43 protein-coding genes and 1 tRNA gene (1 of these 44 only partly in view) are annotated in these 42,201 nt (G+C 36.7%); 14 read left to right on the top strand and 30 right to left on the bottom strand.

Features of this window, described 5'->3' with window-relative positions:
• A partial coding sequence (locus tag H3R25_RS06400) for a PTS sugar transporter subunit IIB (RefSeq protein ID WP_198194621.1) occupies positions 1 to 202 on the bottom strand: 202 nt, incomplete at its 3' end.
• Between the two features lie 165 nt (positions 203 to 367).
• Here H3R25_RS06400 and H3R25_RS06395 point away from each other — a divergent pair.
• The gene (locus H3R25_RS06395) at positions 368 to 763 is read left to right on the top strand and encodes a hypothetical protein (protein ID WP_074426140.1); all 396 of its coding nucleotides are present in this window, start codon (positions 368 to 370) and stop codon (positions 761 to 763) included.
• Between the two features lie 85 nt (positions 764 to 848).
• On the opposite strand, the gene H3R25_RS06390 is transcribed toward H3R25_RS06395, so the two are convergent.
• Entirely contained in the window at positions 849 to 1,805 is a 957-nt protein-coding gene (locus H3R25_RS06390; RefSeq protein WP_198194620.1) for an NAD(P)-dependent oxidoreductase, read from the bottom strand.
• 306 nt (positions 1,806 to 2,111) lie between these two features.
• On the opposite strand from H3R25_RS06390, the gene H3R25_RS06385 reads away from it, so the two are divergent.
• Positions 2,112 to 3,122 carry a hypothetical protein gene (locus H3R25_RS06385; RefSeq protein WP_198194619.1) on the top strand — a complete coding sequence of 337 codons (1,011 nt, stop codon included), beginning with the start codon at positions 2,112 to 2,114 and terminating at the stop codon, positions 3,120 to 3,122.
• Between the two features lie 602 nt (positions 3,123 to 3,724).
• On the opposite strand, the gene H3R25_RS06380 is transcribed toward H3R25_RS06385, so the two are convergent.
• From H3R25_RS06380 to H3R25_RS06355, 6 genes are all read right to left on the bottom strand, one after another.
• Positions 3,725 to 3,946, bottom strand: a complete 222-nt coding sequence (locus H3R25_RS06380) for a hypothetical protein (protein WP_198188217.1) — start codon at positions 3,944 to 3,946, stop codon at positions 3,725 to 3,727.
• Between the two features lie 58 nt (positions 3,947 to 4,004).
• Positions 4,005 to 4,289, bottom strand: coding sequence for a DNA cytosine methyltransferase (locus H3R25_RS09110; RefSeq protein ID WP_370567443.1), 285 nt, complete (start codon positions 4,287 to 4,289; stop codon positions 4,005 to 4,007).
• Positions 4,290 to 4,326: 37 nt separating this feature from the next.
• Positions 4,327 to 4,539 carry a DNA cytosine methyltransferase gene (locus H3R25_RS09105; RefSeq protein WP_198188216.1) on the bottom strand — a complete coding sequence of 71 codons (213 nt, stop codon included), beginning with the start codon at positions 4,537 to 4,539 and terminating at the stop codon, positions 4,327 to 4,329.
• 90 nt (positions 4,540 to 4,629) lie between these two features.
• A complete protein-coding gene (locus tag H3R25_RS09180; RefSeq protein WP_198188324.1) occupies positions 4,630 to 4,746 on the bottom strand; it encodes a helix-turn-helix domain-containing protein in 117 nt (38 codons plus the stop codon).
• 286 nt (positions 4,747 to 5,032) lie between these two features.
• Positions 5,033 to 5,105: transfer RNA gene (locus tag H3R25_RS06360), tRNA-Thr, on the bottom strand.
• 229 nt (positions 5,106 to 5,334) lie between these two features.
• Complete coding sequence (locus tag H3R25_RS06355; protein ID WP_198194618.1) at positions 5,335 to 5,535, bottom strand: immunity protein; 201 nt, start codon at positions 5,533 to 5,535, stop codon at positions 5,335 to 5,337.
• Positions 5,536 to 5,777: 242 nt separating this feature from the next.
• Here H3R25_RS06355 and H3R25_RS06350 point away from each other — a divergent pair, with 242 nt between their 5' ends.
• Positions 5,778 to 6,479, top strand: a complete 702-nt coding sequence (locus H3R25_RS06350; RefSeq protein ID WP_046305725.1) for an MgtC/SapB family protein — start codon at positions 5,778 to 5,780, stop codon at positions 6,477 to 6,479.
• Positions 6,480 to 6,595: 116 nt separating this feature from the next.
• Positions 6,596 to 7,795 carry a DUF2974 domain-containing protein gene (locus H3R25_RS06345; protein ID WP_198194617.1) on the top strand — a complete coding sequence of 400 codons (1,200 nt, stop codon included), beginning with the start codon at positions 6,596 to 6,598 and terminating at the stop codon, positions 7,793 to 7,795.
• Between the two features lie 70 nt (positions 7,796 to 7,865).
• Here H3R25_RS06345 and H3R25_RS06340 read toward each other — a convergent pair whose 3' ends face one another.
• From H3R25_RS06340 to dnaA, 19 genes are all read right to left on the bottom strand, one after another.
• Positions 7,866 to 8,024, bottom strand: coding sequence for a YtxH domain-containing protein (locus tag H3R25_RS06340; protein WP_101138738.1), 159 nt, complete (start codon positions 8,022 to 8,024; stop codon positions 7,866 to 7,868).
• 156 nt (positions 8,025 to 8,180) lie between these two features.
• Positions 8,181 to 9,566 (bottom strand): replicative DNA helicase, encoded by a 1,386-nt coding sequence (dnaB, locus tag H3R25_RS06335; protein ID WP_198183606.1) that lies wholly within the window; start codon positions 9,564 to 9,566, stop codon positions 8,181 to 8,183.
• A gap of 38 nt (positions 9,567 to 9,604) precedes the next feature.
• A complete protein-coding gene (rplI, locus tag H3R25_RS06330) occupies positions 9,605 to 10,060 on the bottom strand; it encodes a 50S ribosomal protein L9 (protein WP_198194616.1) in 456 nt (151 codons plus the stop codon).
• 14 nt (positions 10,061 to 10,074) lie between these two features.
• Complete coding sequence (locus H3R25_RS06325; RefSeq protein ID WP_122033904.1) at positions 10,075 to 12,096, bottom strand: DHH family phosphoesterase; 2,022 nt, start codon at positions 12,094 to 12,096, stop codon at positions 10,075 to 10,077.
• A 193-nt stretch (positions 12,097 to 12,289) separates the two neighbouring features.
• Positions 12,290 to 12,691, bottom strand: coding sequence for a PTS sugar transporter subunit IIA (locus tag H3R25_RS06320; protein WP_052726708.1), 402 nt, complete (start codon positions 12,689 to 12,691; stop codon positions 12,290 to 12,292).
• A gap of 20 nt (positions 12,692 to 12,711) precedes the next feature.
• Positions 12,712 to 13,533: a PTS system mannose/fructose/sorbose family transporter subunit IID gene (locus H3R25_RS06315; protein ID WP_052726706.1), complete on the bottom strand. Its 822-nt coding sequence runs from the start codon at positions 13,531 to 13,533 to the stop codon at positions 12,712 to 12,714.
• A complete protein-coding gene (locus H3R25_RS06310; RefSeq protein ID WP_198183602.1) occupies positions 13,517 to 14,305 on the bottom strand; it encodes a PTS sugar transporter subunit IIC in 789 nt (262 codons plus the stop codon). Before H3R25_RS06310 ends, H3R25_RS06315 begins: the two co-directional genes overlap by 17 nt.
• Before the next feature lie 11 nt (positions 14,306 to 14,316).
• The gene (locus H3R25_RS06305; protein WP_198194615.1) at positions 14,317 to 14,802 is read right to left on the bottom strand and encodes a PTS sugar transporter subunit IIB; all 486 of its coding nucleotides are present in this window, start codon (positions 14,800 to 14,802) and stop codon (positions 14,317 to 14,319) included.
• A 171-nt stretch (positions 14,803 to 14,973) separates the two neighbouring features.
• Positions 14,974 to 15,942, bottom strand: a complete 969-nt coding sequence (locus H3R25_RS06300; RefSeq protein WP_198194614.1) for an SIS domain-containing protein — start codon at positions 15,940 to 15,942, stop codon at positions 14,974 to 14,976.
• Positions 15,943 to 16,151: 209 nt separating this feature from the next.
• Positions 16,152 to 16,868 (bottom strand): GntR family transcriptional regulator, encoded by a 717-nt coding sequence (locus H3R25_RS06295; RefSeq protein WP_198194613.1) that lies wholly within the window; start codon positions 16,866 to 16,868, stop codon positions 16,152 to 16,154.
• Between the two features lie 347 nt (positions 16,869 to 17,215).
• Complete coding sequence (gene rpsR, locus H3R25_RS06290) at positions 17,216 to 17,455, bottom strand: 30S ribosomal protein S18 (protein ID WP_046305698.1); 240 nt, start codon at positions 17,453 to 17,455, stop codon at positions 17,216 to 17,218.
• A gap of 22 nt (positions 17,456 to 17,477) precedes the next feature.
• A complete protein-coding gene (gene ssb / locus H3R25_RS06285; protein ID WP_046305696.1) occupies positions 17,478 to 17,999 on the bottom strand; it encodes a single-stranded DNA-binding protein in 522 nt (173 codons plus the stop codon).
• Positions 18,000 to 18,051: 52 nt separating this feature from the next.
• On the bottom strand, positions 18,052 to 18,345 hold the full coding sequence (gene rpsF, locus H3R25_RS06280; protein WP_046305694.1) for a 30S ribosomal protein S6: 294 nt from the start codon (positions 18,343 to 18,345) through the stop codon (positions 18,052 to 18,054).
• Between the two features lie 200 nt (positions 18,346 to 18,545).
• A complete protein-coding gene (gene gyrA, locus H3R25_RS06275) occupies positions 18,546 to 21,041 on the bottom strand; it encodes a DNA gyrase subunit A (protein ID WP_198194612.1) in 2,496 nt (831 codons plus the stop codon).
• A gap of 9 nt (positions 21,042 to 21,050) precedes the next feature.
• Complete coding sequence (gene gyrB, locus H3R25_RS06270; RefSeq protein WP_122033897.1) at positions 21,051 to 23,015, bottom strand: DNA topoisomerase (ATP-hydrolyzing) subunit B; 1,965 nt, start codon at positions 23,013 to 23,015, stop codon at positions 21,051 to 21,053.
• Complete coding sequence (recF, locus tag H3R25_RS06265) at positions 22,999 to 24,144, bottom strand: DNA replication/repair protein RecF (RefSeq protein WP_198194611.1); 1,146 nt, start codon at positions 24,142 to 24,144, stop codon at positions 22,999 to 23,001. Before recF ends, gyrB begins: the two co-directional genes overlap by 17 nt.
• Positions 24,145 to 24,149: 5 nt before the next feature.
• Entirely contained in the window at positions 24,150 to 24,371 is a 222-nt protein-coding gene (gene yaaA / locus H3R25_RS06260; RefSeq protein ID WP_122034011.1) for a S4 domain-containing protein YaaA, read from the bottom strand.
• 217 nt (positions 24,372 to 24,588) lie between these two features.
• Positions 24,589 to 25,719: a DNA polymerase III subunit beta gene (gene dnaN, locus H3R25_RS06255; protein WP_198194610.1), complete on the bottom strand. Its 1,131-nt coding sequence runs from the start codon at positions 25,717 to 25,719 to the stop codon at positions 24,589 to 24,591.
• Between the two features lie 175 nt (positions 25,720 to 25,894).
• Positions 25,895 to 27,262 carry a chromosomal replication initiator protein DnaA gene (dnaA, locus tag H3R25_RS06250; RefSeq protein ID WP_122033891.1) on the bottom strand — a complete coding sequence of 456 codons (1,368 nt, stop codon included), beginning with the start codon at positions 27,260 to 27,262 and terminating at the stop codon, positions 25,895 to 25,897.
• 654 nt (positions 27,263 to 27,916) lie between these two features.
• Between dnaA and H3R25_RS06245 the strand changes: the two genes are divergently transcribed.
• The 9 genes from H3R25_RS06245 to gndA all read left to right on the top strand — a co-directional run bounded on the left by H3R25_RS06245 (position 27,917) and on the right by gndA (position 37,187).
• On the top strand, positions 27,917 to 28,198 hold the full coding sequence (locus tag H3R25_RS06245; RefSeq protein WP_232354570.1) for a hypothetical protein: 282 nt from the start codon (positions 27,917 to 27,919) through the stop codon (positions 28,196 to 28,198).
• Positions 28,199 to 28,373: 175 nt separating this feature from the next.
• Positions 28,374 to 28,580 (top strand): DUF3923 family protein, encoded by a 207-nt coding sequence (locus H3R25_RS09175; protein WP_370567442.1) that lies wholly within the window; start codon positions 28,374 to 28,376, stop codon positions 28,578 to 28,580.
• A gap of 199 nt (positions 28,581 to 28,779) precedes the next feature.
• The gene (gene rpmH, locus H3R25_RS06235; protein ID WP_003549412.1) at positions 28,780 to 28,920 is read left to right on the top strand and encodes a 50S ribosomal protein L34; all 141 of its coding nucleotides are present in this window, start codon (positions 28,780 to 28,782) and stop codon (positions 28,918 to 28,920) included.
• A gap of 52 nt (positions 28,921 to 28,972) precedes the next feature.
• Positions 28,973 to 29,341 carry a ribonuclease P protein component gene (gene rnpA / locus H3R25_RS06230; RefSeq protein ID WP_046308076.1) on the top strand — a complete coding sequence of 123 codons (369 nt, stop codon included), beginning with the start codon at positions 28,973 to 28,975 and terminating at the stop codon, positions 29,339 to 29,341.
• Position 29,342: 1 nt separating this feature from the next.
• Entirely contained in the window at positions 29,343 to 30,209 is an 867-nt protein-coding gene (locus tag H3R25_RS06225) for a membrane protein insertase YidC (protein WP_046308074.1), read from the top strand.
• 107 nt (positions 30,210 to 30,316) lie between these two features.
• The gene (gene mnmE / locus H3R25_RS06220) at positions 30,317 to 31,702 is read left to right on the top strand and encodes a tRNA uridine-5-carboxymethylaminomethyl(34) synthesis GTPase MnmE (RefSeq protein ID WP_198188195.1); all 1,386 of its coding nucleotides are present in this window, start codon (positions 30,317 to 30,319) and stop codon (positions 31,700 to 31,702) included.
• Positions 31,703 to 31,710: 8 nt separating this feature from the next.
• Positions 31,711 to 33,606, top strand: a complete 1,896-nt coding sequence (mnmG, locus tag H3R25_RS06215; protein ID WP_198194609.1) for a tRNA uridine-5-carboxymethylaminomethyl(34) synthesis enzyme MnmG — start codon at positions 31,711 to 31,713, stop codon at positions 33,604 to 33,606.
• A gap of 277 nt (positions 33,607 to 33,883) precedes the next feature.
• Positions 33,884 to 35,695, top strand: coding sequence for a pyruvate oxidase (gene spxB, locus H3R25_RS06210; RefSeq protein WP_187158200.1), 1,812 nt, complete (start codon positions 33,884 to 33,886; stop codon positions 35,693 to 35,695).
• A 106-nt stretch (positions 35,696 to 35,801) separates the two neighbouring features.
• Positions 35,802 to 37,187 (top strand): NADP-dependent phosphogluconate dehydrogenase, encoded by a 1,386-nt coding sequence (gene gndA / locus H3R25_RS06205; RefSeq protein WP_198188187.1) that lies wholly within the window; start codon positions 35,802 to 35,804, stop codon positions 37,185 to 37,187.
• A 160-nt stretch (positions 37,188 to 37,347) separates the two neighbouring features.
• Here gndA and H3R25_RS06200 read toward each other — a convergent pair whose 3' ends face one another.
• From H3R25_RS06200 to H3R25_RS06190, 3 genes are all read right to left on the bottom strand, one after another.
• Positions 37,348 to 38,658, bottom strand: a complete 1,311-nt coding sequence (locus H3R25_RS06200) for an NCS2 family permease (RefSeq protein WP_122036381.1) — start codon at positions 38,656 to 38,658, stop codon at positions 37,348 to 37,350.
• 123 nt (positions 38,659 to 38,781) lie between these two features.
• Complete coding sequence (locus tag H3R25_RS06195) at positions 38,782 to 40,236, bottom strand: DASS family sodium-coupled anion symporter (protein WP_198194608.1); 1,455 nt, start codon at positions 40,234 to 40,236, stop codon at positions 38,782 to 38,784.
• A gap of 69 nt (positions 40,237 to 40,305) precedes the next feature.
• The gene (locus H3R25_RS06190) at positions 40,306 to 41,613 is read right to left on the bottom strand and encodes an NCS2 family permease (RefSeq protein WP_198188186.1); all 1,308 of its coding nucleotides are present in this window, start codon (positions 41,611 to 41,613) and stop codon (positions 40,306 to 40,308) included.
• Between the two features lie 227 nt (positions 41,614 to 41,840).
• On the opposite strand from H3R25_RS06190, the gene H3R25_RS06185 reads away from it, so the two are divergent.
• Positions 41,841 to 42,201, top strand: the 5' portion of a protein-coding gene (locus H3R25_RS06185; RefSeq protein ID WP_198194607.1) for a Cof-type HAD-IIB family hydrolase. Its footprint extends 434 nt past the window's final position; only the first 361 of its 795 coding nucleotides appear in the window; the start codon lies at positions 41,841 to 41,843; the stop codon falls past the right edge of the window.

The following is a 42,201-nucleotide window of genomic DNA, read 5'->3' as shown; positions in this document are numbered from 1 at the left end:
TGTTACTTGCACGATCTGGTGGCAAAATACTTAAAGCTGCTTGAGTGGGACGAGCTAATTTTAAAGCTGTTTTTTCCAAGTCATCTTTAGATACTTTGTCGCCAACGACCATTAAGCGCTCTGCACCTAATTGCCCAGTCCATACACGAGCCACCTGACCATGAATCAAACGGCTATCAACTCTCACATTAACCAATTGCACGATTTTTCACCCCTTTTTGTTAACGCTTACATTAATTTACAACAAAATTATAGTTTATATATTTTGTTTTGTAAACATATTTTTTTTTACTAAACAAGATTGACATTGAATTGCTTTATTAATAAGCTAATCTTAAATATCTATTATTAAAGAAAGTGTAACGGTATGATTACAGTTCAACGATCAAAAAGTAATATTTCAATGGGCAAGCCTACAACTGTAATAGTTAATGGTTTAAAAGTAGGAAGTATTGCAGCTGGCTATGCTTTAAAATTAAATTTAAAAAAAGGGGACACGCTACAACTGGCTCAAGACGGACTAAATCGCTCAGCAAAAATGATTATTAATAATACTGACGCTCATTATAAAGTTATTCCGAACCCAAAGTCCGCACTCTTAATAGCTTTCATGATTGCTGCTTTATTATTAATTCCACCTATGATTAAAAGCTATGTACCTTTTTCACAAAATGCTTCAGCAGCTATTATCTTTTTAGTATTTTTACTTATTGAATTAATTTTTAATTTCCGGAGTGGTCTGGTTATTGAAGAAATTAAATAAAGATGCTACCCCAAAATTCAGTTAATGATTTTATAGACAGACAAAAACAGCCAAGTAATAACTTGGCTGTTTTTCATAATCTTGTTTATTCATTGACTTGATTCAAAGCTTTGTGGTCACACAAATAAGAAATAAGGTTTCTAGACGCTTCTTTAGCTGTCTCCGTTCTAGCCTCTAAAGTTCCAGTACCTGCATGAGGAGCTAAAACCACGTTGTCTAATTCACATAAAGCTTGCGGAACTTGTGGTTCAGTTTCATAAACATCTAGTCCGGCTCCAGCTATCTCTCCATTTTTTAGCGCTGATATCAAATCATCTTGGTTAATTAATTGTCCACGCGCAGCATTAATAATATAAGCAGTCTTTTTCATTTGCTTAAACACTTTCGAATTAAAGACGCCAGTTGTTGAAGGTAAAGCTGGCGCATGGAGTGTAATAACATCTGATGTTTTAACTAGCGTATCAAAGTCGACGTAACTAACATGCTCCGCTTTTTCAACCTCAGACGCTAATTGATGTCTGTTATGATAAATGACTTTCATGCCAAATACCTGAGCATATTTAGCAACTTCAGAACCAATTCGCCCCATACCATAAATGCCAAGTGTTTTTCCTTGAAGTCCTGTTCCCATATTTTCTGGTTTAGAAACATTGACCCATTTTCCTTGACGAATATTTTTATCATAAAAATGCAATCGCCTTACAGTTGCTAATAATAGGGCAAACGTCATTTCAGCAGTAGGAACCAGAACGCTCTTAGGGCAATTCGCAACAACAATTCCCTTTTGCTTAGCATAATCAATATCAATGTGGTCATATCCTACACCACTAGCTGTAATGATTTTTAGGTTAGTTCCCGCATCTATTAGCTCTCGGTCACCTTTCATCCCAATGAGTATTAAGCCTTCGTATTCAGATAAATGTTCTAAAACCCATTTTCTAGTCTCATGTTCAGGCGCATGAATCACTTCAAAATTTTCTTTTAATTCTGTTAATCCCGCTTCTGGAATAATTCCAGTTACCAAAATTTTTGCTTTATTCATCTTTATTATTCCTTTTTAATAGCTAAAAATTATTAATAACTATTATTATAGCAATTGCAATGTTTAGTGAAGCAATAGATCTTGCTATAGCAGATTTTAGCTAAAAAAATTTTATTTTTGTTTATCCCCCATTTTTCATATTTGAAAATCATATTGAATGACCATCTATAGGTTTCATATACTTTAATATATAAATATTTGTTTTCCACTAAACTCTTTATTCGTAATAAATTAATTATAGCAGCTTTGCACACCATATTAACTATATATAATCGTATAGATAATCAACTTAAGTGAGGTTTTAAATTGAGAAATACATTGATAATAGATGCCAAAAAAATAAAATATAGATTAGATATTAGCGCTTGGAGAATAGCTTTTTTTGTTTTTAGTAAGTTGCTTGAATTTTTTGACGGATATTTTACATTAATTTTTTTTAGCAACTTTTCTAAAAACACTATATCCTTATTTATTCTAATATGCTTATTTTTATTATCGTTTATAGAAATCTACAGTTTTAAAGCTTGCTTTTTTATTTTTCTTTGTTCTTATTTGTATATTATACTATTATCTATTTCTTATACATACTTTAGAAGTCATGTTATTGCACTGGCTTTGCTAGTAGTTATTATAGCGCTTTTAATAAATTTTATTTTTGGTAGAATTACCAATGGATTTTATGACTATAAAAGTTTTTTCGAAGACGACTTTGGTAGTGATAATAAAAATAGTTACCATGTGATTTTTATTATACTGGCTATTGGCTTTATTTTAATGGTCTATTATCTTGCATCTTTAAAGAACATAAAGAATATTTCAGTAATTTGTTCTGGACTAATAAGTTCTGGCGTGATAGGTTCTCTGATTCCTACATTTTTAAAAAACTTAATTCATAGTTACCGTTCAATATCCATTATGGATGATAACGGAGTAGTGATTAAAAACTTTCTAAATATAAATTCCAGCACTTTTTGCTTTTGGTTCAATAATGACAAAAATAATTCTATACACTTGAGATTCATAGGATGGAGCTTTGGCTCAAATATTAAAAAAACAAATCATCAACACTGGGAAATTTCAAAAATAAATTATTACTATGGTCCCCTAGTTGAAAATATAAATAATGTTCCAGAATATACTCCTTTTGAATTTGAAAATGTTAAACCTTTTGAAATGTCTACTATATTATTTTTTAAACTGGATAGCGAATTAAAAGAATATATATCTAAAGCTAAAGATAACATTTGCCTTATTTATATGGATTCAGCTGGAAATTTTTATGCTAAAAAGTTACTTTTTGATTTAACTCAAGAATAAAAAATCCGTACTGAAAAAAAGCATATTAATAATAAACCTGAACAATATTAACTTCATAAAAAACTAATGCTAAGTATGAAAAGAAATTTTTAAAACAAATCATGGAGCAGCTATAACTCTATCTGTACTGCTCCGTTATTCCTTAATAAATTCTATATCTAGTAATAAGCTTGCTTACCCAAAAAATCTTCAAAAAAGAATAGCTATGATTGGTTTGCTGACAACCATCAACATTGATACTTATTTAGCAGCAGAATGGAAAACTCTGATTTTCTAAAAGCTATCTATAACCCTAAATTTAGAAAACAAAAATCATAATAGATAACTCTATAGAATCTATCTAAATCTTAGAGTAAATATTACATAATAAAACAAATTCTAATTAGACTTTTTTCATGCAACTAAAATACTAACAACTTCTTTTGCAAAAGCATGCAAACTTTTCAAAAAAGTTGCTCCATTTTCATTGGCAATATTGACAAAAATTGCATATATAGAAGACGGGTTAAATATAACATATTACAAATTTAGACTTTCAGACTTTTTTGTATTAAATGATGGATATAGTAAAACTATTTTTTTATGCGTTAGCTCCATTTCTCTCAATTGTTTTTTATGTCTTCAAATATATCTAATAAACTTGAAATTTCTGACCTATATCTAAAATCAACGGAAATCTTTCTTAATGCAACAGCAATCAGTATATTAATACTATTATCCGTACTTAAACTAAATTGCTCTGTAACAACAGGGGTTGCGTCTCTTTTAAGTATATGTACTAAACTTTTATTCCAATTGACCTTCCCCTTAATCTTATTATCCATTTTAGATATAACTTATAGCTTCGGATGATAACATTAGCCCCTTCTGGGATATATTCTACTAGCTTCTGACTTTGAGGAGACAAATCTCACACTCATCTTGATTTAGAATATTTTTATTTATATTTAAACCTTTACTAAAGGCTATAATAACTACACTAAAACGGTTTTCAAGGACTTCATAGTCACTTGCTTTTAAAAGTTTATATTTAACTTCATATCCTGGTTCCACATTTTCTAAGATAGAAACTATTGTATCTATTAGTTTGGAGCCATCTTTATTTTTCATTGACAAAAGACCTCTAATGTTTTCCATAATGACAACTTTAGGTCTTTTAGCTTTTATGAATCGTATAGCATTCAGATATAAATTTCCTCTATCATTATCTGTTATCAGCAGTTGAAAAAGGTTGACATGGAAAAACGCCTACTACATCAGCATCTGGTAATCCAGTTTCATTAACTTTTCTAATATCTTTATTTTCTATATTAACTAAATATTTTTCAACTGCTGGTGCATAATTATCGTTAGCATATACAATATTAAAACCTGCCTTTTTTAATCCTAAATCTAAACCACCTGCTCCGCTAAACAAAGAAATTGTATTTAATCCAGTTTTATATCATACTTTGGACTGTAAAATAAAGACTTACTATTATCGATATGCATAACTATATTCTCAATATTACAATTTATTACAAATTTTATCTAATGTTTCCACAGTAGTATTTTTATTATTTACTAACTGCGAAATTGTATTACTTGAAAGTTTGCAAATCTTTTTAAATTGATTTTTTGAAATTTTCTTCCCATATAAAGTTGACTACAAAGGATCATATGAAAAAGTCACGGCTTTCACCATTATGGTATTATTCTCTCATGTTAGAGTAATACATACACGCTTTTTTCAATAATTAAGAGAAGGGTAAATTATATATTTATGCCTCTCACATTATTCCACTCTCAAAGTCACGTGCATTAATTGCGCTACATGCACATCATCTACGCTTTAAATAGAAAAAAACCTTAACTTATCTGCTTAAAATGCTGATAAATCAAGGTTAATTACTTTAAATGATTCTTCTAAATGCTGACTAGAGGATTCGAACCTCCGACCTCATCATTACTAGTGACGTGCTCTGCCAACTGAGCTAAGTCAGCATTGTCAACTCGACAACGATATTTATTAAAACATATTAGCTTGGTTTGCGCAAGTACTTTTTACGATTTTCTATACCTTACCACATTCTTCTTGCTCAGTAGTAACAGAATGTAAGATATCAAGCAAAATTTTGGCAAGAAAAAAGCGCAGAAATCAAAAATCGCTTGTTGCAATAGTTGCTTCTGCACTAATTAATCTTATTGATGAGTTTGGCACTCAATGATTCGCTTAATACATTTTCATGACTAGTGCTATGCCAATCCCTATAAAAGCTAAAGCTAAAACCACTCCGCTCCATAGAGCCAATGGTAGAAAGGTAGAAGTATTTTTATTTCCTTGCTGCTTAGTGTCCTTAAAAGCCTTATAAACAGCATATATTTCCCAAATCCCAAGCAAGATCCCTACAACACCTGTAAGTTGTTCCATCATCTTATTTTCTCCGTTATAATTATTAGTAACTGACAATCTCAATCCAACTATAGGATTAAATTCTTTATACTTTCAGTATTACTAAATGTTGCTAATAGTTATAGCACATAAAAAGTAAAAGTAAATATTTTTTCAATAAATATCTCAAACTTAATTTTCTATACTTTACCAAAAAACACCTCTCATTTAACACTTTTTAAGTGTATAATATTAACTATTGTTTTTTTCAAAGGAGTGAGATGATGGTAGATATATCACCGATTAGCGCTCAACTGCCTTGGATATTACGCCTAGTAATAGCTTCCTTATGTGGTGCTTTAATCGGCTACGAACGAGCAATTCAGAGAAAAAGTGCAGGGGTCAGAACTCACATTGTAGTAGCTTTTTCTTCTGCGTTATTTATGATTCTTTCTAAATATGGGTTTGCTGACTTGATGAAAATTTCCGGGATGGAATATGACGCTTCTCGTATAGCTGCACAAATAGTTTCCGGCATTTCATTTATTGGTGCAGGAACTATTTTAGTTAAGAAAAGTCAGATTTCCGGTTTGACAACCGCTGCCGGTGTTTGGGCAACAGCCGCAATCGGCATGGCAATTGGCTCCGGGTTATACTTTTTGGGCATTATTGCTACTGCGATTCTCTTCATAGTTCAAATGATTTTCCATGATGATACTATAATTAATAAAATCATCATGCATATTCGCTTCAACATTCAAATCGAAGCGGTCAACAAACATGGCATTTTGAAGACAATCGAAAAAGAGTTATCGGCCAATCATGTTGAAAATGTGTCAGTTAAAATTTTATACGTTAGCGACGAAAAAATAATTTTCTTCGTTGATGGCATTATCAATAATAATATTGATGAAAATAACATTATTATGGCATTACGCAAATATCCTGACATTAAACGCATTAGCTACACTAGCTTAGGCAAATAATGTCTTAAAAAATAAGTAGTAGCGCTTGCTGGCTGCTTATTTTTTTGTACTAAAAAACTAAATCAACTACAATAATACTTAATTACAAATTTCAAGTTCTAGAAAGGGGTATTTTCATGTCTGGATCTCTTGATTACTTACGCTGGCGTGGTGACCTCAGTTATAAAGAACGCCGCTTTAATAGTATCGATGCTGCACTGCTGGCATCCATAGTTTACCTTCCCGCAGACGCTTCTGCTGTCGGGCATACATTATCTGATGTGGCAACAAAACTGCGTGCGCTGCCCTCTTTTCAACATCAGATGCACTCCGAAACTGCAGCTGAAATTATTCTCCTGCCTGATAGTCCACGAATTGGTGGAATGAAAATTCTGGATTGGACAGATAGATTAGAAAAAGCACCTTATCCGTTACAATTTAATGCTGCCACATTTCTCATTGATGACGCTTCAGTTGCTATTGCCTTTCGTGGAACCGATGGTTCAATGATTGGCTGGAACGAAGATATGCGTATGAACTACTTATCCGAGATTTATGGCCAAGGAGTCGCAGCCAAATATCTTGAAGAAATTGCCGAAAAGTTCCCGGATAAACAAATTTATCTTATTGGGCACTCAAAGGGAGGCAATTTTGCCCAGTATGCATTAAGTGCCGTTGCTCCAGAAATTCAAGATCATGTAATTGCGGCATTTAGCTTTGATGGTCCTGGCTTTTTTCGCAAGGTTTATACCACTCCAGGCTTTGTACGTGCAATGCCTAAGATGAAAACTTACATCCCCCAAGGATCGATTTTTGGGGCAATGCTCGATCATCCAGAGCGGACTCTCGTTGTAAAAAGTACTGCAGCAATGCGTAACCAACATGATCCAAGGCGTTGGTCAGTCGGCCGTGATAGTTTTACTCTCGCTGATGGCTTAACAGCTAGCAGCCGCGTCATCCGCCATGCCTTAATTAACTTCAACAATTCAATTCCAGACGAAAAGCGCAACGAAACCTTTTCCGATCTGTTTGAAGCATTTGAGAACTCAGACATTGAAGAATTACACCAATTGACCAATAACAAATTGGTTGGAACTTATCGTCTTAGCCGCGTCTTCATGACTTTGGAACCAGAAGAGCGTAAACTAATTACCCAAATTTTTACTAATATTTGGAATTCATTTAAAGATAGTGTTAATCTGCCACTTTTAACTAGTAATTATGAACTTTATCCTAAAAGTAATGATTCAAGTAAAGCACCTGTATTCTACGAATTTTATGATTCAGATGAGCCTAATTTAGAACTACCAGATGAAATAAAAAAGAAACTGCGTTAGCAAATTGTTTCATGTGTAACGCAAAAAGATGGCTGGAAGTGAATAACTTCCAGTCATCTTTTTTATTCAGTTATTTTTTCATATTTTCTTTAACGTCATCAACTTTATCCTTGACGTTATCAGTTGCTTCTTGTGCCTTATCCTTAACGTCGCCTGCTGCTTGTTGCATCTTGCCCTTAAGTTCTTTAGCTTTACCAGCAACTTTATCTTTTAAACCTTTGTCAGCCATAATTATCGATCCTTTCACAAAAAATTATTGCTAATTAACTATTTACACCTTCATAGTACAAGCTTCGCTGTTTAAAGTCACACAATAAGCTTTGTTTTTTGCTAACAAAAAGCCATGAACTATTAATAAATAGTTCATGGCTTATATTATCTAATACTACCCTGGTTGATCATGACTATAATCCAAGTTAGAAAAGCGATTATAGGGCTTAGAGAACATCAATTTAATCGTGCCACGACTACCTGAACGGTTTTTCTCAATGATTACTTCAACTTCACCATTGTCATCCTCGGCACCGACTTCTTCATGATCTTCACTGCTGCCTTCCTCATTTTCTTCGCGGTAATAATCATCCCGGTATAAAAATGAAACAATATCGGCATCCTGCTCAATAGATCCAGATTCACGAATATCTGATAAAACAGGCCTCTTATCCTGACGCTGTTCAACAGAACGTGATAATTGTGATAGTGCAATTACAGGAACGTGCAATTCTTTAGCCAATTTTTTCAATTGACGTGAAATTGCAGAAACTTCTTGTTGACGCGATTCACTACGCGGTCCTTCAATTAGCTGTAAGTAGTCAATTACAATTAAGCCAAGATTTCCTTTTTCTTTGGCAAGGCGGCGTGCTTGTGCCCTAATTTCACTCATCTTAATTCCAGGTGTATCGTCAATGTAGATGCTGGCGTTAGCCAGTGAACCGGAAGCAACAATTAACTTGCGCCATTCTTCTTCATCAAGCTGCCCTGTCCGCAGGTGTTGCGAATTAATCAATCCTTCTGAGGCAAGCATTCTCTGTACCAGCTGCTCGCCACTCATTTCTAGTGAAAAGACGGCAACCGTTTTATCAGTATGAAGGCCAACGTATTGGGCCACATTCATTGCAAAAGCAGTTTTACCAACACCCGGCCGAGCTGCAAGAATAATTAGCTCATCAGCGTGAAAACCAGTTGTCATTTTATCTAACTCGATAAAGCCTGTAGGCAAGCCCGTGACCATTGAGCCATCTTCAGGAATATTATTAATTTCCTCAATTGCAGCATTAACAATGTCCTTGATTTCCCGAAAACCATTTGCGTTGTTCTCGGAGGAGACATTCATAATCTCACTTTCAGCGTCATCCAAAATATCAGTGACATCATCCGAATCCTGCATCGCGTTAGAAATGATCTTTTGACTGGCAGAAATCAAGCGCCGTAAGAGGGCCTTTCGATGCACAATTTTGGCATAGTAGCTAACGTGTGCTGCTGTTGGGGTTGCAATTGCTAGTTCTGAAACATAAGCAATCCCACCAATGTCATCTAGTTGATTTTTCTTTGTTAATTCATCCTGCAAGGTTAACGGATCAATTGCATCACCGCGATCCGAAAGATCCAGCATTGCCTGAAAGATTAGCTGATTTGCTTTTTTATAAAAATCATTCGGCTGAACTTCAGAGCTTGCATCCGCAATTGCATCAGGATCAATAAAAATTGCACCTAAAACCGCTTTTTCAGCTTCATCATCATGCGGTATTTGTTGTGAGACAATATTATCCATTAATCATGACCACTTCTTTAATTAATTTAACGAGTGCTTTAGTCTTGTTCTGTGATATGAACGCGAATTTTGCCTTCTACGCCTTTAAAAAGTTTAACGGGTACATTTGTGTAGCCTAAAGTTTTAATCGGCTCAGGAAGGACTAATTTGCGTTTGTCGACCTTAACACCAAATTGTTGTTCTAAGCCTTCAACAATTTTCTTGCTAGAAATTGAACCGAATAAACGTGAATCGGCACCAGCTTTTGACTTGAAATTAACGACAGTTTCGTCTTTATCAAGAACAGCCTTAACCTTTTCTGCTTCAGCCTTTTCACTTTCGTAAGCAGCTTTTTCATTGGCTTCAACGCGTTCTAAAGTATGCATATTGGCTTTATTAGCTGTCTTAGCTAAGCCGCGCTTTAATAAAAAGTTTTGAGCATAACCATCTGGAACATCTTTAACTTCTCCGCGTTTTCCACGGCCTTTGACGTCTTTAGTAAAAATAACTTTCATTTTTCTGCTCTCCTTTATTCATTTTCTTTCTCATAAGTATCAACTGCATCGAGTAACTTTTCAAGTGCTTCTTGTACAGTGACATTTTTAATTTGTGTTGCCGCATTGGACAAATGTCCGCCGCCGCCTAATTTTTCCATGATTACTTGTACATTAATGTCGCCCATTGAACGTGCAGAAATACCAATCATGTCTTTGGCACGGCGAGTTATCGCAAAACTAGCTTCAACATTTTCTAAGTCTAATGCAGTATCAGCTGCTTGCGCCGTAATGACAGGATCAACAATTTTGTTATCATCCCCGCACAAAACTGCCATTTTTGGTCCAATCATTTTTAGACTGCTGACCAGCCGTGTCCGCTGCAAGAAACTATCAATGTCTTCTTTCAATAATTCACTTACACCAACTGAACTAGCTCCAATTGAGCGTAAATAACTCGCAGCATCGAAGGTTCTTGTACCTGTACGTAGCGAAAATTCACGTGAATCAACCGTAATTCCCGCAAGCATTGCAGTTGCTTCAATATCAGTCAATACTCGCTGGCCGGAATTAGGCTGTTGGTATTCTACCATTTCAGTAACCAGTTCACAGGCAGATGAAGCATACGGCTCAACATAAGTTAACATTGGATTTTCAGGGAATTCTTCGCCGCGACGGTGGTGATCAATAACAATAATCCGGTTCCTTAAGCGATCATACAGCTCTTTTGAATATGTAATTGAGTATTTTGAGTGATCAACCATAACTAGCATAGATTTGTCGGTTAGGCTTTCTAAGGCCGTTTCTGGTGAAATAAACATTTCTTGATCATCTTGGGTTTGTTGCATTTTGGCAACTAACCGACCCACATCATAATTAGTTTTATTAACATCTAAAACAAAATTAGCTTTAACATCATGTAGACGCGCAATTTTAACAACGCCGATTCCACTACCAACAGAGTCCATATCTGGGTTAGCATGTCCCACAACGAAAACCCGATCAGCCTCCTTGAAAAGCTCACTAATTGCCTGGGAAACCATCCGTGCTCTGACCCTAGTCCGCTTCTCCATTGGATTTGACTTGCCACCATAGAATTTAGCGGCACTACCTGGCTGACTCAAAACTACCTGGTCACCACCACGGCCAAGAGCTAAATCAAGGTTTGACTGTGCCTGATCAGCTAGCTCAGTTATTAGGCTACTACCATAAGCAATCCCGATTGATAAGGTTAACGGGGTATTGTTACGGCTAGTTTCTAAGCGCAATTTATCAAGAACTGAAAACTTGTCTTGTTCCATTTGCGTTAAATCCTGCGTATGTAGTAAAAGCAAGAAATGGTCTTCATCAATTCGCTTGAGGTAGGCATGATATTTTTTAGCGTAATCACTTAGTGTATTTTGCACATAAGAGCTTGTGGTTGTCAGCTCTTGATCATGCATCGTTTCACTTAATTCATCGTAGTTATCAATAAAAATCTGTCCAACTGCCAGCAATTCGTTATTATATTTTTGCTCAATTTTGGCGTAGCGTGTTATGTCTAATAAATAAATAACCCCAAGATTGTCTTGGACAACCATTTCAAATTGGTGATTGTCCCAATTAACAACTTGGTTTTCTGCAGTTTTGGCTTTTAAAGAATCATCGATTAATTTGTCTAAATCTGGATCAACGGACTTAATCGTATGTCCAATTAAGTCATCATCTTTTAAATAAAGCTGTAAATAGGGGTTTACCCACTGAATCTGCCTGTCTTTGTCATAAAGCAAAATCCCAAGCGGCATTTTAATCATTGCCTCTTGTTCACTGCGTTTAATTCGATAGGACAAACTGACAGCAAAGTTATTGGCATTACCAGCGAGGATATAAGCGCCATAAACGATGCAGACAACAGTTAGGATAAAAATCACTACCATCGCCAGTCCAAATAACGGATTCATAATCATCGCCACGATACTGCCTAAAAAAGACAAGGCGAGGATAATCACAACCGCAGCTGTTAAGCGCGAATCTTTAATAAAAGCAGGAAATTCAAGCTTACGTAAAAAATCTTTCATGTAAGATCCTTCCTAAATTAATGTATAGTACATCAGTATTATTATACCTTGGTTTTACTTGATAAGAAACCTTTGCCTCATTCTTCTAGATGATTGCATATAGCAAAATATTAGGAAAGGTAGCTAATTTTTCACAAACATAAATAAAAAAGTCCCAAAAGCATCCATGCTTCTGGGACTTTTCACTTTTTAATTAAAACTCATCATCTGAAGAATTTTCATACTTTGCTTCAACAAACTTTATACCTTCTTTAGCATCTTGAGTAAGATTAGGTGTAGTTGAAACAAGCTCTCCATTAACATAACTAATTATCATTGGTAAATTCATTCCAGTGTAAAGTGCAAATTTATTTTTTGCAGAAAGCAGTGATTTATAAGCAACATTATATGGAGTTCCCCCAAGAATATCAGTAAATACAACAAAACTTTCTAGACTACTAACTAAATTTAAAAAACGTTTTTGAAAATGTTCGGGACTCTCACCCTCTTTTAGGTCAATTGTATGTATATTTTTTTGTGGGCCAAGAATCATCTCAGCACTTTCTTTAATACCCTTACAAAATGAACCATGACTAAGTAAAACTAAATCCGTCAAATACAACCTCCCAATTTCATTTATGCTGATAAAATATGTAACCATGTACCAAAGATACTGAAAGCAACTATAGCAACTAAAATCCAGGAAACCTTCCATTTCTTTCTAATCATCCATAAAACTATCAAAGTAGCCACTAAAGGCAGCATTGATGGCACAATTTGGTTTAACGTACTGACTAAAGAAACTGCTGATTTTCCTGTACCAATTTTTATTGGTGAATTAACAACCACATAGCTTGGAATCATTGCACCTACAACCATCATTCCCAAAATAGCTGCTTTATTAGAAATATTTTGAATTATATTTGAATCACTCACTCGTTGAATAAATTTGGTGCCTTGTTCATAACCAATTTTTAAACCAAACCATCTTACAGCAATAGTTACGATGTTATATGAGGCCATAAATAAAATAGGTCCCAAAATATTTCCTGCTTGACACAGAGCCAAAGCAATACCCATACAAATGACTCTCCATGTTGTTAAAAACATTGAGTCTCCAATTGCCGATAAAGGCCCCATGAGACTTACCTTAACGTTGTTAATAATATCAGGATCAAAATCAGGATTTGCCTTATTCTCTTCCTCCATAGCAATAGACGTTCCAAGAACTAACGGTAACAAGACATTAGTAATATTAAAAAATTGCATATGTCTTTGTAGAGCTTGTGCTTTACCATTTTTATCGTCTTTATAAATTACCCGTAGCGACGGAACCATACTAAAAGCATATCCAGTAGCTTCTTGACGTGTTAATTCCCAAGGAGCATTAGCTGCAAATGATCGCCAAAATGTTGACCATAGAGCCTTACGCATCTCTTTATTAGAAGTTTTCATCATCTTCCACTACTCCCTTCTTAACTAATTCCATTTGTTGGTTTATATTCTTTTCGTTATAGTACAAAACCATAACGATGACTAAGCCAAAAATTGCAATTCCGATAATCGGAATTTTCAAATAAGCAGTTAAAGCAAATCCAAGAATCATGTATGGAACAATGTCTTTACGGAGCATCTGTTGAATTAGTAGGGCAAATCCAAAAGCAGGTAACAATCCACTAGCAACAACCAAACCTTCTTGAACAAATTCGGGAATAATACTAATTATCTCCTTAGAGAATCCTGTTCCAAAGTAATAGGCCAACATAATAAACAGAACTGATGGCAGAAAGTTAACAGCAGTACCACCCCAAAAGGCCATTAAACTTAATTTTCGATCTTCAGCTTTTTCAGCATATTCATCCATTTTGTTAACATACATCGGTGCTACAAAAATATACATAACATTTTGTACAATCAACACTAACATAGATAATGGTAATCCAAACGTTAGAGCTGCTGAGATTCCTTTTCCTGTAGATAATGCAAAAGTCGTCCCTAAAACAGAAGCAGACACCATATCTTGTGGGGTAGAAATACCAACTTCAACAACACCAATATATGCTAGTTCCATTGCTGCACCAATTTTAATTGCCTCTGGCACATTACCTAAAACTACACCTACTAATGGTGCTAAAGCAATTGGCCGAAATATCATGGATGCTCCAGTTAGAAAGTATTCACTATAACCAATCAAAGCTACTAATCCAATTAAAAGTGTTTTTACAAGCATTTTTTCTCCCTCTATTCCGTAGAAAGATCATTTTCTTTAACTACTTTTATAGGCGAAGTCGACACTTGTTGCACTTCAACTTTAACGCCTTGCATAATAAGTTTATTTAATTGTTTTTCATCTTCTGCACTTACATTAATAGATGGAGCTAAAATCCTAGTTTTACCGGTTTCTTTTGTGCCTCCCAAATTAAGAGTTTCAGGTTTATGATTCATTTTACTTATGATTCTAAATGCATCATTAATGCTTTCAACTATAATCATTAGCTTGTATTTATCTGTTATTCCACTATTCAAAGATTCAATACTACGCTCAATACTTTGCATTACCAACTTACTACCAGAAGGTTTTGCCATTTTAATCGATGCTTTTCTAATAGGGTCTTTGGGAACATCATCATTAGCAATTAAGATACAATCTGCACTCACTGCTCCATACCAAGAAACTGCAACCTGTCCATGAAGTAGTCGATGATCCACTCGAAAAAGTTTTATCATAATTTTCAGTTACTCCTTTCGTATCAGTAACTTCCATATTTACAGCGATCGCTAAATCTTATTCTTATTTGCTAATTTGACATTTCAAAATACTAGATACATACACGAGTATTTTTAAACCAATCATTAATTGCTCAATTTATAATGGTTCTAAAGCGATCGTTTTATTTTTTAATATTCAACCTTACCCATATATCTTCTTACATCTAAGGAATGATTGCGGAGATCAGCAAGTTTTGCACGATACTCACACAAAACTGAATAGAATAAAATAGGGTTGAAGTATTCAGCAACACTACTATCAATAAGATCTAAACCTAATTCTTTTGCATCGACTATCTCTATCTTATTACCATACTTCTTCAAGAATTTGATTGCTCTTTCATCTAATGGACGAGTTCTTCCTATACTTTCCATTACAATATAAGGCTTATCCTTATCTGTCACTTCAAAAGGTCCATGGAAGTATTCACCAGAATGAATTGGAGAAGCATCAAGCCATTGCATTTCCATTAAACTGCAAATGGCAAAGCCATATGTATGACCAAATGAAGCCCCACTGCCTAAAATGTAAAACATTGGTTCATTTTGATATTTCTTTGCAAATTCTTTTGTGCGATCTTGTACCTGAGCCAACGCATTTGTAACTATTGTATCTATTCTCTTAAATCCATCTGCAAATTCAGACAATTTACCATAACCTTCTAATTCAGCCAGAGTTTGAGAAGTGATATCAAGCATTATAGCCATTGGATTATTTACAACTTCATCTTCATTTCCCCATTCATAAATTATCTTTTCATCTGAATACTTCAATAATTCGGCTTTTGGGTTAAAAGTTAATCCAATTGTAAATGCACCCTTTTCTTGCGCAATTTTAGCTGCTTCAACAGCTTCAGGAGTGTTCCCACTATGTGAACAAACAAAAACAATCGAGTGTGGGCCTATCTTTTTTGGTGTAACATGAACGAACTCATTTGCTGTATACCAGCCTGTAGACACCTTTTCTGCTTCAGATTGTAGGAAATAGTATGAAGGATACATATCTACCAACGAACCACCGCAAGCTGTAAAGTAAATGTTGCTAATTTTTCCATCGTTGTGCTTCATGATATTTTTTACAATTGCTTTATTTTCCATTTTTTTCTCCAATCATCAATTTATAACATCATATGTTGTTATACTTTTTTGCAATTTTGATTGTACACGCTTTCATAAATAAATGTCAACGCTTTTTTGTTATAACTTTATAGATTAATTATTTATATCTAGAAAAACCTATTAAAAAAGCAGATAGGAATTCTACTCCTATCTGCTTTTTTTATCCTAGACTAATCGACTAAATAATCTTAAACCATAAATTCATAACGATCAGTAGCTATGTACTCTGTACCCACTTGAACTACCTGTTTGTTTTTATCAAAAACTTGGTTTCGTAAATAGAATAATGGAAATCCTACGGATCGTTGTAGTAGCCTAGCTTGCTCTTTATTAGCCAACACAACACGTAAAATACTTTCTGAATCTTCTAGATTATCTATTTCATAATGATTTTTAAAAGTCTTATATAAAGATTCACTTAAATCATAATTTGTTAGCCCCTCAAATCGTGGAAGCGGGTAATAGTTACTTTCTATAACTGTTGGATCATTATCTAAATAACAAATCCGAACTGAATGAATAGCGTACTCGTTATCACATTTTAAGCTCTTACGTAGTTCTGCATCAGTTTTTACTTTTTCAAGTTTCAAAACTTTCATTTTAGGCTTGAAACCATTTTTTATTGCAGTTTTTGAAAAACTTTCAATGGAATTACTTTTTAGTAGACGTTTAACATGATGTAATTCTCTAACAAAGCTTCCTTTTCCTTGAACTTTTTCCACGATTCCATCAGCAACTAATCCATTGACTGCTTCTCTAATAGTAATTCTACTTACACCATATATCTCTTTTAGTTGCTCTTCACTAGGCAATTTTGTATCAACTGGATATATACCTGTAAGTATCTTTTCGCGTAAGTCTAGCATTACCTTTTGGTACTTAGTTCTTGCTTTATCTTTTGTCATAATACAAACTCTCAATCTAAAAACAGTAAACTTATAAATACTTAATAATTTACATGTTCATTAGTAAATTGGTAATAGTAAATAAAAGCTAAGAATAATCAAGTATTGTAGCTTCTCTATCACTTTTACCAATTATATCATTTATATTTTGCTGTTAAGTAACTAATAACTCTTACCTATGTATGTTCAGACCCTATGCGAATTTTCCTTATTAAGCACTGATTTTACTTTTAGAAACGATAGAAATATCGCACTAGTTTTCACATAATCATAAACTTAGCAATCCTAAACATAAAAAACCCTCTAGCCAGAACTTAATCCGGCTAAAGGGTTCAAAACTATTTGTTTTAGTCTTCAGTAACGAATGGCAACAAGCCCATAATGCGAGCTCTTTCGATTGCCTTAGCTACCTTACGTTGGTTCTTAGCGCTGGTGCCAGTGACACGACGTGGTAAGATTTTACCTCTTTCAGAGATAAAACGTTTCAACAGATCAACGTCCTTGTAGTCAACGTAATCAATGTGGTTGGCTGCGATAAAGTCAACCTTACGACGACGGTGGCCGCCACCTCTTCTTTGTTGAGCCATATCCTCGGTCCTTTCTTAGAAATTAGAATGGAAGATCATCATCAGAGATATCAATTGTATCACCCGAGCCAGCAAACGGATCCTGCATAGAATCTGGTTGATTACCTACTGGGTTGTTCTGATTAGATGTTCCCATATTTTGCGGATTATTGGTATTTGGATTACCAAAGTTTCCGTTGTCAGTTGGTGCAAATCCACCATTTTGACCACGGGCTTCACGATCTTTGCGTGATTCAAGTAATGCAAAGTTGTCTACGACAACTTCTGTTACATATACTCTTTGCCCATCTTTATTATCGTAACTTCTGGTTTGAATTCGGCCATCAATACCAACAAGTGAACCTTTAGATGTAAAATTGCAGAAGTTTTCTGCTGATTTTCTCCAAATGACACAGCTGATAAAATCCGCACCTCTCTCACCTTGAGCGTTAGTATATTGACGATCAACGGCAAGAGTAAACGTAGCAACCGAGATTCCACTCCCAGTAGTACGTAATTCAGGATCACGTGTTAAACGGCCAACAAGTACAACTCGATTAATCATACTTCAGGTCCTTCCTTTCCTAAATCACGAAAACGATAAAGTTTTTGTTTTATTATCCAACTTTAACAGTCATTGAACGTAAAACAGCAGAGTCAATCTTAGACAAACGGTCAAACTCATTAACTGCGTCAGCGTTTTCTGCAGTGAAAGTCATAATGTGATAGATTCCCTCACGATATTTATTGATTTCATATGCGAAATGACGCTTTTCCCAGTCTTTTGACTCAACCATCGTACCACCGTTATCGGCAATAACCTTATCATAGTTTTCAACTAAAGCTTTCTTTGATTCTTCATCAATATCAGGCTTGATAATGTAAGTTATTTCATACTTAGTAGTTGTCATTACTAGTGCACCTCCTTTTGGACTAAATGGTTCTTGCTAAAAATCAAGAACAAGGAGTAATTCTTTTTTATTACTCGCAATCTCTAATTTTAGCACAGAAACAAAAAATTACCAAACTATCTTCACGTGATCCTCTGAGAATTTTCTATTCTCATAACAGTAAATACGTAAAACAGTCTGATAATTTTTATTTGTTTTTATTAATCATTTTCTTCAGTTGGTGTTTCAGTTTCTTCTGCATCGCCAACTTCTTGATCTGCTTCGGCTGGAACAACAGCAAGACTAGCTACTTTACTGTCATCGCCAACCTTAATTAAGCGAACACCAATTGTGCTACGACCAGTTTGAGAAACATTATCAACCTTGAAACGAATCATGATTCCATCATCCGTAATGACCATGATATCTTGTGTTCCATCGATTACAGTTACACCAGAAAGTGGTCCATTCTTTTCTGTAACATTAGCGGTCTTAATTCCTTTACCGCCACGCCCTTTAGTTGGATATTCACTAGCTGAAGTGCGTTTACCATAACCTTTTTCAGAAATAACAAGAACTTCATCGCTATCCTTAACAACACCAGAACCAACAACATAATCATTTTCACGTAAGTTAATTCCGCGTACACCAGCAGCAGTTCGACCCATTGAACGAACCGCTGACTCGTTGAAGCGAACAGCATAGCCTAGATGGGTTCCAATCAAGACATCTTGTTTGCCATCAGTTGTCAAAACATTGCTCAATTCATCCCCATCACGCAAGGTTAACGCAATTAAACCGCTATTTCTAATATTAGCAAATTCACTAACACTAGTGCGCTTTACTGTTCCCATCTTGGTAATGAAGAAGAGGTATTGATCATTGGCATCTTCTGCAACATTGATAATGGTCTGGATCTTCTCGCCTTTTTCAAGTTGAAGTAAGTTAACGATTGGTAAGCCCTTCGCAGTTCGACCAAATTCAGGAATTTCGTAGGCTTTCTTCGAGTAGACCTTTCCCTTATTGGTAAAGAATAAAAGCATATCGTGAGTACTTGAGTAGATCAACTTTTCAATAAAGTCGCCGTCCTTAACACCCATTCCTTTAATGCCTTTACCACCACGGTTTTGTGTCTTAAATTCGTTAATTAACATCCGTTTGATGTAGCCGCTGTGTGTCAAAGTTAATAAAACGTCTTGTTTTTCAATTAGATCTTCATCTTCAATTGAAATAACTTCACCTTCACCGATCTTGGTCCGGCGCTCATCACCAAACCGCTTTTCAATATCAAGCAGTTCTTCATAGATGATTTCGTTAATCCGCTCTGGCTTAGCTAAGATATCCTTGTAATCGTCAATCTTAACCTTTAATTCGTTGTATTCAGCTTCAACTTTGTCACGTTCTAATCCAGTCAAACGAACCAGACGCATGTCCAAAATAGCTTGTGATTGCTTGTCATCTAAGCCGAAACGACTAATTAAGGCAGCCTTAGCAATATCACTTGATTCACTTTGACGAATAATATGAACAATTTCATCAATATGGTCAAGAGCAATCTTCAAACCTTCTAGAATATGTGCTCTTGCCTCAGCCTTAGCTAAGTCAAACTTAGTTCTGCGTGTAACAACGTCTTCTTGATGCTTCAAGTAGTATTGCAGCATCTCTTTAAGACTAAGGAAATGTGGCGCACCATCAACGATTGCAACCATGTTCATTCCAAAGTTAGCCTGCATTTGAGTTAGCTTAAATAAATTGTTCAAGATAACACTTGCACTAGCATCACGACGAACATCGATTGTGATTCTCATCCCAGACTGGTCGGATTCATCACGAACACCAGTAATCCCATCTATTGTCTTAGAACGAGCTAGATCAGCAATTTTCTTAACCAATTCAGCCTTATTTACCAAGTAAGGAATTTCGGTTACAACAATTCGTTCACGACCACTTTTTTCAGTTTCAATTGTTGTATTTGCTCTAACAACAATGTTGCCTCGTCCTGATTCATAGGCACGGTAAATTCCACCACGGCCCATAATGGTACCACCAGTTGGGAAATCTGGACCTGGAATTGCCTTCATCAGTTCTTTAGTTGAAACATCTGGATTATCCATCAGCATATGAATGCCTTGAATAACTTCGGCAAGATTATGTGGTGGAATGTTAGTTGTCATTCCGACAGCAATTCCACTGGTTCCGTTGACTAAGAGATTAGGAATTCTGGCTGGTAAAACAACCGGCTCGTTTTCTGAATCATCATAGTTACGTTGCCAATCAACCGTATTTTTGTTGATATCGCGCAACATTTCAACGGCAATTTTACTCATCCGCGCCTCGGTATAACGCATTGCGGCTGGTTCATCACCATCGACAGAACCAAAGTTACCGTGGCCGTCAACCAACATGTACCGGTAACTGAAGTCCTGTGCCATATGTGCCATAGCCAAGTAAATTGAGGAGTCTCCGTGCGGGTGGAACTTACCCATAACTTCTCCAACAATTCTGGCAGATTTCTTAAATGGTTTATCTGGTGTAACGCCCAGTTCGCTCATTCCATAGAGAATACGACGTTGAACCGGCTTCAAGCCATCGCGCACATCAGGCAAGGCCCGAGCCACAATAACTGACATCGCATAGTCCAAAAACGAACTGTTCATCACATTGGTCAAATCGACATTTCTAATTCTGTGATCTTGACTTTGATTGTCGTTATCCATTTAAACCTCCTAAGCATCCAAATTCTCAACATATTTAGCATTATTTTCAATAAAGCTTCGTCTTGGTGCAACTTCATTACCCATCAAAAGTTCAAAAACTTCATCAACATTTTTTGCATATTCTGGGCTAACACGATCAAGGCGTCTATTTTCAGGATTCATTGTTGTATCCCACAGCTGTTCAGCATCCATTTCACCCAATCCCTTGTACCGTTGAACGATTGGTTTTGGACTAGGTTGCAAACTACCCAAGTAGTCGTGCAACTCTTCATCGGTATCAAGATACTTAATCACCTTACCCTGACGAACTTGATATAGAGGCGGACGTGCAATATAAACATAGCCCTTATCAATCATTGGGCGCATGTAGTTGTAAAACAGCGTTAACAATAGGGTTCTAATGTGTGCACCATCGACATCGGCATCCGTCATGATGATTAACTTGTGATAACGAGCCTTTGAAACGTCAAAATCGGCACCAAAACCTGTTCCCAAGGCGGTAAACAGTGAACGAATTTCTTCGTTAGCCAAAATTCGGTCCATTGAAGCTTTTTCAACGTTTAATATTTTTCCTCGAATTGGCAAAATAGCTTGTGTTAAACGAGAACGACCTTGCTTTGCAGAACCACCAGCTGAGTTACCCTCAACAATAAATAATTCTGAAATACTTGGATCATTACTAGTGTTATCTGCTAACTTACCAGGCAAATTGGCAATTTCCAGTCCAGATTTCTTTCTCGTAACTTCACGTGCCCTTTTGGCAGCAGTTCTGGCTCTTTCAGCCAATTGCGCTTTTTCAACAATCTTGCGTCCTACCTGCGGATTTTCCATCAAAAACGAGGTGAATGTTTCTGAAAAAGCACGGTCTACAGCTGTTCTAGCATCAGAATTACCAAGTTTAGTCTTGGTTTGCCCCTCAAATTGCGGATTCGGGTGCTTAACTGAAACAATCGCTGTCATCCCTTCACGAATGTCCTCACCTGACAAGTTATCATCATTATCTTTTAACAACTTAGTCTTGTGCGCGTAGTCATTAACTACACGGGTTAAAGCGGTCTTAAAGCCCGCTTCATGCATCCCACCTTCATAGGTGTGAATATTGTTAGCAAAGGTCATTAAGGTTGTTTTATAGCCTTGTGTATATTGCAACGAAACTTCGACGTTAATGTCATTAAAGTCGCCTTCAACATATATCGGTTTATCAAACAAAACCTCTGTGTCGCGATTCAAAAATGAAACATATTCTTGAATACCACCTTCATAGTGATAAACATCTGTTTCTGCACTGTCCTTACGCTTATCCGTAAAGGTTAATTTTAGACCCTTGTTTAAAAAGGCAAGTTCACGAATTCTATTCTTTAAGATTTGATCATCAAAAGACGTGGTTTCGGTGAAAATATCAGGATCTGGATAAAAATGAACAATTGTACCATGCTCTGAAAGTGGGACCGAACCAGTCATTTTCATTTCATGGTCTACGCGTCCATGGTTAAAGTCGATATAGTACTTTTTACCATCACGCATTGTTGTAACATCAAGTTTTGTAGATAAAGCGTTAACTACTGAAGCACCAACACCGTGCAAACCACCAGAAACCTTATATCCGCCACCGCCGAATTTACCACCGGCATGAAGAACTGTAAAAACAGTTTCAAGCGCAGGACGACCAGTCTTCTTTTCAATATCGACTGGAATACCACGTCCATCATCTTGAACGGTAACACTACCATCTTCGTTGATGGTAACTTCGATTTTAGTCGCAAAACCGGCTAAGCTTTCATCGATTCCATTATCAATTATTTCCCAAACTAAGTGATGAAGGCCTTGAGAGCTAGTTGAGCCAATATACATACCGGGCCGCTTACGAACAGCTTCAAGTCCACCTAAGACCTGAATCTGACTGGCATTATACTTATCGGCTTCTTTTTCATATTTTTTTATTTGATTGAGGTCTTCGTTATTCTTGTCTGCCATTCATTTTCCCCTCTTCTAAATAAATCTTTCCAGATTTAATTCGGTATACCTTCGGCTTCTTGATTATTTCCCAGGAAATACCCTCAAGATCTGTTGTTGTAATAAAAGTTTGTGTCTTACCATGGATATAGTTAAGTAAGGCACTTTGGCGGCTATGATCGAGTTCGCTCATTACATCGTCAAGTAAAAGTAATGGATATTCACTAGTCAGATGGTGAACTAGCTGGATTTCAGCGAGTTTAACACTCAGAGCAATCGTACGCTGCTGTCCTTGAGACCCATATAAATGTGCATCCTTACCATCCAATTCAAATTCGATGTCATCCCGATGTGGGCCACTTAAGGTTGTCTTCTTAAGTAGCTCCATTTGCTTGTTTTTCTGAAAACTAGCAAGCAATTTTTGATAAACAATTTCTACATCATCGTCCTCTGTTATATCCCTAACTGAAGGTCGATAATTAATCTTAAGTTTTTCATTGCTAGAACTAATGCTCGTGTATGCGTTTTGCGCGTAATAATCTAAGAACTTCAAAAATTTGAATCTGCGCACAATCACTTCTGCTGCAACTCCTGCAAGTTGATCTGACAAAACATCCAAAAACAAGGTGTCATGCGCAGCCCCACTTGCTAACTGCTTCAAGTAATTGTTTTTTTGCTGTAAGACTTGCTTATATTTACCAGCAAAATACAAATATTCCGCATTAATCTGACCGAATTCCTGATCCATAAACCGGCGCCTTAATGAAGGTGCACCTTTGATTAAATCAAGATCTTCTGGTGAAAACAAAATGGCGTTTAGTTGTCCGACATATTTGGATAACTTAGCCTGTTCCACTCGATTAATCCAGACTTTTTTACCTTTTTTGCTTAGTAAAACACGCAACGAGACATCAACCTGGCTCTTGTATACATGACCAGAAATATTTGCAAAATCTTTGCCAAAAGCAATCAACTCTTTATCACTACTCGTCCTATGGGATCGTGTTAATGCTAAAAAATAGATTGCTTCAAGTAGATTAGTTTTTCCTTGTGCATTTTGCCCAATAAAAATATTGACATCAGGATCAAAATCAACATCGAGCTGTTCTAAATTGCGATAATTTTGCGCAATAAAATGCTTGAGATACATTAAAATTACCGAAACTGATATGTTTCGTGGTCAACCTCAATCTGATCGCCGGGTCTAATTTTTTTACCACGTCGATTTTCTTTTTCCCCGTTAAATAACACAGGATTATCTTGCAGATACCATTTGGCCTGACCACCAGAGGAAATAATGCTTTCCTCCTTCAAAAATTGACTAAGAGTGACATACTCACCCTTTACCTTAAATTCCTTGATAATATCCACCTTCATCACTTTAATTACTATAGTTAGTATAGGCTTTTGGGGCCCAAAACACAACTTTAAACGCAATATAACGCCCTAGAAACGTTTTTTTTTCAAATAAACACATCACGGCAGTTGACACCAAAAATAAAAGAACAGCCTTTTTGGCTTGTTTTTGAAAAAATGGGCAAAGAAAAAGCCATCGACCGATGACTTTTTCTTTTTATTTAGTCTAAATAATTTCTTAGAAAGTTCTAACTGGTGTAATCAGTTGGACAAAATCAATTTCGTCCTTATCTGGGTTAACAGTAAACGGACGTAATGGTTGGGTGAAGTCCATTACTACTGCATCAGTAACAGATGCACGCAAAGCGTCACGTAAATAGTCTGGGTTGAAGGAGATCTTTAAGTTCTTACCTTCAAGCTTTTTGAAGCTAACATCTTCTTCAACGTTACCAATTTCAGCGGACTCACCTGACAATTTAGCAGTTTGGCTTTCAGTGTCTAGGGTCAAATCAACCACGTTATTCCGGCCAGCATGTGTCAGCAAACTTGCTCGATCAAGCGCACTGGATAATTCAGCCAAATCAAATTCAACTGTTGTTGTACTCTCGGTTGGAATTAAGCGCTCAGTGTCAGGGTAGCTGCCCTCAAGTAAGCGTGAATAGAATAAAATGTTGCCAATTTCAAACAGTACTTGATTTTCACCAGGACAAACTTTAATTTCTGGATCTGTTTCGCCAATAATACGAGCTAGTTCTAGTAAACTTTTTCCTGGGATAATCAAATCTGTCTTAACTTGAGGACCATTTTCCAAAGTTAAGGCACGACTCGAGAGACGGTGCGAATCAGTTGCAACAGCATGAATTTTATCAGAACTAAAGTTGAAGTGAACTCCAGTTAAGACGAGACGACTTTCTTGAGTAGCAACCGCAAACTGAGTTTCATTAATAATTTCGCGGAATGTTTTTCCAGAAATGACAAAGGAGGACTCGTCAGCAATTTCCGGTAATCTTGGATAGTTATTTGCATCAAGACCGTTAATTATGAATTCACTATTTTCAGAAATAATTTGTGTTTGGAAGCTTTCTTTTACTTCTAAAGAAAATTCCTTACCAGGTAAGCGTCTAATAATTTCGCTGAAGAAACGGGCAGGCAAAACCACTGATCCAGTAGATTCAACTGTTAAATCTTCACTAACAGGAATATGAATTTCAATTGAAATATCAGTATCGCTACCAGTTAGGATTAATTCATCTTCAGTTAGGTTAAGTTTAATTCCGCTTAATATTGGAATTGTTGCACGTGAAGAAATAGCATGCATTACGTTGTTTAGATTGTCGACAAAGAGATTGCGGTTTACGGTAAATTTCATTTGTTACCTCCTGAGTTCGTGTCTGTTTTATTTATATTAATTATATATTTAATTAAGTAGTATTAGTAGGTCCTGTGTTTTCTGTTGAAAAACATTAACAGCCCTAAAATAACGTAATCGTGACGGTTAAGAAAATGTGTACAAAAGCAAAAGTTTTCCACATTTAACTATTGAATTAGTGGTCAAGCATTTGCTTCAAATCGAACACTGCAGTCTTAATATCAGAATCAGTTTTAATTTCGCGACTGATCTTTTCGCAGGCATGCATCACAGTCGTATGATCTTTGCCACCAAATTCTTGACCTATTTTAGGTAAACTTGAATCGGTTAGCTCCCGCGAAAGGTACATTGCAATTTGGCGCGGTACCACTATTTGGCGGACCCGCTTTTTTCCTTTCAACTCATAAGTTGAGGTTTGGAAATAATTGGCAACAACTTCCTGAATTTTAGAAATTTGCAATCCCTGATTCTTTTGAACTAACTTCAAATCGGCTAAAGCTTCTCGTGCTAAGTTTACATTGATGTCTTCATGTTCAATCGTTGCGTGTGCCTGGACTTTAACTAGAGCTCCTTCGAGTTCTCTAATGTTGGTGTCAACCTGAGAGGCAATATAGTCAAGTGTACTGTCATCGATTGTCAGATTTTCGGCTTCAGCTTTTTTGCGTAAAATTGCAATTCGCGTCTCCAGATCAGGTGGCGTAATTTCAACTTGTAAGCCCCAAGTAAACCGTGAAACCAGCCTTTCTGATAAATCAGGAATTTCGGTTGGTAACCGGTCACTAGTCATGACAATTTGCTTTTGATCATTATATAAGGTTTCAAATGTATGGAAGAATTCTTCCTGAATACCTTCTTTTTTAGCAAAAAACTGAATATCATCAACTAGCAATAAGTCGCAGGTTCGATATTTCTCACGAAATTGATCTTGCGTCTTATTTTTGATCGAATTAATGAAATCGTTGACGAAGGTTTCACTTTGAATATAAACGACTTTCGCATTTGGTCGTTCAGCTAACATTTGATGACCAATCGCTTGCATCAAGTGCGTTTTACCAAGACCAACGCCACCAAAGATAAATAACGGATTGTAAAAGCTACCTGGACTATCGGCAACTGCTAAGGCAGCACCGGCAGCCAACTTGTTTCCTTCACCTTGAACAAAATTATCAAAAGTATATTTGTCGTTTAGCTTAAGGTTACGGACAAATGTATTATCGCTTGAGGGTTGAATTCTATCTTGCGTAATTTGTGCTTGAGGCTTAGGGGTTACTATCCGTTCGCTACTAGTGTCGCCTTCAATTTGAAAAACAGGAATTACCTCAATATTAGCGTACCCGTATGCAGATTGAATTAACTCTGATGCCAGATTCTTTTCCCAATAACCCTTGGTTACCGGATTTTGGACGGCAATTTTTAATTCATGAGTATTTTTGTCATAAGAAATAGGCTTAGTATTTTTAAACCAAGCATTGTATGCGACCTCGTTAAAGCGTGCACGCATTTCTTCATTAAAATGTTGCCAAAATTTATTGATGTCAAACAAAATAAGTCCCCCCGATAACGTTAAGCAAAACCTATTTTACCATCTAATAAAAATGTTTTCCACAAGTGAATAATAATAATCCAAAAGTCACAAGTTGTGGATTATTTTTTAATTGAAATACACAAATTTTAGATGATGGATGCCAAAATTTTAGTAATATACAACAAATTATGTGGATATTTTTTATTGTAGTAGCAGATAATCAAGCGATTTTAGTGGCGAAATATCCACATGCTGTGAATAAGTTTTTAAACAGGTTGGGGACTGTGCATAAAGCTGTGCAAAGTTCTGTGATTGTCTTTCTGTGGATAAAAAATACAACAAAATTTTAAACAGGTAAAGTTCGTGTTATGAGAAAACTTTACCTCTGAGCAGTGAAACATTTTTGCTTTTGTAATGACATATTATTTGCAAAAAAAGTGCGTATAAAAAGAGCATCCCAAATGAGAGTGAAATTGACTTAGGATGCTGCAAAAATATAATTTTGGAATTTGGCTGATTGCTGATTAATCATTATTAGGTTTCTTTGACTTAAATGCAATTATTGAGCGAATGGTTTTAAGCGCGGAGCATTAAATATTTCTAGTCATTTTATCTTTGTCTTGGTATGCTGTTTCTTAAGTAAGTCGACCTATATAAAAGGAGGATTTTTTTATGAACGATAAAGATTATTTAAAAATGGCATTACAAGATGATGGTAACTTGAAGATTATTCTAAAAGGATATGTAGAAACAGCTGATACTGAAAAAGTGGGAGTGGTCGGCGTAGTTTATATTACTAATGATCCTAAAAAAGCTGAGCAAAAGTATTATGAACTTAATGCTACTAATGATGACGAAGCCTATTACATGGTATATAGTTGCCCATTGGATACTTTTCTACCGTCTCTTGGCCACTACCCATCACTTGAAATTTCAAAAGAAGATTTAATGTAAATTTTCCTAAGGTAGGTTAGGTTGCGAACAACTAATAAAAGATAGAAGCAAATAATTTAAGTTTTTAGATATTTTTACTATAATCATGGTATTCTAGTATTTGAATTTTGTAATTAACACATATTGGAGTCTAGTTTATAGAAGAGATACCAGATAAAGTTTAGGAAATGATTTAATCACGAAGCATCCATATCGTAATACCAATATTGTTCTTTCTATTCTTTTTATCTTGTTTGCGGCAATAATTTGGTTTCGAAAGACTGATGGATCAGGACTTGCTCAAACAACAAGCTTGCGATGGGCAGCTTTAGCAAGTTTCTATGCATTCGTGTTAATTATCGAGAGGATTATTTTTCCTATAGCGCGTAGATCAAGAAAATAAGATTTTTAATCTGAATAAATTAAATACTTGAGATATTTATAAGGGATTTGTCGCTAACAGCTTAAACTAAGTAGCAAATTATCCCTAAATTGGTAATTTGCGACATCTTTTTTAGTTTTTTCTTGGTTTTTTACTTTAATCATGGTATTCTAGATACTAAATTGTGCAGTTAGCATATTAAAAATGGAGGTGTAGTTTAATGACAACTAAAAGAACTTACCAACCTAAAAAGCGTCACCGTTCACGCGTTCATGGCTTTATGAAGCGTATGAGCACATCAAACGGCCGTAAGGTTTTGGCTAGACGCCGTGCAAAGGGTAGAAAAGTCTTATCTGCTTAAACCACTGAAATCCCAGTGGTTTTTTTAATATCAAAGAGTGGAATGAAGCGTTTTGAGAAAGTCTTATCGAGTTAAAACAGAAAATGATTTTCAACGAGTTTTTAAATCTGGTAATTCAGTAGCAAATCGGGCCTTTGTTATCTATAAAATAGAGAAGCCAGAAAATGCCCACTTTCGGGTAGGTATTTCTGTCGGTAAAAAGGTCGGTCATACGGCTGTAGTCAGAAACCGACTCAAGCGTTATATTCGTGCAGTGCTTACTGAAAACAAAGCAAGAATTGAACCGCAAATCGATTTTTTGGTGATTGCGCGCCCGTATGTCCGTGATTTTAGTATGACTGAAATTCGGAAGAACCTGCTTCATGCACTCATTTTGGCTAATATCATAGAAGAGATACCAGATAAAGTTGAGGAAGATTAGAGTGAAAGACATTTTAACTAAAAAGAATGTCAAGCGAATACTTATTGTGCTTACAGTAATGATGGTCGCTGTCGTCTTAACAGGCTGTGCGACAAGTAACAAGCCTGCACCTATTTCGCATACTAGCGGCAACTGGTGGAATCGTTGGGTTATTTACTACATGTCAACGTTTTTACTATGGCTTGCTAAGATTATTGGCAATAATTATGGTTGGGCAATTATTATCTTTACCATTATTGTACGTATAATTGTGTACCCACTAAGTGCTATTTCAATTAAGAGTACAACTAAGATGCAAGGTATTCAGCCAGAAATTGATGCATTGCGCAAAAAATATCCTGGTAACGATACTGAATCGAGAACTTTGCTTTCACAAGAAACCAACAAGCTTTATAAAGAAGCAGGAATTAATCCTTATGCTGGTTGCTTGCCACTACTAATTCAAATGCCGGTTATGCTTGCATTGTATGGTGCGATTGCGCAAACACCACAATTGATGACTGGTCACTTTATGTGGATGGACTTAGGTAAACCGGATCAGTATTTTATTATGCCGATTTTATCGATGGTTCTAACTTTCTTGTCGACATATATCAGTCAATTATCAACTCCGAAGGAGTCACAAAACTTCTCGTCGAAGATTATGACTTATGGTATGGCAATTATGGTTGGTGTGATGGGAATCTATTTCCAATCAGCAATTGTTTTATACTGGGTAGTCTCTAACCTCTTCCAAGTAGTACAAACGTTTATTTTACAAAATCCAATTAAATATCGTCGTGAGCAGGAAGCAAAAGCTGAAGCTGAACGCGAGCGTAAGCGTAAACTGCGTAAGACATATAAACGGTTAAAGCGTAATAAAAAGTAAATATTCAATCTAAAGTGATTTAGATAAAGTAGTCAAAGTGCTTTATACATCATGGTTTATTCATGGTGTTATAATGCGCTTTTTTTATTGAAAAGGGGAAAAATATCATGGCGCAAACTTTAACAGAATTTGATACGATTGCAGCAATTTCAACTCCAATTGGTGAGGGTGGAATTTCGATTGTTAGAATGTCTGGTGAAGATGCTGTTAAAATTGCCAATCAAGTATTTAAGGGCGGCAATTTGACTAAAGCGGCAAGTCATACCATTCATTATGGACACATCATTGATCCCGCAAATAAAGAAGTTATTGATGAAGTAATGGTTTCAGTTATGCTCGCACCTAAAACTTTTACACGTGAAAACATAGTTGAGATCAACTGTCATGGTGGTATTGTCGTTACCAATCGGATTTTGCAGTTACTATTAAAAACTGGTGCACGAATGGCTGATCCTGGTGAATTTACCAAGCGTGCATTTGTTAATGGGCGAATTGATTTAACCCAAGCTGAAAGTGTAATGGATGTTGTCAGAGCTAAGACAGACCGAGCACGCCAAGTTGCGGAAAAACAGCTTGAAGGTGGATTGTTAGAAAAAATCCAGGGGATGCGCCAAGAAATTTTAAACGTCTTAGCAAACGTTGAGGTTAACATTGATTACCCTGAATATGATGCCGATACCGTAACGGCTAAGCAAATGATTGCGACGTCAAAGACTGTCATATCAGAAATAGATGACCTGCTTAAAACTGCTGCAGAAGGAACGGCGTTACGTAACGGCTTAGCAACTGCAATTATTGGTCAGCCTAATGTTGGTAAGTCTTCTTTACTCAATTATCTTACTAAGAGCGATACAGCTATTGTAACGGATGTGGCGGGAACGACTCGTGATACTCTAGAAGAATATGTTTCAGTGGAAGGAGTGCCGCTGAAATTGATCGATACAGCTGGTATTCGTGATACCGATAATAAAGTTGAAAAAATTGGTGTTGAACGTTCAAGAAAAGCACTAGCTAAGGCAGATTTGGTATTACTATTATTCGATTCAAGTAAGCCTCTAACTGCTGAAGATCATGCTTTGATTGATGCAACTAATGATAAGAAGCGAATTGTCCTTTTGAATAAAACCGATTTAGGCCAAAAGGTAACGGTAGAAGAAATTAAGCAATTGACTGGTAGTAAAGTAATTGCGATTTCAGTTCTACAGCAAAAGAATCTGGATCAATTGAAGCAAGCAATTAAAGAGCTCTTTTTCAATGGAATTGAAAATTCAAATGACCAAGTATTGGTTACTAATCAGCGTCAGTCAGGATTACTGGAAAAAGCCAAAACGCAACTCAATGAAGTAATTAAGGCACTAGAAATTGATGTTCCAATTGATATTGCACAAATAGATTTTAATGGTGCTTGGGATACTTTAGGTGAAATTACTGGAGAGAGCAGCCCTGATGAGCTGGTAAACCAGTTATTTAGTCAATTTTGTTTAGGAAAATAGGTGTAAAAATGATTAAAAGCTATGATTCGAATGCTTACGATGTAATTGTTGTTGGTGCAGGTCATGCCGGCTGTGAAGCTGCATTGGCAAGCGCTAGAATGGGCCAAAAAACATTACTATTAACAATCAGCTTAGATATGGTGGCTTTTATGCCATGTAATCCATCTGTTGGTGGTCCTGCAAAAGGAACCGTTGTGCGTGAAATTGACGCACTTGGCGGCCAAATGGGTAAAAATATCGATGCTACTTATATTCAGATGAGAATGCTAAATACCGGTAAGGGGCCTGCAGTTCAGGCTTTACGTGCGCAAGCTGACAAGTGGCAATATCATGAACAAATGAAGCGTGTAATTGAAGAAACACCTAATTTAACTTTGCGTCAGGCAACAGTTGATGAGTTATTGGTTGAAGACGGTGTTTGCCAAGGGGTAGTAACAAATACTGGTGCTAGATATCATGCTAAAAGTGTGGTTCTAACAACCGGAACATCAGCACGTGGACGAATTTATATTGGTGAATTAAATTATTCTTCTGGCCCTAACAACACCATTCCAGCGATTAAATTATCTGAAAATTTGGAAAAATTGGGTTTCAAGTTACGCCGTTTTAAGACTGGTACTCCTCCTAGAGTAAACAGCAAAACAATTGATTATTCTAAAACTGAAGAAGAGCCCGGAGATCAGGTTCCGCGTCATTTTTCATATGAAAGTAAGGATGAAGATTACCTCAAAGATCAGGTATCCTGCTGGATGACCTATACCAACCGCTACACGCACAAAATTATTAATGATAATCTGACTCGCTCGCCAATGTTTACAGGCGAAATCAAGGGTGTGGGGCCACGTTACTGTCCTTCGATTGAAACCAAAGTGGTTCGCTTTGCGGATAAGCCGCGTCATCAAATCTTTTTGGAGCCAGAGGGAAAGAACACCGAAGAAGTCTATGTTGGTGACTTTTCAACTTCAATGCCAGAAGAAGTTCAGCTTGAGATGTTACACACTGTAGCTGGACTTGAAGATGCTGAAATGATGCGCCCAGGCTATGCAATTGAATATGATGTAATTGACCCATGGCAACTGAAACACACACTAGAAACTAAAAATATCAAGAATCTCTTTACAGCTGGACAAATGAACGGTACCTCTGGTTATGAAGAAGCAGCTGGTCAGGGACTTATTGCTGGAATCAATGCTGCTTTACGAGCATCTGGCCAGTCTGGCTTTACCTTAGGCAGGGATGAAGCATATATTGGTGTTTTAATCGATGATTTAGTTACAAAAGGAACTGAGGAACCATACAGACTATTAACTTCTCGAGCTGAATATCGTTTGATTTTGCGTCATGATAACGCTGATTTGCGCCTAACTGATTACGGGTATCAATTAGGATTAATTTCTGAAGAACGATACTCCAAGTTTTTAGCTAAAAAGGAGCAGATTATTCAAGCGGAGCATGCGGTTAAATCAATAACCGTTCATCCAAATGAAGAAGTGCAAAATTATCTTGCAAGTATTGGCGAGGAAAAATTAAAGGCTGGAGTCAAAGCCGATGTCTTTTTACGAAGACCGAAAGTTAAGATTGACGACATTGAAAAATTGACTCATGAGCACATTTCCAATGAGCGCTACGTCAAGGAACAAATTGAAATTAATGTTAAATACGAAGGCTACATTAAAAAGGAACAGCAGCAAATTAACCGATTACACCGGCAAGAAGCTAAGAAGATTCCGGTTGATATTGACTATCAGGCAATCGAAGGTTTAGCAACGGAAGCACGAGAAAAGTTTGAGAAAATTCGACCAGAGACTCTCGCACAAGCTGAGCGAATTTCAGGTGTCAACCCAGCTGATCTTGCCATTTTAAGCGTTTACGTGCAAAACGGTCGCTATTCAAAAATTAAATAGTAATTTTTGTAAAAAAATTCAAAAAACAAAAATATTTTTTCGAAAGAGAATAAATCAAAAAAATTCACAAAAAATGGTCGAATGATCAGATAATCACAAATTTAATTATTGCTGTTATCTTAAAACAACAATTTACAGTGACATCTTTGTGAAATTAATATTTTTGCACAGCGCTTACATCTCAATTACCACGTTGGTTTTACTCACTTGAAATTGTGAAATTATATGTTTTAATACAGTATGTAAGTAAATGTATTTAAGGAGATGCACTTTAAAAATGGCAAAAATTAATGGCGCAAATGCTATGCTCCAAGTTTTATTGGACTGGCATATTGATCATATCTATGGTTTCCCAGGTGGTTCATTCGACTCAACTATGAATGCTATCCACGACTTTAAGGGAAAATTAAAGTATATTGAAGTACGGCACGAAGAAGCTGGTGCTTTAGCTGCTGCAGCTGAATATAAATTCACTGGTCAAGCTGGTGTATGTTTTGGTTCAGCCGGCCCTGGTGCCGTTCACTTAATGAATGGTTTATACGACGCTAAGTACGACAAGGTTCCAATGGTAGCTATTATTGCTAACGTTCCTACTAGTCGTCAAGACATGGACTTCTTCCAAGCTTTCGATGAAAAGCCTTGGTTTGATCCCGTTGCAGTTTGGAACCACCAAATTAAACGCGCAGATCAAATTCCATCAATGATGGATGAAGCTCTTCGTCAAGCTTATGCTAAGAAGGGTCCAGCTGTATTAATCCTTCCTAAAGACTTTGGTTGGGAAAAGATTAACGATAACTTCCGTGTAACTTACAATTCATTGCAAGCTATCCCTAACTACGCAGCTCCTAAGAAAGAAGAAATCGACGCAGCTGTTAAGATTCTTGAAGAAGCTAAAAACCCAGTTGTTTACTTCGGTTTAGGTATGAAGGGTCACGGCGACGTTTTAGAGAAGTTCGCTGAAAAATTCAAGACTCCTTTGATGTCTTCAGTTATGGCTAAGGGCGTTGTTGAAGACAGATGCCCAGCATACATGGGGTCAATTGGTCGTGTTGCTCCTAAGCCAAGTGACGACATTCAAACACACGCAGATGCTGTTATTTGGGTAGGTAACGACTCACCATTCTCAGTATTCTTCTTTGATCCAAAGGCTAAGGTTGTTCAAATTGATGTTGACTCAGAAAAATTGGGTAAGCGTCACGCAGTAGATGTTCCAATTTTGGCTGACGGTGCTAAGACTTTGCAAGCTATGATTGATGCTGGTGAAGCTCGCGAAGAATCACCACTTTACAAGGCTGCAATTGCTGACCGTAAGAACTGGGAAGACTGGGAGCACAGCTTTGATGATTCAGACGAAATGCCAGTTCGTCGTGAACCAATCTTTGACATCATCAACAAATATGCTGACGACAATGCACAATTCGCTATTGATGTTGGTAACATCAACATTGACTTCCAACGTTTGGTAAACTTGCACGATGAACAAACTTGGGCAACCTCAGGTTTGTACGCAACTATGGGCTTTGGCTCTCCAGCTGCAATCGCTGCTGCAACTGTTCACCCAGAACGCGAAGTTTGGAACTTAGGCGGTGACGGTGGCTTTGCAATGATGAGTCAAGAATTATTGACTGAAGCTCGTTACAACATGCACATCTTAAATGTTGTCTTCACTAACGACACTTTGGGATACATTGAAGCTGAACAAGAAGATGAATCACACCAACCATTATCTGGTGTTATCTTACCAAACAACGATTGGGCATTAGTTGCTGAAGGTATGAACGTTAAGGGTGTAACTGTACGTACTAAGAAGGAATTCGAAGACGCAGTTAAGGAATTCAAGCAAATGGATGGACCAATGTTAATTGACATTAAGTTCACTCATGACATGCCTTACTCAACTGAATTGAACACACTTGACGATCCTGAATTTGTTAAGAAGTATCAAGCAGAAGCATTGAAGCCATTTAGTTACTTTGCTGACAAGTATGGTTTGGTTGAAGATGCTGCTTCAGGCGCTTCCGAAGCTGAAGAGGAAGAACCTGAACCAGAAGAAGAACCTGATACAACTTCAGGTGCTTCAGCACACTAATATTTAATGTTAGAACTCAAAAAAGCGAGACTCTTGAAAGTTTCGCTTTTTTGCTTTCATACAAGTATAATAATAGAGTATGAACTTGAACGATGGAGGAATATATATGCAACAGTTCGGGATTATTGGTTTATCCGTCATGGGTAAAAACCTAGCTTTAAATGTTAGAAATAGTGGCTTCTCCGTTTCAGGCTTTAGTATCGATAAAAAAGAAGTTGATGCTTTTGCAGAATATCAGGATGATAAGCTAAAACCAACTTATTCTTGGGAAGAATTTGTTAATTCACTTGAAAAACCACGCAAAATTTTGATTCAAATTATGGCTGGTAAGCCAGTAGATGAAACATTGCACAAGTTGTTACCTTTGCTTGATAAAGGCGACATTTTACTTGATGGAGGTAATTCAAACTTCCACGATACTAATCGCCGTTTCCATGAAATGGAAGAACACGGGATTCACTTTATTGGAATGGGTGTTTCCGGTGGTGAAGAAGGTGCTTTAAATGGCCCTGCTTTAATGCCTGGCGGCGACGAAGAAGCATACAAGGAAGTTGCACCAATCTTAGAAGCAATCGCTGCTAAGAACGATGATGGTCATCCTTGTGTCAGCTTTATTGGACCTGAGGGTAGTGGACACTATGTCAAAATGGTTCATAACGGTATTGAATATGGAATTATGCAAGAATTCTCTGAAGTTTATGATATCTTGCGTAAGGTTGCCGGAAAAACTAACGATGAAATGTCAGAAATTTTTGCCGATTGGAATCAGGGGCTAGTTCAAGCATACCTGAGTGAAATCACCTCAGAAGTTTTGAAACAAGAAGACGATTTGACTCCAGATCATGTCATTGACCATATCTTGAACGTAGCTTCATACAAGGGTACAGGTAACTGGATGCTTGAAGACGGTGTACACTTGGGTGTGCCAATTAGTGTGATTGCAGAAGCTGTTATCAGTAGATTTATGTCTAAGGCAACAACGCGTGAAGGCAAGGAAATTAAGTGGGAAGGCGAAGTTCCTGAAGACTTAATTGATAATCTTGGAAAAGCTTTGCAGTTGAGTCAAGCCGTTGCCTATGCTCAAGGTTTTCAGCAATTAAAGATGGCAGCTGATGCGTATAATTGGGAGTTGCGTTATCCAGCTATTGCCCAATCTTGGGAAGCTGGCTGTATCATTCGTTCATCTATGCTAAAGGATATTGAAAAAGCTTTTGCCGAAGGTAAGCAACTTGATAATATGTTCCAAGATCCTTACTTTAAAGATTTAATGGAGAAAAATTTACCTGCATTGCGTAAGGTACTTGAATTAGCAACTAAGGCTGGCATTCCTACACCAACTTTAAGTGCGTCCCTTAATTATTTAGAATCCATTTTTAACCCAAGTCTTCCAGCTAACCTGATTCAAGGACAGCGAGATTACTTTGGTGCTCACACTTACTTCAGAAATGACCGTGACGGTGTATATCACACTGAATGGTATGAAGAAAAATAAGCTGTGTTACACGTGTAACAAAAAAAGACCAGTTAAGTTTCTACTTTAACTGGTTTTTTGCTAGGAAAAATATATAATAATCATCTTTTATAAATTCTAGAATACTGTAAAGAAAAAAGCCACTTCATTATGAAGTGGCTTTTTGGCTAGTCTAATTGAGCTACATGTTTGTAATCAAGAAAAAGATGACAAATACTACTAACAGCACGTACATCATCGGTGAGACCTTTTTAGCTTGCTTAGAGGCAATCATGGTGATTGGGTATGCAATCATTCCAAGTGCTAAACCGTCTGAAATGCTGTAGGTAAGTGGCATGCCAATAACTGTTAAAAATGCAGGAAAAGCAATTTCAAACTTATCCCAGTTAATTTTCTTCAAGTTACCAGCCATTAAAACGCCAACAATTATTAAGGCAGGTGCAGTAACAGTGGTTGGAATAACTGCCAGTAATGGACTAAAAATCATTGAGATTAAGAAGAAAATGCCAACAAAAACTGCGGTTAATCCTGTTCGTCCACCCATTGCAATACCGGCACTGGATTCAACTGATGTGCCAAGAGGAGCAGTTCCCAAAACAGCCCCTTCAACCATTGCTAGGGAGTCAGAAACGAAGGCTTTACCAATACGTGGAATTTTGCCATCTTGATCGACCATTCCAGCTTGTTCAGTCATACCGATCAAGGTACCTGCAGTATCAAAGAAAGTAACTAGTAAAAATGTTAGGACGACCATGAACAGCTGAGGTGTATTAATATCTTTTAGATGAAAAACAGCTTGGCCAAAGGTTGGGGCAATGCTTGGAGCAGTTGAAATGATTGCTTTTGGCACTTCGACTTGACCAATAAGAATACCAAAGATAGCCGTCACAACCATCCCGATAAAAATTGAACCTGGAACATTCATTGCCATTAAGATGACAGTTAAGGTTAACCCAAAAAGTGTAATCCAAACAGCTGGTGAGTTAAATTTGCCCAAAGTTACTAAGCTGGAATCACTATTAACAATGAGCTTGCCGTTTTGTAAGCCAATGAAAGCAATGAATAAACCAATTCCGGCGGAAATAGCATACTTTAAGTCTTGTGGAATTGCATCGACTACTTTCTCACGTAGTTTTAAAACTGTGATTAAGATGAATAAGACAGATGCAACTAAGACAGCAGCTAATGCAGTTTGCCAGTTGATTTTCATTTCGCCACAAACATTGTAAGCGAAGAACGCAGCACTACCTAATGTTGGCGCAAGGGCTATAGGGTAGTTAGCCACAAAGCCCATGATGAAGCAACCAATTGCAATTGAAACTGCGGTAACTGTGAAAGCAGCACCTTTATCAATCCCAGCTGCATGTAAAATATTAGGGTTAACAAAAAGGATGTAGGAGAGACTAACAAAAGTGGTTAAAGCAGCAATTAACTCACGTTTGATAGTGGTATGAGCATCGTTTAAATGAAAGACGTTATCTAGTGTCGTCATTTTTTCCTCCAAAAAAATATCTTATAAAAGAACCAATAAAACTAGTTTAGCATAAGCAAACGGGCTTGGAATATTATTTCCTGGGAAATGAAAAAGCAAGCCCTTTCAAGTTCGCTTTTAAAATTACCACATGCCGATAACTTTCATCCATCCTAGTCCGATTACACCATAAACTAAGATGTAGAAAATACCGAAAATAAAACTCATCTTCCACCATTCACTTTGTTTAACATAACCAGTTGAAGAAAGCACCGAAGATGCGGTACTAGAATAATGAGTAGTTGAACCCATGATTGCAGAAAACAGAGCTAAGAATTGTGCAGCCATAACTTTAGGTGCTCCAGCAGCAATTGCTACAGTTAAAAGTGGCAAGAACATTGCAGAGTTATGTGCTGTTGCACTGGCAAATAAGTAGTGGGTGTAGAACAATACAAGGGCTAAGATAATCAAAGTGATTAACCTGTTGCCGCCCTTCATGCTACTTGAAATAGTAGTTGAAAGCCAGCCGATGAAGCCAAACTGAGTTAATTTTTCAGCCATAAAAACCAGAATTGAAAGCCAGATTAGAATGTTCCAGGCACCAGTTTCACCCAAAATATCTTTAGGAGTAAGAACACCTGTAAGCAGAAGCAGCACAACAGAAATGAATGCAATCAAAGTTGCATCTATTCCAAGAGTACTCGAAAGCATCCAAAGTGCTAAGGTAATCACAAAAATAATCGCCATCATTTTTTCAGGTAATGTTGCTTTACCTAATTCCTCAAGTTGCTTATTTGCCCATTCCTTAGCATTAGGAGTTTCCTTTACTTCTGGTGGGTAGATCTTGTAAACAAAATATGGAATTACAAGCAGACAGATTGCAGCAGGCACAAGTGCAGCCATGAACCATTGCATCCAAGTGAGTGTAACACCTGCTTTACCAGCAAGTGCTACAGCAATTAAGTTAGGTGCACAAGCTGTCATAAACAGAGATGAGGTGATAATGTTAACCTGAAATTCCGTGAAAATTAGATAGGCTCCCATTTTCTTTCTCGAGGGATCATTTGGCTTAGAGTCGTAAGTTTCAGCCAATGATTCAATTAAAGGATAAACCACACCACCGGCTCTGGCGCCATTGGAAGGCGTTGCGGGTGAAACAATTAAATCAATTGCACCGATTGCATAGCCAAGACCTAATGATTTTTGCCCAAACCATTTAATAAAATATAGTGAAATCCTGCGTCCTAAACCAGTTTTTACGATTCCACGTGAAATCATAAATGCCATTACAATTAACCAGGCCGAACTGTTAGCAAAAGCGTTAATAGCACCTTTTTCAATTAATTTACCATTAACTACTTTATCGGCCAATGGTACGAGGCCAAGGCAGATTGTTAATGTAAAACCGATTAGTGTAACGCCACTAATTGCAATTGGTAATGTAATACAACCAACAATGGTGGCGATAAAGATTGCGAGCATGTGCCAGGCCTGGACGGTAACCCCGGCAGGTCTGATAGGTGCAGTAAACCAGAAAACTAATCCAAGTAAAACTGGAAAAATAAATTTTTTATAGTCTATTTTTTCTAGTGTCTTCATGACTCCTCTTTTCAAAAAGTTAAAAAAATAAGATGATTGTTTAACACATTCATCTTATCATAATTTATTTTAGAAGTTCAGCACCCATAGGAAAATGATGAATACTACAAAGAGCACCCACATCATAGGAGTAATTTCCTTACCACGTTTTGCTGCAAGCATACAGATTGGGTAAGTAATAAGGCCAAGAGCCAAGCCATCTGAAATTGAGTAGGTAAGTGGCATACCAGTTAAAATCAAGAATGCTGGCACAGCAATTTCCATTTTATCCCAATGAATGTGCGCTGTGTTTTGTGCCATTAGCACCCCAACGATTATTAAAGCAGGTGCCGTAACATGTGTAGTGAACAGGCCAAGCAATGGACTGAAAATCATTGAAATTAAGAAGAAAATAGCAACGAAAACTGCAGTTAAACCTGTACGTCCACCAACAGCAATACCTGCACTTGATTCAACAAACGCGCCAACTGGAGATGTACCCAAGACTGAGCCGACCATCATGGCAGTTGAGTCGGAAGCTAAGGCTTTACCTACGCGAGGCATTTTATTATCTTTCATAAAGCCAGCTTGTTGAGCTAAGCCAATTAAAGTTCCCGCTGTATCAAAGAAAGTAACAAGTAAAAAGGTTAGAACAACAACCCACATTTGCAGAGTATTGATATCTTTAACATGGAAAATTGCTTGACCAAAGGTTGGTGCGATACTAGGTGCAACTGAAATGATTTTGGTTGGTAGAGCAATTTGACCAGTAACAACACCAAAAAGTGCGGCCAAAATCATACCAATGAAAATCGCACCTGGGACATTCAAGATCATTAAAACAACGGTTACTAAAAGTCCAAAAATTGTAATCCAAACAGCTGGATCATGAAGTGAGCCAAGGCCAACCAATGTAGATTTATTAGCAACAATAAGGCCACCGTCTTGCATTCCTAAGAATGCAATGAAAAGACCGATACCAGATGAAATGGCAAATTTTAAATCAGCAGGTATTGCGTTAATGATCTTTTCGCGCAACTTGAACATAGTAATTAAAATAAAAATGATTGAGGCAACGAAAACGGCAGCTAGTGCTGTTTCCCATGAAACATGCATACCCACGCAAACTGTATAGGCAAAGAAAGCATTGATACCAAGTGCTGGTGCTTCACCAATGGGATAGTTAGCAACAATCCCCATTAAAGCTGTACCTAATGCACTTGCCAGTGCTGTTGCAGTAAAGACAGCACCTTTGTCCATTCCACTGGCACCCAAAACGCTTGGATTAACGAATAGGATGTAAGACATACTAATAAAAGTAGTCAGTCCAGCGAGAAACTCAACTTTAACACTGGTTTTATATTTATCGAGCTGAAAGTAGCTCTTAATAAAATTCATTTAATCTCTCCCACTATAATAATGTTCGTGTTTTATTTACATCTAACGACTATTTTAGTGTAGCATGCTGATATATAAAATCAAATACGAATTATTCAATGAAAAGCCTTACATCTGAGTGGGATTTAAGAATGAACAAGTTCTCTAACAGATTGACTGCAAGATGAAATAGTTTTTAAAATAAACTATCTTAGTAAGCTAATGAGTATAAGAAGGTTGGAGAAAAAATGGCTAAATTGTTGTTTTCAGATATTGATGGAACATTAATAAATACAGATTTAGAAGTAACACCTAAAACAAGAGATGCGATTAGACGGCAAATCATTAATGGCAATGTTTTTATCCCAGTTTCTGCAAGAATGCCGCAAGCAGTGATGACTGCGGCTGGCCAGATAACTAAGAACTGTCCAATGATTGCATACAATGGCGCTTTAGTCTTAGATGAAATGGGAAGGCCAATATCTTCGCGCTTCATGAAAGCAGCCGAAGCAGCTGAGATTTGTTCATATATCGAAAAGAAAAATAATCAGACTACTTGGAATGTTTATAGTGGCTATGACTGGTTTTATTTCCCAGGAAATAATGTTG

It is taken from the genome of Lactobacillus sp. M0390 (assembly GCF_016102085.1).
Classification (GTDB): domain Bacteria; phylum Bacillota; class Bacilli; order Lactobacillales; family Lactobacillaceae; genus Lactobacillus; species Lactobacillus apis.
The sequence above is the reverse complement of the archived record's forward strand: the minus strand, read 5'-3'. Positions and strand labels throughout refer to the sequence as shown.

Coding starts and splice junctions, on each gene's coding strand:
- H3R25_RS06380 (WP_198188217.1), bottom strand. CDS start 3,946: ATGGATAATAAGATTAAGGGGAAGGTCAATTGGAATAAAAGTTTAGTA.
- H3R25_RS06390 (WP_198194620.1), bottom strand. CDS start 1,805: ATGAATAAAGCAAAAATTTTGGTAACTGGAATTATTCCAGAAGCGGGA.
- H3R25_RS06395 (WP_074426140.1), top strand. CDS start 368: ATGATTACAGTTCAACGATCAAAAAGTAATATTTCAATGGGCAAGCCT.
- rpsR (WP_046305698.1), bottom strand. CDS start 17,455: ATGGCTCAACAAAGAAGAGGTGGCGGCCACCGTCGTCGTAAGGTTGAC.
- ssb (WP_046305696.1), bottom strand. CDS start 17,999: ATGATTAATCGAGTTGTACTTGTTGGCCGTTTAACACGTGATCCTGAA.
- dnaN (WP_198194610.1), bottom strand. CDS start 25,719: ATGAAATTTACCGTAAACCGCAATCTCTTTGTCGACAATCTAAACAAC.
- H3R25_RS06345 (WP_198194617.1), top strand. CDS start 6,596: ATGTCTGGATCTCTTGATTACTTACGCTGGCGTGGTGACCTCAGTTAT.
- dnaB (WP_198183606.1), bottom strand. CDS start 9,566: ATGGATAATATTGTCTCACAACAAATACCGCATGATGATGAAGCTGAA.
- recF (WP_198194611.1), bottom strand. CDS start 24,144: ATGTATCTCAAGCATTTTATTGCGCAAAATTATCGCAATTTAGAACAG.
- rplI (WP_198194616.1), bottom strand. CDS start 10,060: ATGAAAGTTATTTTTACTAAAGACGTCAAAGGCCGTGGAAAACGCGGA.
- H3R25_RS06350 (WP_046305725.1), top strand. CDS start 5,778: ATGGTAGATATATCACCGATTAGCGCTCAACTGCCTTGGATATTACGC.
- H3R25_RS06190 (WP_198188186.1), bottom strand. CDS start 41,613: ATGAATTTTATTAAGAGCTACTTTCAGCTCGATAAATATAAAACCAGT.
- spxB (WP_187158200.1), top strand. CDS start 33,884: ATGGCAAAAATTAATGGCGCAAATGCTATGCTCCAAGTTTTATTGGAC.
- H3R25_RS06200 (WP_122036381.1), bottom strand. CDS start 38,658: ATGACGACACTAGATAACGTCTTTCATTTAAACGATGCTCATACCACT.
- mnmG (WP_198194609.1), top strand. CDS start 31,711: ATGATTAAAAGCTATGATTCGAATGCTTACGATGTAATTGTTGTTGGT.
- gndA (WP_198188187.1), top strand. CDS start 35,802: ATGCAACAGTTCGGGATTATTGGTTTATCCGTCATGGGTAAAAACCTA.
- gyrB (WP_122033897.1), bottom strand. CDS start 23,015: ATGGCAGACAAGAATAACGAAGACCTCAATCAAATAAAAAAATATGAA.
- H3R25_RS06195 (WP_198194608.1), bottom strand. CDS start 40,236: ATGAAGACACTAGAAAAAATAGACTATAAAAAATTTATTTTTCCAGTT.
- H3R25_RS06325 (WP_122033904.1), bottom strand. CDS start 12,096: ATGAAAGATTTTTTACGTAAGCTTGAATTTCCTGCTTTTATTAAAGAT.
- H3R25_RS06355 (WP_198194618.1), bottom strand. CDS start 5,535: ATGATGGAACAACTTACAGGTGTTGTAGGGATCTTGCTTGGGATTTGG.
- yaaA (WP_122034011.1), bottom strand. CDS start 24,371: ATGAAGGTGGATATTATCAAGGAATTTAAGGTAAAGGGTGAGTATGTC.
- H3R25_RS06295 (WP_198194613.1), bottom strand. CDS start 16,868: ATGACAAAAGATAAAGCAAGAACTAAGTACCAAAAGGTAATGCTAGAC.
- H3R25_RS06305 (WP_198194615.1), bottom strand. CDS start 14,802: ATGATAAAACTTTTTCGAGTGGATCATCGACTACTTCATGGACAGGTT.
- mnmE (WP_198188195.1), top strand. CDS start 30,317: ATGGCGCAAACTTTAACAGAATTTGATACGATTGCAGCAATTTCAACT.
- H3R25_RS06245 (WP_232354570.1), top strand. CDS start 27,917: ATGAACGATAAAGATTATTTAAAAATGGCATTACAAGATGATGGTAAC.
- H3R25_RS06310 (WP_198183602.1), bottom strand. CDS start 14,305: ATGCTTGTAAAAACACTTTTAATTGGATTAGTAGCTTTGATTGGTTAT.
- rpsF (WP_046305694.1), bottom strand. CDS start 18,345: ATGACAACTACTAAGTATGAAATAACTTACATTATCAAGCCTGATATT.
- gyrA (WP_198194612.1), bottom strand. CDS start 21,041: ATGGATAACGACAATCAAAGTCAAGATCACAGAATTAGAAATGTCGAT.
- H3R25_RS06340 (WP_101138738.1), bottom strand. CDS start 8,024: ATGGCTGACAAAGGTTTAAAAGATAAAGTTGCTGGTAAAGCTAAAGAA.
- H3R25_RS06300 (WP_198194614.1), bottom strand. CDS start 15,942: ATGGAAAATAAAGCAATTGTAAAAAATATCATGAAGCACAACGATGGA.
- rpmH (WP_003549412.1), top strand. CDS start 28,780: ATGACAACTAAAAGAACTTACCAACCTAAAAAGCGTCACCGTTCACGC.
- H3R25_RS06315 (WP_052726706.1), bottom strand. CDS start 13,533: ATGATGAAAACTTCTAATAAAGAGATGCGTAAGGCTCTATGGTCAACA.